Raw genomic sequence first — 57,671 nt, 5'->3', positions numbered from 1 at the left:
GGGCACCACGCATGCGGCGGCGGCGGCGGGCGTGCCGTCGATCGTGTTGCCGTTTGCGGGCGACCAGTTCTTCTGGGCGGGACGGCTGGCGGCGCTGGGCGTGGCGCCGCGGCATGTCGCCGGGCACAAGATCGATGCGCCGCGGCTGTCGGCGATGATCGCCTTCACCGAGCAGGCGGCCACGCGCGAACGCGCCGCCACGCTGGGCCGCGCGGTGGCGGCGGAGCGCAGCGTCGACCATGCGGTGGCGGCGATTGCGCGCTTTTGCGGCAGGCAGGGCGCATAATTCGCCCTTCGGCTTCCGCCATCCGCTTTCACTGACGCAGGACCTTCCCGATGTTGAACCGCACCCAGCAAATCCTCATTGCCATCGTCGCCGTGGCCGTCCTTGGCATGTTGTGGTTTGCCGGCAATGACCGCCGCGACGATGTTGGCGGCGCGGCGCCCGAGGCGCAGTCCGATGCGCAGGCCGCGGCCAGCGCGGTGCCGGCGAGCGAGGTGCGCGGCGTGCCGCGCAACGGCACGCTGGACCCGGTCAGCATCGACCCGCAACGCCCCGCCGACCGCCTGCCGCAGCTGCAGGCCGATGCGCTGCTGGCTGCCTACCGCAACAATCCCGGCCAGGCGGACCGCGACTACCTGAACCAGTACCTGATCGTCGAAGGCGTCGCCAGCGGCATCCGCCGCGACGGCGAGCAGGTCTTTGTCGATATCCGCACCAACGACCCGGGCGCGAATGTGCGCGCGCTGCTGCTGCCGCGCCAGATCTGCGGCCCGGCCGGGCGCGAGTGCGAAGTGGAAGCCCGCGCCACCATGGTGCGGCGCGGGCAGAAGGTGGCGGTGGAGTGCAACGGCGCGGGTCTGGCCGACGGCATGCCGCTGCTGCGCGACTGCCTGCTGCGCGGCGGCGCCAACTGATCGCACCCGCGACGATTCCGGAGTTACCCGCCATGCAATCCGTGCTGTCCGTCCTTGCCATCCTGATCATGGTGGCGACCCTCGTCGGCGTGATCTCGCCCGCCTGGCTCAGCCAGACGCTGTTCGGCGGCAAACCCGTGACACGGGTGCAGGTGGCGGTCATCGGCGTGTGCCTGGCCGCGCTCTGCCTGGTGCTGGTGGGCCGGCTGGCGCAAGGCGGCGCGGGCGGCTGAGGCGTCCTCCGCAACGCCACCCGCATCGCCAGAAGCGGCCGTTTTGCGCTTCTGTTTGCCCGATTGGATCGGCCTGCCGGCGCCTACAGTGTGAAGGTATGCGGTGGCCAATGCGCCTTGCCATGGCGCGCCGCCCAGCCATCCAGGACCTTCCATGAACCATGCACTGCTGGCGGCCTGCGCGGGCCTGCTGCTGACCGCCTGCTCGACCTACCAGGCCGTGACGCCGGTCGACCGCCTTGACCCCACCGATCCCGTGGTGGCGTTCCAGCTACCGGCCGGCGGCGGTCCGCTGGGCAACTACGGCGCCCACGGCACGCTGCTGTGCGTGGTGGTGAACCCGGTCAGCGGCAATGACTTTGTCGAGGATTTCCTGTCGTCGCTGCGGCGGCGCAATTTCGAGGTGAAGGTGCTGCAAGCGCAAACCTCGATCGCATCGTGCCCGATGGTGGCGCTGTACACCGCGCGCGGCGCCTGGTACTGGAACACCTACCTGAACAACGCCGACATCACCGTGTTTCTCAATGGCGACCGGGTCGGCAAGGCGATCTACAACGCCAACCGCAGCGCGGGCGGGCTGAACCTGAGCAACTTCGTGCAGCCGTCGTCCAAGCTCGATGAGCTGGTCGAGCAGCTGTTCCCCGGCATGCTGCCGCCTCCGCCGCCGGCGGACACGGTGGTCGCGCCGGCCGCCTAGCCCTTCTGCTTACCCCACCTGCAGTCAACCGGAGGGCCGCGCCATGAGCCTGTGCGCAGCATCCTGCCGGGCGCAGCCGCGCCCGGCCCAGCGTACCCGGGTCAGCGCTCCAGCCGGCCCAGGCGCACCACGGTCACGCCCGGGCGCAACTGGCGCAGCGACGGCATCACCAGCACGCAATCCGGATAAGGCGTCACCACCGGCGCGCCGTCGCGCCAGCCGATTACGGTCCCGGCCTCGGTAAAGGTCTCGAGCCCGGTGTAGGGGCCGGCAAAGCGGAAGTCCATGCTGGCGGCCACCACCGGCTCGGTCACGCGCACCACGCGCTGCGCGGCGGGCAGCGGCTGCAGCCAGCCGGTGGGCAGGTCGCTTGCATCGACGATGCCGGCATGCAGCAGGAAGCGCGCGGTGCTGTCCTGCGCCACCGTCACGGCGGCGGGCTCCCAGTGCTGGCCGCATTCGATCAGCAGCGCATTGCGCGGGCTGGCGGCATCGCCAAAGCCATCGTAGTCGCGCATGCGGCGGCCTTCGGGGTGGCCTTCGTCGACGATCACATCCGCCGGCGCACCGAGCGCGCGCGACAGGGCGATGCCTTTTTCCAGCGGACCGGAGACGATCAGCGGCCGGCTTTTCTCATGCATCGAATGCAGGTCCAGCAGCAGGTCGACGGTATCGATCACCGGCCGCATCGCGCGTGCGCGGCGCAGTTCCGAGGAATCCAGGCTGGCGTCATCGAGCACCTTGGCGGTCCACACCCGGTTGAAGTCCTGGTCGACGAAGCGCGAGGCATCCGGGCTGGCGGGATTGAAGCGGTGGTACGCATCGACGTTGGCAAAGGCCAGCGTCAGGCGCCCGCGGCGCGGGCGCAGGCCGTGGTCCAGCAGCGCCTTGACGGCGATGGCGCCGCAGACTTCGTTGCCATGGGTCAGCGCGTTGACCATCACGTGCGGGCCGGGCTGGCCGCTGTCGAAGCTGTAGAGGTAGGGGATGCCGGTGTTGCCGGCGGCGTAGGGACGGATGTCGGGGAAGGCGACGTCGACGGGGTAGGCTTCGACGGGTGCGGTGGGCTGGTGGGTCATGGAGTCGGTGCGTTCAGGGTGCCTGGCGGGTCGGTGCCTGCCAAGTCGTTGTGATAGGGACAGGGAGTTTGCGGGGCCGCCGCGGCATGGCAGGCGCCGGCCCTCTCCCCCTTACTGCTGGATCCCCGCCGTCTGCACGATGGTGCGATAGCGCCCGGTCTCGCGCTTGATAAAGCTGCCGAACTGCGCCGGATTGGCGGGCGCCACTTCCACGCCGGCCTCGGCCAGCTTCTTCTTGACGTCCGGCATCGCCAGCACGGCCTGCATCTCGGTGTTCAGGCGCTCGACCACCGGCTTGGGCAAGCTGGCCGGGCCCATCAGGCCGAACCACACGCCCATGTCCACGCCCTTGAGCGCCGGCGTCTCGGCCAGCGCGGGCACGTTCGGCGCCACCGGCGAGCGCTTGGCGCCAGTCACGCCGTAGGCTTGCACGCGGTTGGCCTGGATATGCGGCAGCGCCGACGACAGCACCATCACCGCCAGGTCGATCTGTCCGCCGAGCAGGTCGGTCGCCATGGCGGAGGCGCCCTTGTACGGCACATGCGTGATCTCGACCCGACCCTGCTGCTTGATCAGCTCGCCCGCCAGGTTCAGCGGCGTGCCGACGCCGGACGAGGCATACGACAGCTTGCCCGGCTGGGCCTTGGCCAGCGCGATCAGCTCGGCCGCGTTCTTCGCCGGCAGGCCCGGCTTGCCGACCAGCACCATCGGCTGGGTGCCGACGAAGGTCACCGGCGCCAGGTCCTTCTCGCCGTCATAGCGCACCGCCGGGTTGGTCAGGCGGGCGATCGACACTTCACTGCCCGAGCCCATCAGCAGCGTGTAGCCATCGGCTTCTGCCTTGACCACCTTGGACGCGCCGATGGTGCCGCCGGCGCCGCCCAGGTTTTCGATCACCACGCTCTGGCCCAGGCGCTTGCCCAGTTCCGGAGCGATGGTGCGGGCCACCAGGTCGACGCTGCCGCCGGCGGTGTAGCCCACCACCAGCGTGATCGGCTTGGTGGGCCAGGTGGCGGCGGCGGCGCTGGAAGCGGCGCCGGCGCAGGCGGCAAGGCAGAGTGCGGCAGCGGCCGCGCGCAGGGTGGTCTTCATGGTATTGGCTCGGTGTCCCGGAATCATGGTTGTGGACCGATGTTAGAAGCGCGGCACCGGCGCGGCGTGCGGCTTTGGCAACCACGGTTGCCGATTTGGCAATGACGACGGAAGGCGCTTTAGCGCGGCGCCTGCACCGCGGCCTGCCAGAAGGCCTCGGCCAGCGGCCGCATCGGCGCGCGCGGGCGGTACAGGCGGATGTCGAGCGCCAGGTCGCCGCCATCATCCTCGCGCGGGGCCGCGATGGCGCGCACCAGCCGGCCGTCGCGCAGGTCGTCGGCAATCAGCCGCGCCGGCAGCCAGGCCAGGCCCATGCGCTGGCGCACCATCTCGTGCACCGACTCGGCAAAGTCGCTGACCGCGATCACGTCGAGGCGCGGCGCCAGCTTGCGGCGCGCGATCTCCTGGTTGACCATGCGCCCCAGCGTCAGGGTCTCGGCGTAGGCGATCATCGGCACCGGCCGGGCCGCGGTCTTGCCGGCGGGCTTGCCTGTCCCGAGCCGGTGCAGCGGCGCGCCGCGCGCGTCGGCGGCGCTGACGCACACCAGCCGCTCCACGCCGGCCAGGTGGAACTGGTAGCGCGCGTCGTCGAGCATCACCGGCAAGTCAGGCGGGCTGTAGCACAGCAGGAAATCGGCATCGCCCTCGGCGAACATCGCCAGCGCGTCGTGCATCGGGAAGGTCGACAGGCGGGTGCGGAAGCCGGCCGCCGCGGGGTCCTGGCGCAGCGCCTCGCGCAGGCTCGCGAGCCAGGCCGGCACCATCGAGCGCGCCAGCGTCTTGCCGGTGGCGATGGTCACGGTGCTGGCGTCGGCGCGATGCGCGGCGCGCAGCGCCAGGCGGGTGTCGTCGAGCGTGCGCAGCGCGCTCTGCGCCGCTTCCAGGAACTGGCGCCCCTCGGCGGTCAGGCGCACCGGGAAGGCGCTGCGGTCGATCAGCGGGGCGCCGGCCCAGACCTCCAGCGCCTGCATGCGCCGGCCAAAGGCGGGCGGGGTCACGTTGCGCAACTCGGCGGCGCGCGCGAGGCTGCCGGCCTGGGCCAGGCAGACGAAGTCTTCGAGCCAGCGGATATGCATGGGAAACGGGCGCTCGGGAGGTGGGGATAGGGGCAATGCCTTCATTATCGGCAAAACCCGCCGCCACTTTGCCTGCCGCGTTCCTCGGTTAGAATTTTTCGCATGACACTGACCCGGCGCCGCCAACCCTCGTCTTCGCCCCGCCAGGGGTCCGCCGCATCCGGACCGGCGCCCGCCCCGGAATACACCATCGACGAACTGGCGCGCGTGGCCGGCACCACGGTGCGCAACGTGCGCTCGTACCAGGACCGCGGCCTGATCGATCCGCCGCAGCGGCGCGGGCGCGTGGGCATCTACACCCAGGCGCACCTTGGGCGGCTCAAGCTGATCCACCACCTGCTGGCGCGCGGCTACACGCTGGCCAATATCACCGAGCTGCTCAAGGCCATCGTCGAAGGGCACGACCTGCGCTCGATCCTGGGGCTGGAAACCGCCATCAGCAGCCCGTGGACCAACGAGACCCCGCGCCACTACTCCTACCTGGCGCTGGCGCGGCTGTTCGGCCGCGCGATCTCGCGCCCGGCGCTGGCCAAGGCGATCTCATTGGGGCTGCTGGAACCGGACGGACCGGGCTACCTGGCGCGCAGCCCGCGCGCGCTGGCCGCGGGCGCCGAAATCGCGCACGCGGGCTTTGCGCTGGAAGACGTGCTGGAGATCATCGCGCAGTCGCGCGGGCATTTCCAGGCGGTGTCGGACCAGATCGTCGCCACCGTGGTGCGCGAGCTGGACCGCTTTGGCGAGGGCAAGCTGCCGCCGCCGCAGGACGTGCCGCGGCTGGTCGACATCCTGTGGCGCATCCGCCCGCTGGCGCTGGTGATGGCGGAGACAGAGATGATGCGGGCGCTGGAGATCTCGGCCAACAAGTATCTGGGGGACCGGGTGGCGGCGATCATCGAGCATCTGCACGATGAGGAGGGCGGGGGCGCCAAACCGTAGCCCTCATCCACCCGTGCCGCCTATACCGCGACCATGTCGAAATCCGCTTTCGCCATGCCGCAGTCCGGGCAGCGCCATTCCGGCGGGACCGCGCCCCACGGTGTGCCGGGCGCGATGCCGTGCTCGGGCATGCCAAGCGCTTCCTCATAGACGAATCCACAGATACGGCACTGCCAGATGGTCATGCCGTCCCCCGCAGCGAGGGTGCGCGGGTGGAGACGCCGGCGGCGCGCGCGGTGTCTTCGATCTCCCGCACCAGCGGATCGATGCGGGCCAGCTCGGCGCGGTTGTCGTCGTCCCACGGATGGAAGCCGGGGCGGAAGTAGCTGAGCCACTCCGGGATCATGCGCGGCAGCGCGCCGGGAGATGTCCACAGGAAGCGCAGCGCGCTGCCAAACCCGCTCAGCTTGTTGCGGCAGCCCTTGTCGCCCATCACCAGCGCAATATGGAACACGAACACCATGGCCCAGAACGTCACCGTGGTGGTCAGCATGGTGAAGGTGCGCACGAAGTAGCGGTACGGCCCGGGCTTCATCACCGTGTTCCAGACGTCGTAGGCCACCGCCTTGTGCTCGGTTTCCTCCAGCGCGTGCCAGGTCCACACCTGCCGGTAGCCAGCCTGCGAGCTGGCGCCGAGATGACGCGGGTCCTTCAGCACGCCGCCGGCCAGCATCGCGGTGTAGTGCTCCAGCGCGATGGTATGCGCCAGCTGCCATGACTTGGGCAGGATCCTGCGCAGCAGGTCCAGCAGCCACCACACCGCGCGATCCAGCACCGCGGCGGGCAGGCCGGCGTCTTCCATCAGGCGGTTGTAGAGGATGTGCTCGCGCGTGTGCATCGCCTCCTGGCCAATAAAGCCGGCGATGGCGCGGCTCAGCTCGGGGTCCTGCACCTGGTCGCGGTAGTTGCGCACGCTGTCCATGAAGAAGCGCTCGCCGGCCGGGAAGAAGATCGACAGCGTGTTGAGGAAATGGGTGACGTGGCGGCCCCGCTCGTGCCAGTCGCTGATGCGCTCCGGCGGCAGGTGGGGATGCACGTCGCGGCGGACTGGCATCATGGCGGTCTCCTTGGATGGCAAGCTCATTGCGCTAAAAAGGGCAGCAGGTCTGCGGCCACGCGTTGCGGGTCTTCTTCCATCGGCACGTGGCCCAGCCCCGCGTAGCGGCGCAGCTGCGCCCCGGGGATGCGCTCGGCGAAGGCCTGCGCGTGCGCGGGCGGGATCCAGCGGTCGCGCTCGCCCCACAGCACCAGCGTGGGCGCGCGCACGCTGCCCAGCAGGTGGGTGTCGAGCTGGGCGAAGTCGAGCTTCGGCACCATCTTGCCGACGGCCTCGCGGCTGCCTTCGGCATAGAAGAAGTCCACGTAGCGGCGGAAGGTGGCTTCGGGCACGCGCGCGGCATCGCCGTAGACGTCGCGCGTGGCGGCGCGGATGATGCACTCGGGCAGCAGCCACGGCGTCGACCAGCGCACCGGCGCATGGCGGAACAGGTCGATATAGATCGGCAGCTTCATCGGGAAGCCCGCGGCATCGATCAGCACCAGCTTGTCGACCGCCCCCGGCCGGCGCACCGCGAGGTCCCACGCGATCAGCCCGCCCAATGAGTTGCCGATGACGCTGGCGCGGCGCACCTGAAGCGCCGCCAGGAAGGCATCGATGAAGTCGCGGTAGCGCTGCACGTCCATGGTCTCGATGCGCCCGCGCCCGTCGCGCAGCGGCCCGGTCAGCCCGAACGGAGCCAGGTCCAGCCGCAGCACGCGATAGTGTTGCGCCAGCGCCGGCACGATGCCCTGCCACGTATGCAGCGACGCGCCGAAGCCGTGGATCAGCACCACGGTCTCGCCGTCGGCGGGGCCTTCGTCGGTGTAGTGCACCATCGCGTCGAGCACGCGCACCCAGCGCGAGGCCGGCAGCGCATGGCGCTGCGCCAGCGTCGCGCGCGACAGGCTGAACAAACCCACGCGTCCCTGCCCGAACCAGCGCGTCAGCGTTCCCGGCGGCGCCAGCAGCGCCGCGTCGGCTTCCATTGCAAGGCGGTTCACGGGCGCTCTCCCTGGCCCACCGAAGCGGGCGCCACCACGTTGCCGAGATCGCGCTTGCGGCGCGTCTCGCGCACCACCAGCGCCTGGTAGGCGGCGGGCAGCAGCCGCGCCATGGCGTCGGCGGCGTAGGCGTCCGGCCCGATCAGCACGCGCCGGCGGTTGCGCCGCACGCCCTCCAGGATCACGCGCGCGGCCTTGTCGGGCGAGGTGATGAAGAATTTCTCGAACTCGTCCTTGCCGTGCTGCGCGTCGCGCACCAGGAAACCGTTGACGCTGGCCGAGACCCGGCTGGCCTGCGCGATATTGGTCTTGATGCCGCCGGGGTGCACGGTGGTGGCCGACACGCCGCAGTCCATCAGGTCCAGTTCCTGCCGCAGCGATTCGGTGAAGCCGCGCACCGCGTACTTGCTGGCGTTGTAGGCGCCCATGCCGGGCTGGGCGAAGATGCCGAAGATGCTCGAGGTGTTGACCACATGGCCGTCGCCGCTGGCCTTCAGGTACGGCAGGAAGGCCTTGGTGCCGTACACCACGCCCCAGAAGTTGATGCCGATGATCCATTCCAGGTCGTCGTAGTTCATGCCCTCGACCGTGCTCGACAGCGCCACGCCGGCGTTGTTGAAGATCAGGTTGACGCGGCCGTGCGCGTCGGCGGCGGCCGCGGCCCAGGCGTAGACCGCGGCGCGGTCGGCCACGTCGACGGTGTGCTGCGTGACGCGGGCGTGCGGGGCCGCCGCCATGGCCTGCGCCGCGGTTTGCGCCAGTCCGGCCTCGTTACGGTCCGACAGCGCCAATTGGCAGCCCTCGCGCGCCAGCACCAGTGCCAGCGCGCGGCCGATGCCCGAGCCGGCGCCGGTGATCGCGGCAACCTTGTTGCGGAAGTCCTTCATGTCCGGTCTCCTTCCGGTGTGTGTCGTTGTCCTTGGATGTAAGCGGGGAAAGGCGCGTGCGTCATGCGCCGGCGGCGCTGGCGAGGTCCGCTTGCCGCGCGGCCTCGTCCGGCACGGCGCGGCGAACCGGGTACAGGTCGTAGTCGGTCATGCGGAAGCTGGCGGTGGCACGGCGGAACTGCCAGGTGAAGCCAGGCCACAGCGTGGTGTTGCGGCCGCTGCGCGGGTCGATGTACCAGCTGGCGCAGCCGCCGGCGGACCAGATCGCATGGCCCAGGCGCGCCTGCAGCCGTTGGTTGAAGCGACGCTGCACCGGCTCGCGCACGTCCACCGCCTGCACGCCGTCGCGGCGCATCTGCCGCAGCGCGTCGGCGATATAGGCCACCTGCGACTCGATCATGAACACCATCGAGCTATGGCCCAGGCCGGTGTTGGGGCCGACCACGAAGAACAGGTTGGGAAAGCCCGCGACCGTGGTGCCGAGGTAGGCCTGCGCGCCGTCGCGCCACGCATCGACCAGGTCGACGCCGCCGATGCCGGCGATCACGCCGCGCGGCAGCGGGTCGGTGGCATGGAAGCCGGTGCCGAGGATGATGCAGTCCGCCGGCCGGCGCGTGCCGTCGCGCAGCACCACCGCGTCGCGCTCTACGCGGGCGATGCCGGTGGTGACCACGTCGACGTTGTCGCGCGTCAGCGCCGGGTAGTAGTCGTTGGAGATCAGCACGCGCTTGCAGCCGATGGTGTAGTCCGGCGTCAGCGTTGCGCGCAGCGCCGGGTCGCGCACCTGCCGCGCCAGGTGGCGGCGCGCGACACGCTCGACCACCTTCATGATCTTCGGATGCAGCACGAAGCCCAGCACGCGCGACTCCAGCATCCAGTAGATGCCGGTGCGCACCAGCGTCTGCGTGAACGGCAGCCGGCGGAACAGCCAGCGCTCGGCGGCGCTGACCTCGCGGTCGGGCTTGGGCATGATCCACGGCGGGGTGCGCTGGTACAGGTCCAGCTGCGCCACCTGCGGCGCGATCTGCGGCACAAACTGGATCGCGCTGGCGCCGGTGCCGATCACCGCCACGCGCTTGCCGCCCAGCGCATAGGCGTGGTTCCAGTGCTGCGAGTGGAAGCATTCGCCCTCGAACGTGTCCAGCCCGGGGATGTCGGGATAGGACGGCCGGCTCAGCCCGCCCATGCCCGACACCAGCACGCGCGCCCGCACCACCTTGCCGTCGGCCATCCGCAGCCGCCACAGCTGCGCGGACTCGTCCCAGGCGGCGTGGCGCAGCTCATGGTGCAGCCGCAGGTGCTGATGCAGGCCGAAGCGGTCGGTGCAGTCCTCCAGGTAGGCGCGGATTTCCGGCTGGGTCGAGAACATGCGCGACCAGTCCGGGTTGGGCGCGAAGGAAAAGGAATACAGGTGCGACTGCACATCGCAGGCGCAGCCGGGGTAATGGTTGTCGCGCCAGGTGCCGCCGACCGAGCCGGCTTTCTCGAACACCAGGAAATCGCGCTCGCCGCGCTCGCGCAACCGGATCGCCATGCCCAGGCCGGCAAAGCCGCTGCCGATGATGGCGATGTCGGTGTGCTCGGAGGCAGGGGGTGCCTGTTGTGGCCACTGCTGTGACAACGCCGGCGGCAACTCTGCGGGTGCATTCATGCGCGCTCCTCACCTTTACGACAGTGTTTATTGTGACATTTATGGATGTCATCGTAGGAAGCGCGGCCGGGGTGGTCAATGCCGTGAATCGAAGGATGGTTCTAATTTTTGCGGTGTGCCAGAGGCGCCTGGAGCACATCAAACGACGCCATAAGGCGGCATCGCCCTTTGCACCGGGACATGGCTGCGTGCGTTTGAAACCGCAGGATTTTTTCGGGGCTTCGCCGATGACGTAGGCGTCGCCGCAACAAAGGGGCGCTAGGGGGCCCGGCCCTTGCGGCGCCAGCCATGCGGCGTTTCACCGGTCCAGCGCTTGAACGCGTGGGTGAAGGCGCTCTGTTCGGAATAGCCGAGCCGCATCGCGCATTGCGCCAGGCTCAGGCCGGGTTCGGCCAGGTATTGTTGGGCCAGCGCCTGCCGCACGTTATCCACAAGCTGTGAATAACTGATGCCCTGCGCCTGCAGCCGCCGCTGCAGCGTGCGCACCGGCAGGCCCAGGTGCGCGGCGACGTCGGCGATCGGCACCTCGCCCTGCGGCAGCCGCGCGCGGATGCAGGCACGCGCCTGCGCCAGCGCGTCGGCACCGGCGGGCACGATCTGCTGCAACTGCGAGTCGGCGATGCGCGTCATCTGCGCCTGCATGCCGGCATCGGCCTGCAGCGACGGCAGGTCGAGCAGGGCGCGTTCGATATGCATGGCATGGCGCGCGGCATTGAAGACCACGGGACAGCCGAACACCTCGGCATGCAAACGGGTATCGGCCGGCGCGGCGTGCGGGAATTCGACCTGCGTCGCCACATGCTGGCTGCCGATCAGCCAGCGCGCGAACACCACCCAGGTGGCCATATGCAGCTCATGCGCATGGCGCGACAGCGGACCATGCCGCGCTTGCCACGTCATGCACGCGGACTGCGGTGTTTCGATCAGGCGGGTGCCGCCGATGTCGTTGGCCAGCACTTCATAGCGGATGCCTTGCAGGATGGCGTCGCGCACGGTAGGCGTGGTCAGCACGACGTAGCCCATCTCGGCATAGTGGCGCGGCGCGAACGCGGCGCCGGCGCGCAGGCCGACATCGGCATCGCCGGTGGCTTGCGCCAGCCAGTCCAGCAGCGCGAGATAGGCCGCGCCGGCAATGCGCGTGGCGGTCTGCGCCTGCGCGCCCGCGTCCAGCACCTCCGGCGGCACGCCGACGGCGCGCAGCTGTTCGGCCGCGGCGATGCCCAGGCGCTCGCCGTGGTCGAGCACGGCGCGCAGGTAGGCGAGCGAGACGGTACCGGATGCGGTGCCGGTCTCCGTATCACCGGCACCGGCACCGCCATCGGGCGGAGTGGCGCGTGGCATCAAATCACCTGTCATGCGGGATCAAGACCGGGCACCGATCTTTATCCAAACTCCGGCTAGCGTCAATGCGGGCCTGCCCGCCCGCACAGCACAGCGAAGACAAGACACTGACGCAAGGAGACCCGATGCGCCCCAACCCTCATCACCGCCGCGCGGTGGCCGATGCCGATGCGCTGCACGCGCTGACGCGACGCGGCTTCCTCAAGGTGGGCCTTGGCTTCTCGGCCGCGCTGGCGTGTACCGCGCTGGTGCCGTCGCTGGCCGGCTGCTCGTCCGCCGATCCCGCGCCGCAGGCGGGCATGTCGTTCCTGCGCCCGGACGACGTGGCGATGTTCCGCGCGCTGCTGCCGGCCATCGTCACCGAACTGGCCGAAGCGCCGCCACAGCGCCAGGCCGCGCTGGCGCACGACGCGCTGCGCAATATCGACGCGACCTGCGCCGCGATGGGCGCGGGCGCGCAGGCCGAGCTGCGCAAGCTGTTCGGCCTGCTGGCCAGCACCCCGCTGCGCTGGGCGCTGGCCGGCATCCGGCAGGACTGGAGCGCTGCCACGCCGGCACAGGTGCAGGCCTTCCTGGCGCGCTGGCGCGCCAGCCGCCTGGCCACGCTCAATGCCGGCGCGGTGGTGCTGGTCAAGCTCACCAGCGTGGGCTACTACGCGCTGCCGGCCGCGTGGGCCGGCAGCGGCTATCCCGGCCCGAACGCGGCCGTCTACCGGGCGCTGCACGCCTGATCCCGCCATGGCCATCGACAATCTCTACGACGCCGGCATCGCCGCCGGCTGGAAGGTACTGGACGCCTCCACCTTCACCACCCCGCGCACGCTCGATGCGGACGTTGTCATCGTCGGCAGCGGCGCTGGCGGCGGTATCAGCGCCGAGGCGCTCAGCCGCGCCGGCCTGCGCGTGGTGCTGCTGGAAGAAGGCGCGCTGCGCACCTCGGACAGCTTCCGCGACATGGACGAGAACCGCGCCTACCGCGAGCTGTACCAGGAGGCCGCGGCGCGCACCACCGCCGACGGCGCCATCGCCATCCTGCAGGGTCGCGCGGTCGGCGGCAGCACCACGGTCAACTGGTCGTCGAGCTTCCGCACGCCGCCGCAGACGCTGGCGCACTGGGCCACGCACCACGCCGTCACCGGCCACGGCGAGGCCGACATGGCGCCATGGTTTCAGCAGGTGGAGGCGCGCCTGGCCATCGCCCCCTGGGCGATGGCGCCCAATCCCAACAACGACGTGCTCCGGCGCGGCTGCGAGACGCTGGGCTGGGAATGGCACGTGATCCCGCGCAACGTCAAGGGCTGCTGGAACTCGGGCTATTGCGGCTTCGGCTGCCCGGTCAACGCCAAGCAGTCGATGCTGGTCTCGACCATCCCCGCGGCGCTGGCCAGCGGCGCAACGCTGGTGCACCGCGTGCGCGTGCGCACGCTGGACCATGACGGCAAGCGGGTGCGCTCGGTCACCGGCGAAGCGCTGGGCGCCGACGGCTATACGCCCACCGGCATCGGCGTGGTCGTACGCGCCCGCCATGTGGTTGCCGCCGGCGGCGCCATCAACACGCCGGCGCTGCTGCTGCGCTCGCGCGTGCCGGACCCGCATCAGCGGCTGGGACTGCGAACGTTTATCCATCCGGTGAATATCAGTATCGCCAAGATGACTGAGCGCATTGATCCCTATTATGGCGCGCCCCAATCCATCGCCTCCGACCACTTCCAGTGGCAGCACGGCGCGACCGGGCCGATGGGCTACAAGCTCGAGGTGCCGCCAATGTTCCCCGGCATCAGCGCGGGCGTGGTCAACGGCGTCGGCGAGGCGCTGCGACGCGACATGGCACAGCTGCCACATACCCAAGCGATGCTGGCGCTGCTGCGCGACGGCTTCGTGCCTGACAGTCCGGGCGGACGCGTGCGCCTGGCGCCCGACGGCAGCCCGCTGCTCGATTACGAAATGACCGACTACGCCTGGGACGGCGTGCGGCGCGCGTGGCTGAGCATGGCGCAGGCGCAGTTCGCCGCCGGTGCCGAACGCGTGCGGCCCGCGCATCTCGACGCCGCCGAATACCGCAGTTGGCCCGAAGCCCGCCAGGCCATCGCGCGGCTGCCGCTCAAGCCGTTTCGCACCGCGCTGTTCACCGCGCACCTGATGGGCGGCTGCGGCATGAGCGACGACCCGCGTGGCGGGGTGGTCGACAGCCGGGGCCGCCATCACCAGCTGGCCAACCTGTCGGTGTTCGACGGCTCGGTGTTCCCGACCAGCGTGGGCGCGAATCCGCAATTGTCGGTGTTCGCGCTGAGCGCGCAGAACGCCGACGCGCTGGCGCAAAATCTCACGTCATGATGGATTTGCGCGAGGCCGGCACTGCCTTGTCTGGCTGCGCAGCCATGCGGCCAGCGTGCCCGCTGCATGGCGCGGCGGACAATGCCGTGCGATTGCCAACACAACATCGGTTTTTAGAATGCCCATTCCAATTCAGGTCTTGTGAAACGCCCGAAGCCGTGGATAGGCTTCGTACAGCTGTTTCAAGCATCCGTATGCCGTCAGAGCAGGGAGCGGACAGCGCAGCAAATTGCACAGGGGTTTATCGCGGTACAGAAGAGAGAAGCGCCCCCATGAAGACCGGCAAAAGCTCGGCAGGAGACACCAAGGCCCGGATTCTCGACGCCACGGAAAAGCTGTTCACCGAGGTCGGCTACGAGGCCACCTCGCTCAGGCAGGTCACGTCGCGCGCCATCGTCAACCTGGCCGCCGTGAACTACCACTTCCGCAGCAAGGACATCATGATGCACGCCGTGCTGAGCCGGCGCCTGGACCCGCTCAACGCGCGGCGCCTGGCGCTGCTCGATGCGTGCGAAGCGCGCTGGCCCGGCCACGCCATCCGCTGCGAGCACGTGATGGGCGCGCTGTTCGTGCCCGCGCTGCAGATGGCGCGCGACCCGGCGGTGGGCGGGCCGTCGTTCCTGCGGCTGCTGGGACGCGTGTATTCGGATACCTCGCCCTTTATCCAGCAATACCTGCTGGAGCACTATGCGCCGGTGTACGGCCGCTTCTTCGATGCCTTCGCGCGCGCCATTCCGGCGCTGCCGCGGCATGAGCTGGGCTGGCGCCTGCAGTTCGCGCTCAAGGCGCTGGCCGGCGTGCTCGCCGGCGAGGAACTGACCAGCCTGCTGCCTGCCTTCACGCAGGGCCGGCAGATGAGCGATGCGCACGTGCTGGCCCAGCTCACCGCGATGGTCGAGGCCGTGCTGAACGTGGCGCAGCCCAATGCGGACCAGCTCGCGGCGCTGCAGTCGGCGTTCGAGCTGGGCGAAGACCAGCAGCACGGCGCGCAGCGCGCCAGCAGCTCCGCCAATGACCCGGATGCCTGCGTCGCCGCGAGCGCGGCCACCATGGGGGAGGCGGCCAGCCATGCCGCCGCCGCCCTCGGCAAGGCCCGCACCAGCGCACGCACCGCGCGCAATGCGGGCACCAAGCGTGCCGCCGTGACCAGCGTGCCGGTGCGCGCGCGCGAGCACACCGTGAGCTTTCCCAGCAACCCGCTGGATGACTGGATGCGAATGCGCACCAGGACATAGCGGCGCGCGCCGCCGCCGGTTACCGCCGGCACGGCGCCGCCGCGCTCACGCAACCTGAACCGTCGATCCATCCGGCGAGGCCGCGCCGCGGCCCCGGTGAACCCGCGCGCCCGCGGCATGCCGCCCGCGCTGCGGTGACCTGTTCGCTTTGCCCGTCTTGAGGAGGAAGCTGCCGTGTCAATCCATGCGCCGATCCGACCATCCGGTCGACCATCCAACGTTCCACCGAAAAACCTGCGCCGCCTTGCCGCCATCAGCGGCGCCATCATCGGCCTGCTGGGCGCGCCGCTGGCGTTTCCGCCTGTCGCCATGGCCCAGCCGGCCAGCGCTGCCGCCGTCGCGGGCACGGCCTATGACGGCCTGCCGTCGGCGCAGCAGGCCGCGCTGTTCTCACGCCAGGTCGCCAGCGGCGAGCTCGCGCGCCTGTCCGATGCCCACGTGCTGGCCGTGTTCCAGGCGCTGCAGCCCGATGCCCTGCTGAAATGGGCGCGCGCCGAGATGAACCGGTATCCCGAGTATGAGTACTGGATGTCGCGCCAGGAACGGCTCAACGGCCAGTGGCAGGAGCAGCCCGCGAAGATGCAGATCCGCTACCGCCATGCGCCGCGCCAGCTCTATGCGAAGTGGCTGCCGGGCGGTGCGCAGGCGGGCCAGGAAATCCTGTATGACGAGACCCGTCGCAAGGACGAGATGTACGGCCACCTGGGCGGCGTGCTGGGCTTTACCTCGATGTGGATCGCACTGGACGGCTCGCTGGCGCGCTCGCAGTCCAACCATACCGTGCGCGACCTGGGCTTCCAGTACGTCCTGTCGATGCTCGAGCGCGACGCCAGATCGCTGCGCGCCGCCGGCCTGTCCGAGAAATACGGCAAGGCCGAGATCGTGCAGGAGCAGGGCGTGCGCATGGTGGCGCTGACCTGGGACCTGCCGGCCGGCGCGCCGCAGTACTACGCCAAGCGGGTGCAACTGATGCTGGACCTGAAGCATCCGTATATCCGCGTCGAAACCGCGTGGGATGCCGACGGCAACATGGTCGAGAAGATCATGTTCGACAAGCTGGTGCGCAAGACCTTCGAGGCCTCGTCGTTCGACCCGGCCAATCCCGAGTATCGCTTCTGACGCGGCACGCACCGCGCGCGGCCGCGCCCGTTTGGAACGGCCGCTCTATTGACGCTGAAACCCGTGCGCGGCGACAGTCGCCGCTCACGACAGGATCCGGACGCAGAGCCGGACCGCCGATCCGGCAACAGGGGTCGCAGGAAAGACAGGAGACAGGCAATGACCATGTCGAGGCTTTGGCGCAGGACCTTGGTTGTGACAGGGGTGAGTGTGGCCGCGGTGCTGGCCGGCTGCGGGGGCGGCGGCGGCGATGAGGACGCGCCGCGCGCCGGCACGCAGGCGCCGCCGCAATGCGCGGACACGGGCACGTGCCCGGCACAGGGGCCGGTCACCATCGGCGGTCCGCCCGGATCGCTGTGCCCGGCGGCACTGGACTACGGCACCACCTTCACCGGCGGCTCCGGCGCGGGCGAGCTGGTCAGGCTGCGCTTCGATACCGCGGCGCGCACGTACCAGCTGGAGATCATCGAGTCGCCGGTGCCCAGGCAGCCCGGCAGCGTCAGTCCGACGCGCGCGGGCGTGACCTTCACCGGCACCTTCGCCAACCTGAGCTCGCTGCCTACCGCCGAGCAGAACCGCTGCGCGGTGGCGCTGCAGACCGCCACGGCCTCGGACGGTGTCTCGCAGGCGAATATCGACAGCGCCAAACCGCCGGTGATCTTTCTCGGCAACGGCGTCGCCGGCGGCGGCATCCCGGGCGCGACCATCTCCTATCCGGGCGTGCTGGGCCTTGGCGCGATCCCGGCCACCACCTTCCCGTTCTACCCGGTGCTGGCGTTCGCGCAGACCGAGACCGATTTCGCCAGGGTGGCCGGCACCTACAACCTGCTGGGCTACCACCAGGTGCCGTCCGGCGGCACGCTGACCGCCTCGAGCCATTTCACGCCCGCCACCGCGCAGACCACCGAGACGCTCAACGACGACGGCAGCTGCACCACGGCGAGCGGCAGTTGCCTCAGCACCGGCAACAACTGGAAGCTGCGCAGCGCCGACGGCGCATTCGAAAGCAGCAATGCCGACGGTAGCCGCCGCTATCCGTCGTTCCACGGCCAGGCCATCACCGCCAGCAACGCCAGCCGCGCCAAGGGGCTGATGGTGGTCGGCAAGCTCGATGGCGCGCTGGTGCCGCTGCTGGTGCGCACTGGCTACGCGCAGATCTCGCTGTTGCCGCTGACGGTCAATGTCGACGATGAATCCGGGCTCGCGCTGATGGCGCCGGCCACCACTGTCTCAAGCGGCCGGCTCGACGGCGGCTATATCGGCTCGGGCAGCGACTTTGCCTACACCGCGTCGCTGATCAAGGGCGCGCGCGTCGACCTGCTCGATCCGATGACGATGAACCAGACCGGCGGCTTCCAGCTCGATTTCACGCAGGCCGCGGCGGGCATGGTCACCACCACCGACAACAGCGGCACCACCGGCGCGCTCATCGCCAGCGGCCGTGTGTTCAGCCACTTGTCCGGCACCGGCGGCAGCAGCCCGACCTTCCGCGTGGGCGTGCTCGCGGCACCCTGAGCGCAGCGCAGACAAAACAACGAGGAGACCAAGCCATGCATCCAATCATCCTTCCGCGCCCATCGAGCGCGCCGGCGCGCGCGCTGGCAGTGGCCGCCACCGCCATGCTTGCCGCCTGCGGCGGTGGCGGCGGCGGCGACGACGCCCCGGCCACGCCGACGGCCGCGCAGACGCGGCTGTGCCCGGCAGCGCTGGACTACAACACCACCTTCACCGGCGGCACCGGCTCGGGCGAACTGGTCAAGGTGCAGATCGACACCTCTCGCATGACCTGGCAGGTGACCTTCCTCGATTCCTCGGTGCCGCGCCAGACCGGCACAGTGCAGCCCACCCGCAGCGATCCCACCAACGGCCGGAACGTGCTGCGCGGCACGCTCAAGGCCGAGACCGGCCTGCCCACCGAGAAGCTGAACCAGTGCGCGTTCGAGCTGAGCGGCGCCAGCCTCGATCCGAACCGCCCGGCCAAGCTCTTCGTCGGCGAAGGCGTGGCGGGCGGCACCATCCCGGGCGCGCGCATCCAGTTCAACGGCGTGCTTGGCGCCGGGGCGGTGCCCGATACCACCTTCCCGTACTTCCAGTTCATCGGCTTCGCGCAGACCGAGACCGACCTGTCGAAGATCGCCGGGCAATACCACGGCACCGGCTTCCACGAGGTGCCGTCCAAGCAGTTCCAGCTGGTGGCGCAGGACTACCGCATGGCGCTCGCCGCCGACGGCTCGTTCACGGTGTGCGACAACGCTACCAACACCTGCGAGCGCAAGGGCAACAACTTCGTGCCGCAGCCCAGCGGCGCGCTGCTGTCGACCCACTACAAGGCCGAGAGCCAGCCGCCCACGCTGGGCAGCACGCTGGGCAAGGCCTACCTGATCGTCGGCAAGCTGCGCGGCCAGCTGGTGCCGATCATGATCCGCGTGGGCTATGCCAACGACTCGCTCGCCAACGGGCCCCTGGGCGCCGACGACGAGATCGGCATCGGCATGATGGCGCCGGCAGTGGCGGTCACCGAGGGCACGGTCAATGGCGAATACGTCGGCGTCGACAGCAACTTCAACTACCGCGTGACGGCACTGGTGGGCGCCGCCGCGACCATGATGGATCCGTTCCGGCCGTCCGATGCGTCGCTGGCGATCCCGTACCGGCTCGACTTCGCGCAGCAGGTGCCGGGCGTGGTGCGCACCTCGCGCCGCGAGGCGCCGGCGGGCTCGGCGCCGACCGGCAAGCTGATGTTCACCGGCGGCGTGTTCGGCTTCCTGGAGCAGCGCGACAGCGGCCCGTACTTCACCGTCGGCGCCTTCGTGCAATAAGCCGGCCCAGGCCCGGGGCCATCGCAGCCCCGGCGCCCTCATCGATGCATCACCAGTGACTTCACTGCCCGGGGACACAACATGAAGACCTTGCACCTGACGCTCGCGCTGGTGCTGGCCGCGCTGGCCAGCATCGCCGTGCCTGCCCACGCCCAGAAGAAGGGCGACAACGTGGTCTCGGCCGGCTGGTTCCATATCCGGACCCACGGCCAGAGCGACCCGCTCACCACCACGCTGCTGGACGTGCCGATCAACTACCCGCTCGGGCTGCCGTCGAGCTTCACCGCGCCGGGCAGCAGCATCTCGTCGTCCAACGCCAATACGCTGGGGCTGACCTTCAGCCACTTCGTCACCGACCATATCGCCATCACCGCGGTGGGCGGCATCCCGCCCGAATTCAAGCTCTATGGCCATGGCGAGCTGATCCCGCCCGGCCCGGCCGGCGCGCTCGGCCGCCAGAGCCTGGGCGACCCGTCGCTGAACCCGATCATCACCAAGGCGCGCCAGTGGAGCCCGGCGGCGATGGTGCAGTACCACTTCCTCGAGCCGGGCACGCGCTTCCGGCCGTTCCTGGGGCTCGGGGTCTCGTACAACTTCTTTACCAACATCGAAGTCAATCCGGCCTTCGCCAGCTCGGTCAACAACAACCTCGGCGCCATCCTGGCCGCGGGCGCGGGCATTCCGGGACCGACCTCGGTCAGCGCCGATGCCTCGTCGTCGTGGGCGCCCGTCTTCAATATCGGCGGCACCTACAACTTCGACGAGCACTGGGGGCTGACGGCGGCAGTGACCTACATCCCGCTGAAGACCACGTCGACGATGACGATCAAGGCGGCCGACGGCACCGTGCTGTCGACCTCGAAGACCAGGCTGGAGCCGAATCCGCTGGTGTTCTTCGTGGCGGCTTCGTACAAGTTTTGAGGACGAAAAAATCAGTGGCGACACCACTGGCTTGTGTCCCTCGAACCGCCGACTGTGTACTCCCTCTCCCGCTTGCGGGAGAGGGGAGCGAACCACCAGCAAAAAAAACGACGCGCCGAGGCGCGTCGTTTTTTGTTAGGGCAACAGGCGGCGTTACTGTGTCACCGTCCCCTGCTGCGCCGGCGTGCCCTGCTGCGCCACCGCACTGCTCTCCTGCAAGCCGCCGCCCAGCGACCGGTACAAATCGATCGCATTGTTCAGCCGCAGCTGCCGCGCCTGCACCAGCGCCTGCTCGGCGGTGAACAGCTGGCGCTGTGCATCGAGCTCGTCCAGGTAGCTGGCCACGCCGCTGCGGAAGCGCAGGCGCGACAGCTCGTAGCGAGCGGCCTCGGCGTTGCGCGCCTGTTCCTGGCCCGCCACCTGGTCTTCCAGCGTGCCGCGTGCCACCAGCGCGTCCGCCACTTCCGCGAAGGCTGTCTGGATGGTCTTCTCGTAGTTGGCGACCTGGATGTTCTTGCGCACGTTGGCCAGGTCCAGGTTGGACAGGTTGCGGCCGAAATCGAAGATCGGCAGCACCAGCTGCGGCGCGAACGACCAGGCGCGCGTGCCGGCATCGAACAGCCCCGAGAACGTCGGGCTGATGGTGCCGCCGCTGGCGGTCAGCGTGATGCGCGGAAAGAACGCCGCGCGCGCCGCGCCGATATTGGCGTTGGCCGACAGCAGCTGCTGCTCGGCCTGGCGGATATCGGGACGCTGCTCGAGCAGGTCCGACGGCAGCCCCGGCGGGATATCGCTGATGATGCGCTCGTCCGACAGGCGCATCGGCTCGGGCAGGTTCTCGATGGTGCCGATGGGCTTGCCCACCAGCACTTCGAGCGCGTTGTGCGCCTGCGCGCGCTGGCGTGCCAGCTGCGCCGCGGCGACGCGGGCCTGCGCCACCAGCGACTCGTTGTCGCGCAGGTCAAGCGCCGAGGTGGCGCCGGCCTCGAAGCGCTGCTTGGCCAGTCCGTAGGTGCTTTCGCGCGCCTTCAGGGAGTCGCGCGCCAGCTCGTACTGTTCGGCATAGGCGCGTTCGGCCAGGTAGGCCTTGGCGACTTCCGACACCAGCGAGATGTGCGCCGAGCGGCGCGCCTCTTCGGTGGCGAAATACTGCGCCAGCGCGGCATTGGACAGGCTGCGCACGCGCCCGAAGAAATCGAGCTCGTACGACGAGATGCCCAGGCCGACCTGGTACACCTCGGTCACGCCCGGCTGCCCGAGCACCGTCGCCGCCTGGGCCGCGGTGGTGCGGGCCCGGGTGTAGCTGCCGTCGACGTTCACCGTGGGCAGCAGGTCGGCACGCTGCACCTGATACAGCGCGCGCGCTTCCTCGATGCGCAGCGCCGCGGTGCGCAGGTCGCGGTTGTTTTCCAGCGAGTTCGCGATCAGCGCCTGCAGGCGCGGGTCGCGGAAGAACTCGCGCCAGCCGATGTCGGCGGCGCGGCGGGTTTCGCCGCTCTTCACCTCGGCCGTGGCATAGCCTTCGGGCGCGGTCGGGAAGCTGTCTGCCACCGGCGGGGCAGGGCGGTCATAGTGGGGGGCCAGCGTGCACCCCGTCAGAACGCCGGCCACCAGCAGCAGTGTGGTCAGAGTCTTGGTCATGTTCAGATTTCCTCTTGGGGATCGTGCCACTTCTGGTCCAGCATGCGCTGGCGAGCACTGCCCTTGAAGCGCTTGCGCACCACCACGAAGAACACCGGCACCAGGAAGATCGCCAGCACCGTGGCCGTGATCATCCCGCCCATCACGCCGGTACCGATGGCGCGCTGGCTGCCCGAGCCCGCGCCCGTGGCGATCGCCAGCGGCAGCACGCCCAGGATGAACGCCATCGACGTCATCAGGATCGGGCGGAAGCGCAGGTGCACCGCTTCCAGCGTGGCTTCGATCAGGCCCTTGCCCTGCGCCTGCAGGTCCTTGGCGAATTCCACGATCAGGATGGCGTTCTTCGCCGACAGGCCGATGGTGGCGATCAGGCCCACCTTGAAGTACACGTCGTTGGGCATGCCGCGCAGCGTCACGCCCAGCAGCGCGCCGAGCACGCCCAGCGGCACCACCAGCAGCACCGAGAACGGGATCGACCAGCTTTCATACAGCGCGGCCAGGCACAGGAACACGATGATCAGCGACAGCGTGTACAGGATCGGTTCCTGCGAGCCGGCCAGGCGTTCTTCGTACGACTGACCCGACCACTCGAAGCCGAAGCCCGGCGGCAGCTTGGCGAAGTTTTCCTCCATCACGCGCATGGCTTCGCCGGTACTGCGGCCCGGCGCGGCCTGGCCCGCCAGCTTCACCGCCGGCATGCCGTTGTAGCGCTCCAGGCGCGGCGAGCCCATCACCCACTTCGAGGTCGCGAACGCCGCGAACGCCACCATGTCGCCGTTGCTGTTGCGCACGCGCAGCTTGGTCAGGTCGTCCGGCAGCCGGCGGTCGGCGCCTTCGGCCTGCACGATCACCTTGCGCACGCGGCCTTCGTAGATGAAGTCGTTGACGTAGTTGGAGCCGAAGGCGATCGACAGCGTCGAGTTGATGCTCGCCACCGAGACGCCGAGCGCCTTGGCCTTCTCGCGGTCGATGTCGATCTGCAGCTGCGGCGCGTCTTCCTGGCCTTCGGGGCGCACGCCCATCAGCACCGGGCTCTGCGCGGCCATGCCGAGCATCATGTTGCGCGCTTCCATCAGCTTGGCGTGGCCCTGGCCGGTGCGGTCCTGCAGGCGGAAGTCAAAGCCCGAGGAGTTGCCCAGCTCGGAAATCGCCGGCGGGTTGAGCGGGAAGATGATCGCGTCCTTGATGAACGACAGCGCGCCGAAGGCACGGCCGACCAGCGCCTGCGCGGTCTCGCCGTCGCCGGTACGCTCCTTCCAGTCCTTCAGGCGCACGAACGCGATACCGCCGTTCTGGCCGCGGCCGAAGAACGAGAAGCCCGCCACCGTGATCATCTGGTCCACCACCTTGCTTTCCTTCTGCAGGTAGTAGTCCTCGATCTGCTTGAGCACGCCGATGGTACGGTCCTGGGTCGCGCCGTTGGGCAGCTGCACCACGGTGATCATGTAGCCCTGGTCTTCATCGGGCAGGAACGACGACGGCAGGCGCTTGAACAGCACCACCACGCCGGCGATGATCAGCGCGTAGATGATCAGGTAGCGGCCGGTGCGCTTGAGGATGCGCGCGACCACGCCCTGGTAGCCGGTCGAGGCCGTGGCGAAGGTGCGGTTGAACCAGCCGAAGAAACCCTTCTTCTCATGGTGATGGCCCGCTTCCACCGGCTTGAGCATGGTCGCGCACAGCGCCGGGGTCAGCGTCAGCGCCAGCAGCGCCGAGAACGCCATCGAGGCGATCAGCGACAGCGAGAACTGGCGGTAGATGTTGCCCACCGAGCCCGAGAAGAACGCCATCGGGATGAACACCGCGGTCAGCACCAGCGTGATGCCGACGATGGCGCCGGTGATCTGGCCCATGGCCTTGCGCGTCGCTTCGCGCGGCGACAGGCCTTCCTCGCTCATGATCCGCTCGACGTTCTCGACCACCACGATGGCATCGTCCACCAGGATACCGATGGCTAGCACCATGCCGAACATGGTCAGCACGTTGATCGAGAAGCCGAATGCCAGCAGCGCGCCGAACGTGCCCAGCAGCGCGATCGGCACCACCAGCGTCGGGATCAGCGTGGCGCGGAAGTTCTGCAGGAACAGGTACATCACCAGGAACACCAGCACCACGGCTTCGAGCAGGGTCTTGATCACTTCCTCGATCGAGATCTTGACGAAGGCCGAGGTGTCGTACGGCACCGAGTACTCGTAGTCCCCCGGGAAGTTCTTCGACAGCTCTTCCATCTTGGCGCGCACCGCGGTGGCGGTGGCGAGCGCGTTGCCGGTCGGGGCCAGCTTGATGGCGATGGCCGCCGACGGCTTGCCGTTGGTGCGGGCCTGGGTCGAGTAGTCGGCGCCGCCCAGTTCCACGCGGCCGACGTCCTTGATGCGCACCGACGACCCGTCCGGGTTGGTGCGCAGCAGGATGTTGCCGAACTGCTCCGGCGTGGTCAGCCGGCTTTCGGTGGTGACGGTGGCGTTGAGCTCGGTGCCCTTGGGCGAGGGCGTCCCGCCCAGCTCGCCCACGGCGACCTGGATGTTCTGCTCGCCCACTGCGGCGGTGACGTCGGTCGGGGTCAGGTTGAAGCCGGTCAGCTTGGCCGGGTCCAGCCAGATCCGCATCGCGTACTCGGTGCCGAACAGGTCGGCCTGGCCCACGCCGGGCACGCGGCGGATCGAGTCGATCACCTGCGCCGAGACGTAGTTGCCGAGCTGGATCGCGCTGGCCGTGCCGGACTTGGACGACACGGTCAGGAACATCATGTAGTTGTTCCCGGCCTTGTCGACGCGCACGCCCTGCTGGCGCACTTCGGCCGGCAGGCGCGCTTCCACGCGCTTGAGGCGGTTCTGCACCTCGACCGAGTTCAGGTCGACGTTCGAACCCGGCGCAAAGGCGATGGTGATGCTGGCCAGGCCGGACGACTCGCTGGTGGAGCTGTAGTAGAGCAGGTTGGGGGCGCCGTTAAGCTCCTGCTCGATCACCGAAGTGACGGAATCCTCCAGCGTCTTGGCCGACGCACCCGGATAGGTGGCGGTGACCGAGATCGTCGGCGGGGCGATGTTCGGATATTGCGCGATCGGCAGCTGCAGGATCGACAATATGCCGCCCAGCACGATGATCAGCGCGAGCACCCACGCGAACACCGGCCGGTCGATAAAAAACTTGGCCATAAGACTGGCTCCCTCTTTGTCTAGCCCTGTGGGCCGCGGCGGCTGGCGTCAGCCGCCGCGGCCCGGCGGTGTTCAGCCTTGCTTGCCCTCGGCGCTGACTTGCTGCTTCGCTTCGGCCTTGGGCGCCGAGGCGGGAGCGGCGGAAGCCGCGGCCGGGGTTGCGGCCGGTGCCGAGGCGCCGGCCTGCACGAACGGCACGGCCTTGGCGGGCGCGCCGACCTTGACCTTCTGCAGGCCCTCGACGATCACCTTCTCGCCGCCCTTCAGCCCTTCGGTCACGATCCAGCGGTCACCGATCGCCTGCGGCGCCTTGACCGGCACCGCCGCGACGTTGCCGTCGGCACCCACCACCATCACGCTGGCGCCCTGGGCGCCGCGGATCAGCGCGCGCTGCGGCACGGTCAGCGCGTTCTCGTCCACGCCCTGCTCGATCTTCACGCGCACGAAGGTGCCCGACAGCAGCTCGCGGTTCGGGTTGGGGAACTGCGCCCGCAGCGTGATCGCGCCGGTGGTCGGGTCGACCGTCATGTCGGAGAACAGCAGCTTGCCGGTGTGCGCATACTCGCGCCCGTCCTCGACGAACAGGTGCACGCGGGCGCCGCCGTTCATGCCCTTGACCGCGCCGGACTCGATCGCGCGGCGCAGGCGTGTGACTTCGGAGGCCGGCTGGGTGAAGGTGACCCACATCGGGTCGACCTGCTCCACCAGCGCCAGCTTGGTCGCCTCGCCCTTGCCCACCAGCGCGCCCTCGGTCACCAGCGCGCGGCCGGCGCGGCCGCTGATCGGCGCGGTCACGGTGGTGTAGCCCAGGTTGATCTGGGCGGTGCGCACCGCGGCCTTGGCCGAAGCCACGTCGGCATTGGCCTGGCCCGCGGCGGCGACGGCGTCGTCGTACTCCTGCTTGCTGACCGCATTGACCGCCACCAGCGGCTTGTAGCGGTCGGCCTTCAGGCGCGCCGACACGGCGTTGGCTTCGGCGCGCTGCAGCGCGGCCTGCGCCGAGGCCAGTTCGGCCTGGTAGGAGGCGGGGTCGATGCGGAACATGACCTGGCCGGCCTTCACTTCGCCGCCTTCGGTGTAGTTGCGCGACAGCACGATGCCTTCGACGCGGGCGCGCACTTCGGCCGTGCGCACGCCTTCCAGGCGGCCCGGCAGTTCATTGACGACGGCGACCGGCGACGGCGTCACGGTGACCACGCCCACTTCAGGCGGCGGCGGGGCGCCGCCCTCGGCCTTCTTGTCGCCGCAGGCGGACAGCGCCACGGCCGACAGGGCCGCTAGTGCACAGGCTGCAACGCGACTGATACGTTGGGACTTCCTCATCGATAACCCCATGATGGCAATTTGAGATCCGCCGTGGCGCCCCGGCCTGTCATCGGACAAACGGGAACGACATGGCGCGCCGCAAGGCTTTGCGGCGGACAAAAGCGTGATGCTAGCCACAAATCGCGGCGTCGCGGTGACGATTGCGACGAACGGTGGCTTTTATATGACGACTGGAAACATTGACCGGCTGGCCTGCGGCAGGATTGCCCGCCGTGCTGGGTAGGTCACAGAGGGCGGCTGGCCGAATGCCGGGCAAGCGCGTATTATATATACATTCAAGCATGTATGTTAAGTTGATGTTGCGAAGGGGCCTTTCGGCGCACAACTTGCACGAAAAGGCACGCCAATACGCAAGCGCATGCCGTCCATCGATCGGATTGGTACGAAATGCGTTCAATCCGACCCGGGATCACGGCGCAAACCGCCGGCTCGGGTTAGGATGCGCGCCGTCGTGTCGGCTCGCAAGCTGGCAATGCCACTCAATGTGATGACAACGACCCGCCGGTGGCCCACACCGCCGGCATGTGCGGCTGCCATGGCAGCCGCATCAGGGAGAACCAAACCATGCCGGCCATATGCGCCCGATCGCGAACGATCGCGCCATGCCGCCGGCACCAGAGACAATCATGGTCAGACGCACCAAGGAAGAGGCGCTTGAGACGCGCCACCGGATACTCGACGCGGCCGAGGCCGTGTTCCACGCCCGCGGCGTGGCACGCCCGTCGCTGGCCGACATAGCCGAGGCGGCGGGGGTCACCCGCGGCGCGATCTACTGGCACTTCAAGAACAAGAGCGATGTCTTCGCCGCCATGTGCGACCGCGTGCACCTGCCGGTGGAAGCGCTGATCGAGCCGGAGCGGCTGGCGCGCCAGGAAGACCCGCTCGGCGGCATCCGCGACATCTGCGCCTATGTGATGCGCCAGACCGTGATCAACCCGCGCTGGCGCCGGGTCTTCGAGATCATCTTCCACAAGTGCGAAATGGTGCAGGACAACGGCGCCATCTTCGAGCGCCAGCGCCAGTCGCACCAGGAAGGCCTGGTCAAGATGCGCGAGCACCTGCGCCTGGCGCTGGAGCGCGGCCAGCTGCCCGCCGACCTGGACCTGGACCTGGCCGTCAACGCCTTCCATGCCGCCATCGGCGGGGTGCTGGCGCACTGGCTGTTCTCGCCGCAGGACTTCAACCTCGACGCCAATGCCGAGCGCCTGTCCGACGCCTTCATCGATACCCTGAAGTTTTCCCCGGCGCTGCGCCACGGCTACGTGCCGCGCCCGATGGCCGAGCTGGACCAGGAGCTGTCCACGCTGTGCCGGCAGGCCTGCGGGGGAGCGCAGAACGGCGGCCTCGATACCCCTGACCTGGTTCCCTGAGCGCCGCTGCGGTGGTTCCCGGCGGCAGCGCTAGCCGCGCATCGCCTCGCGCCAGCGCGCCAGGAACGCGCGCTTGCGCATCGCGTCCTGCGCCGCCAGCAGGCCCGGGCCGACGCTGATCGGCTTGAGCGCGTAGCCGAGCCGCTCCGACAACGCCGCGGCGGTGTGCACGCTGTCGGTATCGGTGCGGATGGTATAGAGCTGCGAGGTCGACTTGGCCAGCAGCGCCTGGCCCTCGCGCGACAGCAGGTAGTCCAGCCACAGCCGCGCCGCATTCGGCCGCGGCGCGCGCCGCGCGATAAAGGCCACGCGCGACATCACCAGCGTGTAGTCGCTGGGGGCGATCACGTCGATCGCCGCGCCGCGCTGCATCAGCGACAGGGCATAGGACCCCAGCAGGTTGTAGCCCATCACCAGCTCGCCGCTGGCAATGCGCTCGATCATTTCCGCGGTCGACGCCGACAGCTGCACCCCGGCCCGCCCGAGCGCCTGCGCCAGGTACCAGAACTCGCTGCCCATGCGCGCGTCCTGCTGCGCCAGCAGGTAGCCCACCCCGGAACGCTCGACGTCGTAGGTCACCACCTTGCCATGCCAGCGCGGCGCGTGCTCCTGCAGCAGCCGCGCCAGTCCGCTGCGGCTGCGCGGCGGGCGCATGCCGGCCAGGTGGTGGCGGTTGTAGACGATCACCGCGGGCTCGAAGGTGGTGCCCCAGGCCTCGTCGCGCCACACCGCCCAGCCCGGCAGCCCGGCGCGCTCGGGCGAGGCGTAGCGCTGCGCGTGACCGTCGTTGACCAGCTTGATCTGCAGGTCCATGGCGGTGCTCCACAGCACATCGGCAAAGATGGCCTGCGGCCCCGGCGGCTGGCCGGACAGCGCCGCGGTTTCAGCCAGGAAGCGCTGGTTGAGCTCGACCGTGTTGAGATCCTGGTAGTGCACGCGGATGCCGGGGTAGCGCGCCTCGAACGCGGCAATCAGCGGCCGCGCCACCTCCAGGTCGGTCGATGCGTACACCGTGACCATGCCTTCGCGCAGCGCGCCCGCAATAGTGGCGTCGTACCCCGACGGATATCCCGGCGGCGCTGCCGGCGGCCTGGACTGGGCATGAAGGGGCCATGCGGCGCCACCCAGCAGCGCGGCGCCCAGCAGGCGGCGGCGCTGCCCCGAAGCGGGCGCTGCGCAGGCGGACTGGCACGGCTGGGATAGTCGGGACGGCTGGGACGAACTCGGGGACACGGTGCTCGGGACGGAGGGACTACCGATGCCGCCGGTGACGCGGCGAGCGCGCCGGGAGTGGCGGGGCGAGGGTATTATAGGCGCCCGCGGCGGGCGCGCTCCATCGGTGCTGCCCCCGGTTTTGCGGGCGCGTTCCAGGCCTTGTTCCCGCGTGTGCGCGCCGCAACTAACATAGAACCAACCGGCACAGGAGGAGACCGGCATGCGCATCCTGCTGGTGGAGGACGAAGTCGAACTGGCACGCTGGGTCGCCCGCGCGCTGGAGCAGGGCGGCTTTGTGATCGAGCACGTCGCCGACGGGCTGCAGGCCGAGGCGCGCCTGCAGGCCGAGGAATACGACGCCGTGCTGCTCGACCTGCGGCTGCCCGGCAAGGACGGGCTGGCGGTGCTGAAGTCCATGCGCGGGCGCGACGACCGCACCCCGGTGCTGATCCTGACCGCGCAGGACACTTTGGACGAGCGCGTGCGCGGCCTGAACCTGGGCGCCGACGACTACCTGCCCAAGCCCTTCGCCATTGCCGAGCTGGAAGCGCGGCTGCTGGCGCTGATCCGCCGCAGCCGCGGGCGCGCGCATCCGCGCCTGCAGTGCGGCACGCTGGTGTTCGACGGCGAAACCCGCAGCTTCACGCTGGGCGGCGCGCCGCTGGCGCTGACGCCGCGCGAATCGACCCTGCTGGGCGCGCTGCTGGCGCGCAGCGGCCAGCCGCTGACCAAGGCGCAGCTGCTCGACAAGGTGTTCTCGCTCGACGCCGACGTCTCGCCCGATGCGATCGAGGTGCTGGTCTACCGGCTGCGCAAGAAGCTGGCCGGGCACGGGGTCACCATCGTCACGCTGCGCGGCTTCGGCTACCTGCTGGAGCCGGAGGCGAAGGGCTGAGATGCGGCACCCGGTGCTGCTGTGGCGCCGCGGCAGCCTGCGCCGGCAACTGCTGTTGCTGCTGCTGCCGGCGCTGGCGGCGATGATGGCGCTCGACACCTGGCTCACCTACGGCACCCTGCGCGACGCCGCCAACACCGCCTACGACCGCTCGCTCTACGGCTCGATCCGCGCCATCGACAATGCCATCGGCATGGCCGGCGACAACGTCCAGCTGACGCTGCCCGACGCCGCCATGGAGATCTTCGAGACCGCGGCGCAGACCCACGTGTTCTACCGCGTCTCGACCGAGCGCGCCGGCCAGGTCGAGACCGTGACCGGCTACAGCGACCTGCCGCTGCCGCGCGGCCCGCTGGTCAACAACCAGCCGCGCTTCTACGACGCCGAATACCTGGGCGAGGCCGTGCGCATCGCCGCGATGGCGCGGCCGGTGTACCGGCCCGACGCGCGCATGCGCGTGATCATCCAGGTGGCCGAGACCGCCGAGCCGCGCAGCGCGCTGATCGGCTCGGTGTGGCGCAGCGCGCTGGCGCGCGACCTGCTGCTGATCCTGCTCAGCGCCACGATCCTGGTGGGCGGCGTCACCTACGTGCTGCGCCCGCTGGCGCGCGTGCGCGACGACGTCGAGGCGCGCTCGCCCGAGGACCTGACCCCGCTTGCGTTCGAGCGCGTGCCCGCCGAGGTGCGGCCACTGGTCGATGCGGTCAACCTGCACGTATCGCGCTCGGCCGCGATGGCGCAGTCGCAGGCGCAGTTCATCGCCGATGCCGCGCACCAGCTGCGCACCCCGCTGGCCATCCTCAAGACCCAGGCCGAGTACGCCCAGCGCCAGCTCAACGCCGCCGATCCCGAAGCCGCACGCGCGGCAGCCGGCGAAGCCGTGGGCGGTATCGTCACCCAACTTGAACAGGCTGCGCGGCTGACCAACCAGCTGCTGGCGCTGGCGCGGGTACGCCAGCACCGCGCCGACGCCGCGCAAGCTGGTGAAGCCGGCGAAGGCATCGACATCATCGATGCCGTCACCGTGGCCGAGCAGGTCGCGCTGGACTACCTGCCGCTGGCGCGCGGCAAGCAGCAGGACTTCGGCTGGGAGCCGGTGCCGGGGCTGGCACTGCCGGTGCGCGCCGACCCCGCGCTGCTGCGCGAGGCGCTGGCCAACCTGGTCCATAACGCAATCCAGTACTCGCCGCGCGGCAGCCGCATCACGCTGTCGGCGACCCGGGTGGGCGATCATGCCTGCCTGGGGGTCGAGGACGATGGTCCCGGCATCCCGGCCGAGGAACGCGAGAAGGTGTTCGCGCGGTTCTACCGGCGGGTGGGGAATGCCGAGCCGGGCTCGGGGCTGGGGCTGGCGATTTCGCGGGAGATGGCGGCGCGGTTTGGGGGGACGGTGGAACTGGGCGAAGGGGGGCAGGGTACCGGAGTGCGGGCGGTGTTGAGGTTGCCCGTGGAGGCTGGCTAGGTTTACGACGTGTCCGGGGCGTGCGTGGATTCGGGCATCCGACTTCGTGGATCCGCCGGCCCTCTCCCCCGCCCCTCTCCCGCAAGCGGGAGAGGGGAGAAAACAAGCGGGTGTGAAAGCGCGCCGTTAGCCGAACAACTCCTCCGCCACCGTAGGATGCACCTGCACCGTACTCTGCAGATGCGCTTCCCTCACCCCCAGCCTTAATGCCACCGCCAGCGCCTGCACGATCTCCGGCGCCGCGTTGTCCATCAGATGCACCCCCAGCACGCGCCCGCTGCGCGCGTTGAGCACCAGCTTGAACACCGACTGATGCGGCGTCCCGGCAAAGCGATGCTCCAGCGAGACAAAGCGCTTGACCACGGTACGGATGCGCTCGGGCTTGCCGGCAGCCTCGATGGCCTGCGCTTCAGTCAAGCCCACCGCGCCGATGGCGGGCTCGCAGAACACCGCGGTCGGCACGATATCGAAATCCGCCCGTTCGCCGCGCCGCCCGAACAGCCGGTCGGCCAGCCAGCGCCCCTGCGCGGTGGCCACCGGCGTCAGGTGCAGGCCGTCGATGGCATCGCCCAGCGCATAGACGCTGCGCACGCTGCTGCGGAACTGGCGGTCGACGCGGATGCCGCCCCGCTCGCCGAAGGCTACGCCCAGCGCTTCCAGCCCCAGGCCCTGCACATTGGAAACGCGTCCGATCGCCGCCAGCGCGGCCTGCGCGCGCACGGCTTCGGTCTGGCCCGCGCGGCTCGGGTCGTTGGTGGGCTGGTAGCAGACCTCGACCGCGCCGTTGGCCTGGCTCAGCAGGTGCACGCGCGCATTCAGGTGCAGCCGCACGCCGCGCGCGGTCAGCGCGTCGGCCAGCGCCGCGCCGATGTCGTGGTCGAAATGCGGCAGCAGCCGGTCGCCGGCGACGACCAGGTCGACCTTGACGCCGTAGCGCGACAGGATCGAGGCCTGTTCCACGCCGATATAGCCGCCGCCGATGACGGCGACGGATGCTGGCAGGCTCTGCCAGGTGAAGACGTCGTCGGAGCTCGCGGCCAGGTCGCCGCCGGGGACGTCGAGCGTGCGCGGGCGCGCGCCGGCGGCAATCAGGATGCGGCGCGCCTGGATGGTCTCGTCGCCGACGCAGACTTCCTCCGGCCCGGTGACGCGCGCCTCGCCATGCAGGACTTCCACCCCGGAATCGGTCAGGCGCTGGGTGTAGCCCACGTTCAGGCGCGCGACCTCGGCGTTGACGCGCACGATGGCATCGCGCCAGTCCTCGTGCCCGCCGGTGTGCGACAGGCAGCCCGACAGGATCGCCGACCAGGAGGCGCCGTAGGACAGCATCTTCTTGGGCACGCAGCCGCGGTTGACGCAGGTGCCGCCGATGGCGTCGCGCTCGACCAGGATCACGCGCGCACCGTGCGCCGCCGCGCGCCGCGCGCAGGCCACGCCGGCGGAGCCGCCGCCGATCACCACCAGGTCGGCCGCGCGCGCCTTGTCGTTGCGCCGGGTGCGGCCGCTGCGCGCGCGCGGCACCTGCTGCACCGGTGGCGCCGCGCTGACTTCGCGCGCGCGCCGCGGCGCGCTGGTTCCCTGCACTATGGAAAGGGGTGTCTGGCGTTTGGTCATCCAAGCCTCCTGTCGCGGCACGCGGGCCGCATCGACAATCATCAGGCCAGCGCCGGCAACACGGAAACTAGGCAGCGGGCCGCAGTTCGGTATTCAGGATCGACGGCCACTCGCACAGGAAAGTTTCCCCGTCGCGGCGGCCCAGTTCATAGGCGTGCGTCATGGCATCGGGCCGGGTGTAGTCCCAGCTCGAGATCGGCACGCGCTGCGAAGGCTGCAGGTACAGGCGGCGCTGGCCGCCTTGCTCCAGCACGAAACGGCGCGGGCGCGGGTACAGCCGCGTCACCAGCACCAGCACATTGCCGGGCGCGCCATCGAGCGCGTCGACCGGCACGTTGTCGACCAGCCCGCCGTCCAGCACCGGGCGCCCGTCGCGGCGCAGCACCGGCGTGAACGGCGGCGTCGACGCCGACTGCAGCAGCAGGTCGGCCAGCTGCTCGGGCGAGGCGCAGTCCTGCGCGCGCACGAATTCGGGCCGGAAGCCGAGCTTGCGCCCCAGCCGCGGGTGCAGCGTCTTGAGCACGTGCTTGTCGATGTTGTAGGCCAGCAGCCCGGCCGCCACCGCCAGGCGCGGACCGCTCCAGCGCGGGATATGCGCCACGCCGATGCGGATCTCGGGGGCCTGCTGCAGTTGCGCGAGGCGCCCGTCGGCAAAGATGCTCAGCAACGCGGTGCGGTAGATGCCGTAATGCGGGAACACACGCTCGTTGCGCAGCAGGTTGGCCCAATAGGCATTGCGGCGGTTGTCGGCCAGCACCGCGCGGTAGTAGTCCATGGTCTGGTGCGAGTCATGCGCATAGACCATGCAGGCGGTGGCCGCGCCGGCCGAGATCGCGGCGATCACGCGCGGGCGCAGCTGCAGCTCCGGCGCCACCGTGTCCCACCAGCCCGCCTGCCACCAGCAGCGGTTGCCGCCGCCGGCAAAGACGACCTGGTCGAAGGGGTTGGCGTCGCCGGAAGGCATCGGAGCTCGGAAACGGGTCAGAGCAGCGCGTAGGTGGTGGTGGCCTGCACCGCCAGCTTGCCGTCGGTGCCGGTCAGCTCGATCTCGCCGAACACCACGGTCTTGCCCAGCCGCAACACGTTGGCGCGCACCAGCACGTCGCCGTCGATCACCGGGCGCATGAAGTTGGTGGTCAGCGACACCGTGGTCATCGGCCGGAACGCGCCCAGCGCGCTGGCCACGGCGACGATCATGGCGGTATCGGCGGCGGACATCAGCACCTGGCCGCAGACCACGCCGCCCGCATGGCGGAACGATTCGCTGAACGGCAGGCGCAGCGTCACGCCCCGGGCATCGACGGCTTCGGCGCGCAGGCCAAGCTGGCGTACCCACGGCGCCAGCACGCGCTCGAGCGTGGCGTCGATGTCGGCAAGGGTCAGGGCTTCGGGCATGGTGCTCCTTGTTCTGGCTGGCCGCACCATGGCGGTCCTGGCGGACCGCTATTCCGTCTCCTCGGGCGCGACGCGATGTTTGAGGCAATGATACAGGGGCCCGGTGGCCAGCACCACGAACGCCATCCGGATCACGTGGAAGGCGGTCACCAGCGGCACCCCGACCTCGAGCACCTTGGCGGTGATGCACATCTCGGCGATGCCGCCCGGCGTGGTGCCCAGGATCACCGTGGCCGGGTGCGCGCCCGACAGCGCCGACAGCCCCCAGCCGAACAGCGCCGACACCACCAGCGCCAGCACGGTGTACAGCGCCACCCCCGACAGGAAGCGCGGCGCGGTATGCAGGAACTCGCGCGAGAAGCGCACCCCCAGCGACACCCCGATCAGCAGCTGGCCGGCCCGGCTCATCCAGGTGGGGATGGCCGACAGCTCGATGCCGCAGGCGGTCAGCACCGCCGCCGCCAGCAGCGTGCCGATCACGAACGGGTTCGGCATGTTCAGCCGCTTCACCAGCAAGGCCACGCCCAGCGTGATCGCCACCAGCGCCACCAGCCCGGGTGCGCTGACCACGCGCGGGCCGGGGATATACGGGTCGAGGCCGTGGATGCCGCCGTACTGGAAGATTGCCGGCACCGTCACCACCACCATCAGCACCCGCAGCGAATGCGCGGCCGCCACCTGATCGATGCGCGCGCCGTTGCGCTCGGCCAGGTTGGCCATCTCCGAGGCGCCGCCGATCGCGGTGGAGAAGAACGCGGTCTTGAAGGCGACGCCGGTGGTCCGCCGCAGCAGCAGCGCGCCGCCCGCGCCCAGCGCCAGCGCGAACAGCGAGCCGGCGACGATGTACGGCAGGTACTCCACCAGCCGCGCCACCACGTCCGGCGTGAAATACAGCCCGAGCGAGGCGCCGATCACCCATTGGCCGGCATTGCGCGCCTGCGCCGGCGCGCGCAGGTCGGCGCCAGCCATGCGCGCGGCGGCGACAGCCAGCAGCGGCCCGATCATCCACGGCAGCGGCGTATGCAGGAGAGTGCAGAGCAGGGCGGCGGCCAGCCCGAGCGCCAGCGTGGGCAGCGCGGACAGCCAGCGGTTGGCGGCAAGCGGCATCGGTCAGCGGCCTGGCGCTGAGCGCCGGCGCTTGTTGTTTTGCAAGGTTTGGTCGGAGGAAGGCAAGAGGCCCGGCACGCCACGGCGCCGGGCCCCCGCAGAGACTACCGCATGCTAACGCGTGTTATGCGGCGTTGTCAGCCTGCGCATGCGCGGTGCCGCGCCCGGCGTGCCAGCGCAGCAGGCGCGGGATCACCACCACCGCCACGGTCAGCGCCAGGATCGAGGCCGAGATCGGCTGGCGCAGGAACAGGCTCCAGTCGCCCTGGCCGATCGACAGCGCATTGCGCAGCTGCTTCTCCGCCATCGGCCCGAGGATCATGCCGACGATCACCGGCGCGGTGGGGAAGTCGAAGCGGCGCATCACCATGCCGAGCAGGCCGATCGCGAACAGCAGCAGCAGGTCGAACCACGACTGGCGGATGCCGTACGCGCCCAGGCCCGCGAAGATCAGGATGCCGCCGTACAGCAGCGGCGTCGGCACGCGCAGCATGCGCACCCACAGGCCGATCGCCGGCAGGTTCAGCACCAGCAGCATCACGTTGCCGATATACAGCGACGCCAGCAGGCCCCACACCAGGTCGCCCGAGGTCTGGAACAGCATCGGGCCCGGCTGCAGGTTGTAGTTCTGGAACGCGGCCAGCAGGATCGCGGTGGTGTTGGAGGTGGGGATGCCCAGCGTCAGCAGCGGCGCCAGGGTCGCGGTCACGGCGGAGTTGTTGGCGGCCTCGGGGCCGGCCACGCCTTCGATCGCGCCGACCTTGCCGAACTCTTCCTTGTGGTCCGACAACTTCTTCTCGGTCGCGTACGACAGGAAGGTCGGGATCTCGGCGCCGCCCGCCGGGATCAGCCCGAACGGGAAGCCGATGAAGGTGCCGCGGATCCACGCCGGCAGCGAACGCTTCCAGTCCGACCGGTTCATGTGGGTCGAGCTGAGCTTGTTGTAGGTGCTGGGCGGCTGCGGGAAGAACGCGTTGAACAGCGCCTCGCCCACCGCGAACAGGCCCACGGCGACCACCACGATGTCGATGCCGTCGTACAGCTCCTGCACGTTCATCGAATAGCGAGTCTGCCCCGACAGCGAATCCATGCCGATCAGGCCGATGCCCAGGCCCAGGAACAGCGCGGTCATGCCGCGCAGCAGCGACGAGCCCAGCACCGCCGAGACCGTGGTGAAGGCCAGCAGCATGATCATGAAGTACTCGCCCGGGCCGAACTGCAGCGCCACGTCGGCGGCCACCGGCGCGAACAGCGACAGCATCACGGTGGCAATGGTGCCGGCCACGAACGAACCGATCGCCGCGGTTGCCAGCGCCGGGCCGGCACGGCCGTTCTTGGCCATCAGGTTGCCTTCCATGGCGGTGACCATGGTGGAGGACTCGCCCGGCGTGTTCATCAGGATCGAGGTGGTCGAGCCGCCGTACATCGCGCCGTAGTAGATGCCGGCGAACATGATCAGCGCCGCGGTGGGCTCGACCTTGGCGGTCAGCGGCAGCAGCATCGCCACCGTCAGCGCGGGACCGATGCCGGGCAGCACGCCGATGGCGGTGCCGAGGAAGCAGCCCACCAGGGCCCACATCAGGTTGATCGGCGTGATCGCGACGGCAAAGCCGTGCATCAGCTGGTTCAGGGTATCCATGCGAAGACTCCTTGCGTGACGGGCGGGCTCAGAAGCCGGCGATGGGCAGCAGCGGCAGGTTGATGCCGAGCAGGAATTCGAACAGCGCCCACATCGGCACCGTGATGCACAGCCCGATGATCGCGTCGCGCACGATGCGGCGGCTGCCGTAGCCGCGCGCCACGCAGACCATCAGCAGCGTCGACGACAAGACAAAGCCGAGCGTGCCGATCAGCGCCATGTTCAGCACCAGGCCCGCGGCAACCCAGACGAAGCCGACGAAGTTGTGTGGCGCGTTGGGCAGCTCGGCGTCTTCTTCCGGCATGTTGCGGAAACCGCCGCGCACGCCCTGCCAGGTCAGCAGCGCGCCGCACACCGCCAGGCCGATCGCCACCAGCGTAGGCACGAAGCGCGGCGACAGGCCCGCATAGCCCTCGTCGCCGGTGATGCCGGACAGGCCGAGGAAGAAGAACAGCGAGATTGCCAGCACGGCGATGCCGATGGCGAGGTGCGAGGGTTTCATGGAGACTCCTTGGCCATGGTCGCCGGGCCGCGGGGGCGGGCGTGCGCGACGCTGGCGGATGCTGCCCGCGCGGCCGCGGGGCCCAGTGACATGTGTTGTTGTCTTCGGTATCGCAGGTGGACACCGGGCCCCGCGCCGTGTTTCCGGCCGCCGGGATCACCGGCGGCGTCGGCAGGCACGACAGGTAAAGCGAGAGTAGTTAGGGCGGCAGGCAGGGCGCGGCAGTCCGCGCGCCTGGCGCTGTGTTACTTGGCTACGCCCAGTTCACGCAGCGTGCCACCCAGGCGGGTCGATTCGCTGTCGACGAACTTGCCGAACTCGTCCCCGGTCAGCAGGAACGGGGTCCAGTCGTTCTTCTGCAGCGTGTCCTTCCAGGCCTTGCTCTCGGTGGCCTTGACCACCGCGTCGATCATGGCCTTGCGCTGCTCGGGCGTGGTGCCCGGCGCGCCGTACACGCCGCGCCAGTTGTAGATCTCGACATTGACGCCTTGCTCCTTCAGCGTCGGGATATCGGCAACGCGGTCCTTGGACGTGACCGCCAGCGCGCGCATCTTGCCGCTCTTGATAAAGGGCAGGAACTCCGACACGCCGGCGATGCCCACCGTCACGTGCCCGCCCATGATCGAGGCCGAGGCTTCGCCGCCGCCCTGGAACGGCACGTAGTTGACCTTCTTCGGATCCACGCCGCTTTCCTTGGCGACCAGGCCGGCCAGGATATGGTCGATCGAGCCCTTGGAGCCGCCGCCCCAGCTGACGCTGCCCGGGTTGGCCTTCAGTTGCGTGGTCAGGTCCTTGATCGACTTGATCGGCGAGCTGGCCGGCACGGTGATGACCATGGTGTCGGCAAACAGGCGCGCGATCGGCGTGGCGTTCTTCAGCGTGACCGGCGGCTTGTTGGTCTCGATCGCGCCGACCATCACGGCACCCACCACCATCAGCGCGTTGGGATTGCCCTTGTCGGTGTTGACGAACTGGGTCAGCGCGATGGTGCCGCCGGCGCCGCCCTTGTTGTCGTACGAAGCGGCCTTGGCCTGGCCCGCGGCGATCATCGCCGCGCCCAGCGAGCGGCCGGTCTGGTCGAAGCCGCCGCCGGGATTGGCGCCGATCATGACCTTGACGTTGTCCATGGCGAAGGCGGGTGCGGCCACGGCAGCGGCGGCAAGGGTGGCGGATGCCATCACGGCATGGGCGAAGCGGAAATAGGTACGGCGCATGGCGGTCTCCTTGGTAATACCGGTGATCGCTTGCCAGTCGATGGCGGCCGCGATCCGACCCGGGGGTTCCGGCGGCCACGGCGTTGCGGGACGGGATGTGGGCCGGGGGTGTACGCAGCAGCGCGGCACCGGGCTTGTCTCCTGTCCGGCGCGGCGAGGGCTGGCCGGGACTGTTCTTGGATTTTGGTGAACATCAGACCGGAACTTCCGGCCTTGGGGCGGATTCTAGGCGGGGGAAACTGTCAAAAGGCTGTCAAATGGGGGGAGATGGGGTTGGGGTTTACGTGGAGGGACGGGGGTGGGCAGGGGGAAGGGCCGCACTTCGTGGAGACGCCGGCCCTGAAACACCACCTCACCCCGCCGGCTTCGCCTGCAGGCAAGGATCCTTGCGCTCGACCGCCGGCACCACCACCGCCATATCGAATTCACCCTTGTCCGGCGCGCTTTCCACATAGCCGATGCTGAGCGCCTGCCCGGCGTCACCGCCCAGCCAGCGCGGCACCCCCACATCGCGCCGCACGTGTCCGTTGCCCGCGATCAGCACCGCGCCGCGCCCGGCATAAGGCCGCAACGCCTGCGCCATCACCGCGTCGCGCGCGGCCTGTGCCGCCAGCATGCCGGGCAGCATCGCCTTGGGGAAATTGCCGCAGTGCCCGCGGTCGAGCACCGCGGTCTGGGCCGCCACCAGGTCCGGCGGCAACGCGCCGGTCAGGCCCAGTTGCTGCCGCTCGTCCGCCGAAAACAGACCGTCCAGCCCGCCGCGCACGATCTTGCCCGCGTCGGCGCGCGACAGGTTGGCGGCGACCAGCGGCAGATCGTATTGAAGCGCCAGCGCCACCACCGGCTTGTACAGCGGCCACTGCCACGCGCCGCCGCCTGCCTGCGCGATCAGGTAGTCGGCATCGCGCGGGCGCTCGCGCCGGGCCCGGTCGATATCGGCCTGGCGCTCGCGGTCGAACTGCTCCATGGCGATGGCCGGGCGCCAGCCTTGCTCGAGCGCGCGCGCCAGCGCGGCCAGCCGCTGCTGCTGGCCGGCGGCATTGTCGTGCACCTCGCCCAGCAGCACGTAGGGCTTGCCGGCGAAGGCGGCGCTGACGGTCGATGGAGCCGGCCCCGAAGCGGCACAGCCGGCGCCCAGTACCGCCACGGCCGCGGCCAGCGTGGCGGCCCCGCACAGGCGGAAACACAAGCGGAATGAGATCACGCGCTTTCCTTTATCTCGTTTCAGTCGCCGGCACCGACGCCTGCGGCGCGGGCTGCTCCGGCACGTACACCATCGATCCGTCCTGCATCCGGTACGCGACGCCGGCCTTGATGCCATCGCCGCTGCCGACCTGGCCGCTGGCCTGGTAGCGCACCACCTTCTCGCCCTGGCGCGACACGATCTCCATGTTCGGCTTGCCGGGATTCTTGATGATGGTGACGTCATCATGGGTGAACGGGTTGGCCGGGTTCTGCGCGATCGTCACCAGCAGCGCGGCGATCACCACCAGGAACACGTCGATCAGGTTCACCACCGACAGGATCGGGTCGTCGGCCTCGCTCTCTTCCAGGAACTTCATGCGTCCACCTCCCACTGCGGCCGCGACTGCGCCAGCCACACCAGTTCCTCGGCCAGCCAGCGCCGGCGCACGTTGACCACCCAGAAGGTGATGCTGGCCGCGATCAGCGCCAGGATCACCGCGGAGAAGGCGATGGTGAGATTCTCGCCCACATTGGCCAGGTTGCCACCGGACAGCCCCTTCAGCGCCGGCCCCATCGGGATCATGGTCGCCACGAGCCCCAGCATCGGCGCCACCCGCGTGGCGATGCGCGGGCGCTCCAGCAGGCGGTGCGCGGCGACGTCGAGCGCGTCGGCATCGGCGACCCTGTGCTTGCGCGCCCAGGCCACCAGCACGTAGCCGCGCCCGCTGCCGATGGGATGGCGCGCGCGCAACCAGGCCTGCATGGCGAACTCGCCGAGCGCCCAGAAGGCGTAGAGGAACAGCAGCGCGATCAGCGCCAGCGTCGGGATCAGGAACAGCTGGCCGACGTCGTACATCAGGGTTTCGAGCAGGGTGGGTGTCATGTCTGGTCTGGTTGAGTGCGATGGATATCCTGGTGGCGTCAGCGCCGTTCCGGCAGCCAGCTGCCGGCAGCATCGACCTGGCGCCGCCGCGCGCTGAGCGCGCCGCCCGCGAGCGCGGCCGCTAGCGCGATGCCGCCGGCCAGCCACGACAGCACCGGCACGATCTCGGCCGCGGGCGGCTTGCGCTCCACCAGCTCCATGCCTTGCACGGGCTGCGTCGGGTTCGGCGGGGGAGCGGGCGCTGGCGCAGGGATGGGCGGGGCAGCCTGCGGCGGCGCCGGTGCCGGACGCGGCGCCGCAGCGCGCGGCTGCAAGCCATAGCCCGGCGCGGCGGCACGGGCCTGCTGCGCGCGATACTGGTTGAACGCGCGGTTGTGGCTGATGATGTCGTGCCGCTGCGCCAGGTCCTGATAGCGCTGCGCCAGCGTTTGCAACAGCTTGCTGTCGGCCTTCCAGTAACCCTTGCGCGCGGCTTCCAGCATGCGTTCGATCACCTGCGCCTGGGCCTGCGGCGCGTTCTTTTCGAACCACTCGTTGAGGCCGAGCTTGTGCTTGTCGTTGACATAGACCTCGGCAAACTCGGTCCACTGGTCGTCGCGCACGATTTCGGGCGAGACCGCGGTCCAGCCCCAGAAGTTGTTGACGGTATCGAGCACGTTCAGCGCGCCGCTGTAGCCCTCGGCTTTCATGCCCTCGATCCAGCCGGGATGGAAGTAGCGCGTGCGCAGCTCGCTGGCAAGGAAGCCGGCGGCGGTCTCGGTGCGCGCCTGGCTGGCATCGCGCAGGTTGGAGATCAGCAGTTCCGGCGCCTTGCCGGTCAGGTGGCGCACCGCCAGGCCGATGCCGCCGAGGTACTGGAACGGATCGTCGGTGGTCAGCATGCCGTACAGATTGGAGCTGCGCGCCAGCAGCGCACCGTCGACGCCCTTGAGGTTCTCGGCATACAGGTTGACCTGCGGCAGCGCCTCGCCCCAGTGCTGCTCGTCCGGGCCGTAGGCGTACTGCATGCGCGCGAGATACAGCCTGGCCAGCCTGGCATCGGCCTGGCGGCCGCTGCCGAAGGTGTCGGTGGCCAGCGCCGCATCGTTCAGGCCGGTGCCGTAGTTGCCCGATTCGCTGGCAAAGATGCGCGTCACCGCCAGCGCGTCGAGGCGCTCGGCGGGGACATTGAGCTTGCTCAGCCGTTCACGGACTGCGCGGGTATTCGCCGCGACGACGTTGCCGGCTTCCGGTTGCGTGGCGGCAAGCTTCACCGCCTCGGCCAGCCACTTCATCAGGTTGGGGAAGTGGTCGCGATACAGACCGGTGGCCGACAGCACCACGTCGACGCGCGGGCGGCCCAGCTCCGCCGCGGCAATCGGCTCGACCCCGATCACGCGGCCGCCGTCGTCCCACTTCGGCCGCACGCCCAGCGCCGCCATCGCCTGCGCTTCGAGCATGCCCTGGTGGCGCATGGTCTCGACGCTCCACAACGAAAATGCCAGCTTGTCGGAATAGCGGCCATGGCGCTTGCGCCAGTCGGCGATCATCGCCTCGGCGGCGGCCTGGCCCGCCTTCCACGCTTCGCGGCTGGGCACCTTGGAGGGATCGAAGCCGTACAGGTTGCGGCCGGTCGGCAAGGTGTCGGGGTTGCGCACCGGGTCGCCGCCGGTGCCCGAGTGCAGATGGCGGCCGGCCAGCGCGGTCAGCAGCCCGGCGTTCTCGGGCGTTGCGTCGAGGCTGGCATAGAGTTGCCGCGCGCGCTGCATGTCCTCGCGCTGGCGCGCAACGGGTAGCTCCTCCAGCGCGGCGCCCTCGGCCACATAACGCCGCACCATCGCATAGGGCGGCGTCTGCGCGAGCTGCGCGTAGTCGACCGCGAACAGCTCTTCCGGCTCGTCTGGGAAGACCCGCCTGAGCCAGTCCTTGCCGAGCATCGCCATGGTCGTATAGAGCCGCAGCCCTTGCTCCTGCGACTGGCCGAAGGTGTGCAGGCCATAGGGCTGCAGCGCGCCGCCGAGTTCATGCAGGTGGATGTGCAGCGCATCGAGGTAGCCGCTGAAATCCGCGCGCGCCCGTGCCGCGCTCCAGCCCATGTCTTCGAACAGATGCATCGACGCGCTGCGCGACAGGATCTGCTGGCGGATGGTGTCCTTCACCGCGCCTTCGTCCTGCTGCAGGTACGCGTGCAACTGGTCGTGCAGCGCTACCAGGTCGGTATGCAGCCCGGCCGGGCGGAACGGCGGCGTCTGGTGGCTGACGATCACGGCGCGGCCGCGACGCTTGGCCTGGATCGCTTCGCCGACGTCGTCGACGATATACGGATAGATCACCGGCACGTTGCCCAGTACCAGGTAGGGCTGGTCGGTGACCGACAGGCCGCGCTCCTTGCCCGGCGTCCATTCCTGCGTGCCGTGGGTGCCGTAGTGGACCAGCGCCTCGCGGTCCTGGCGCGCCCACAGGTAGGCGGCCAGGTAGAAGTGGTTCAGCGGCGTGGTGGTGGAGTGGTACAGCGCCTTCTCGTCCGATTCATTGCGCTCGCCGCGCGGCGGCACCGGCATCAGCGCGACGTTGCCGAGCTGCAGCCGCGGGATCACGAAGCCGGCCTCACCGCCGCGCGTGGTCGCCATCGCCGATTGCTCCGGATTGCCCCAGCGCTGCGCCACCGCGGCGCGGAAGGCCGCGGGCTGCGCGTCGTACCAGCGACGGTACTGCGACATCGGCATCCACATCGCGAGGCCGGCATCGAGCAAGGGCTCCAGCCTGCCATTGCGATAGAAGGGCGCCAGCAACGCTCCCAGGTCGCGCTGCAGCCGCGCTTCGTCGGCGGCCTCGGTGGAGTAGCCCGCCGCGCGCAGCGCCGCCAGCGTGCTGGCCAGGCTCTTCGGCAGGTTCAGGAACGACGCCGACAGGTTCTTCTCGCCGGCGGGATAGTTGTAGTACAGGATCGCCACGCGCTTGTCGGCGTTGGGCAGGTGGCGCAGCCGCGCCAGCGCCAACGCCTTGTCGGCCACCGCATCGAGCTGCGCCGGCAGGCCGACGATGGCGCCGTCGCCCCTGGCGGTGGCGGCGGCCAGGATGGGATCGATCACGCCGGCCAGTTCGGGCTGCATCAGGTAGAACGGGGTATCGGTCAGGCTGATGCCGTGCGGGTCGTCCTGCCACGCCTGCGCGTCGCCCTTGCGGTAGGGCATGACCTGCAGCACCGGCACGTCGAGTTGCTCGAACTCGGCCTTGCGCCCGTGCGGGTTCAGCATGATCTGGCCGTTGACGAGCACGTCGACCAGGCGCTTGCCGCCGGGCATCGCCATGCGCGTGATGCCATCGGCATCCATCACCGGGCCATAGAACGTCAGCACGCGCGCATGGCGGGCTTCGAGGCGGCCGATCAGGTCGTCGATAAAAGCGCTGTCGAGACCCGACACATAGGCCTGGTGGATGGCGATGCCGATCACCGGGCCGCTGCTGCCGGAGGCGGCCAGCGCTTCCTGCGGCGAGGTGGTGATCACGCCGGCGAGCCTGGGGTGGTAGTAGGCGGCCTTCGGGAACACCACGGGCGCCGGGATGCCATCGTCGCTGCGCAGGTGAAACTGGCGGGCCGCGATCGTGCGCATCATCGCGCCGAAGTTGCCGCGGCCGCCGTTGACGTAATACGCCTGCAGCCGGGCGGCGAGCTTGTCGTCGACGCCATGCGCTTCATGGCGGTCGGTGGCGATCAGCACGCGCGGCACGCGCGCCTCGCTCCACAGCGGGCCGAGGCGCTGCAGCATCGCGCTGACGATATGGTCGCGCGGCGCATCGACGATCAGCAGGTCGGCGTTGTGGATAAACGGGGCGACCTCCTGCGCCGGCATGCGCTCGAGGTACTGTGCCTCCAGGGTCATGCCCTGCGCCTGCGCCAGTTCACGCAGCGGGCCGAACTTGCCCGCCGGCACTGGCGAGCTGGTCAGGATGGCGATGCGCGGCATGGCAGCCTGCGCCGCGCCCGTCCACATCAGCAGGCACAGCAGCGCCCACAGCCAGCGCTTGGTTATATTTTGTGGGGACATGCAAACCTCCTTGCGTGACTGCCGCTCAGAACGACAGCTTCAGGCTGGCGGCGAAGGTGCGGCCCGGCTGCGTGTAGAAATCCACGCCGGGCTCGGTCGCCGAGACGCCGGTCTGGCGCACGTCGCCCCACAGCCAGTACTTCTTGTCGAACAGGTTGTTGACCGACAGTGCCAGGCTGACATGGCGGTTGAAGCGCCACCACGCCTGCAGGTCGACCACGCCGTAGCCGGCGGGCTTGAAGTAGGTGAACGACGAATCGTCGGTGCGCGTCACCGGCCGCGCGCCGCGCCAGCGGATCGCGGCGCCCTGTCCCTGCACGCGCTCCCATGTCAGCCCGGCGCTGGCGCGCAGCGGCGAGACGCTGTTCAGCGGCTGGCCGGTCTGCTCGTTGTTGCCATGTGCGTACGCCACCGCGCCATCGACGCGCCATTGCGGCAGGAAGCGCCACACGCCGCGCCACTCGGCGCCGTAGATGCGCACGCTGGTCTGGTTGCGGTACTGGTAGGTCGCGCGCAGGCCGGGAAGACAGGCCGGGTCGGACGGGCAGGCCAGCTGCACCTGTTCGATGAAGTCGCGGTAGCGGTTGTCGAACAGCGCCACGCTGGTCTGCACGTTGTCGCTGGTATAGCGCGCGCCGACCTCGAACGAGCGGCTCTTTTCCGGGTCCAGGTCGGAGTTAGGCGCGGCGCCATAGCCCTGCACCGGATTGCGGAAGCTGCCGTTGACTTCCTGGTAGTTGGGCGCCCGGTACCCGAACACGTACTGCGCCCACAGGTTGACGCGGTCGCTCGCCTGCCACAGCGCCGACAGCTTGGGCGACAGGTGCGAGTCGCTCTTGCTGACCGCGGGGCGGCCGCCGGCATTGTTGTAGACCAGGTCATCGCCATCGGGCGACAGCGAGTAATGGTCGAAGCGCAGGCCCGGCGTCAGCGTGAAGCGGCCGTCGAAGAAGCGCATCTCGTCCTGCGCGAACAGGCCGGTCTGGCGCGTCTCGCCGGTGGGGAAGTCGTGGATCGGGAAATTCTCGCCGGCCAGCGTCTTGGTGGTGGTACCGGTGGTCAGGTTGCGCACCGTGCCGTCGCGCGATTCCGACGAGCGCACGCGCATGAAATCGGCGCCGCCGATCAGCCGGTGCTCGACGCCGCCGGTGGCGAACGACTTGTCGCCCTGCAGGTTGAAGCCGGTCTGCTGCTGCTTGAAGGCAAAGCCCAGCGAGACGTTGCACAGGCTGGTGCCGCGCGTGGTGGCCGAGCAGCCAGTGCTGGTGTTGCTGCGTACCTGGCTGGTCAGCGTGGTGGTCTCGGACTCCTGGTAGTAGACCTGCGCGGCGAGGCGGTCGAGCACGCCGCTGGCCGGCTTCCACTCGTAGTCCAGGCTGACGCGGTCGCGGCTCAGGTCTTCATTGCCATTGGCGGCGGTGACGCGCGGCAAGGCCGTGGACAGGCGCAGCAGGTCGGTGTCGGTGTTGCCGTCGCGATGCTCGTAGGTGAACCTGAACTTTTGCGCCGGGCTGGCGTTGAGCAGGATCTTGCCCAGCCACGCCTGCGTGCGCACGTCCTGCGGGTTGGGCCGGGTGCGGTTGACCGAGTTGGAATCGTCGCTGCCCATGTTCTTCATTTCATGCGCGTTGCGGTTCGCGTACATGAACAGGCCCTGCAGCGTGTCGCTGCCACCGGCCACGCCGGCGGTCTGGCCGAAGCCGTTGTCGATACCGTTCCAGTTCAGCCCCAGCTCGCCGCCGACCTTGCGGCCCTGCGTCAGGTCCGACGGATCCTTGGTCGCGTACGCCACCACGCCCCCGATCGCGTCCGAGCCATACAGGCTCGACGCCGGTCCGCGCAGCACTTCGACGCGCTTCAGGAACGAGAACTCCGGCGCATCGCGGGTCGAGCTGGAGATGTTCGACGGCCCGCCGCCGTTGAAGAAATCCGGCAGCCGCACACCGTCGACCATCTGCAGCACGCGGTTGTCCTCGATACCGCGGATATTGATGCTGCCGGCGCCGAAGCGGCGACGGTCGCGCGGCACGTCGATGTCCGGCTCGTCGGCGAACAGGCCGGCCTCGTCGACCGGCTGCGCGCGCTCGACCTGCCGCGCATCGCGCGTGGTGATGGTCGACGCCACCGCATCGGCGCGCTCTTCGGTGCGGGTGGCGGTGACCACTACCTCATTGAGCGCAGCGAGCGTAGTGGCATTGGCGATGGCCGGCGCGCACAGCGCCGCGCACACGGCGGCAACAGGTGCGACCCGGACGGTGGCGCGCAGGCGCGCCAGACAGCGACGTTTCATGGATTCTCCCCAAATGAAATCGGACGCTGGCTGGCTGGAAACGGGGGCGTATGGCTGGCTCGCGTGGAGGCGCTACCTGACGGCGGAATGCCGTCACAACCGGCGCCTCGTTTTAGTTAACGAGAATTATTATCGTTTACAGCAAACTCGGTAAAGGGCTTCACGCATAGGATGTGGTGGCTCTACCACATCGGCGGCATGTTGTCGGCTGGATAGAGCGATCGGGTCGGCACTCCTCTGGTTTGCAAACTTTGTTTGCAAAGAGGTTAGCAACCTACTAACATGCATGCATGCCATCGAATTCACCAAGCAAGCGGCGCAAGCGTTGAAGGCGATGCCGAGGAATGTCGCGGCAACGATCCGGGCAAAGATCGACGCGCTTGCCACGAATCCCTACGCACCCAATCCGAATGCGACCAGGCTCGCCGGGCGGCCCGGCTATCGGCTGCGGGTGGGAGATTGGCGCGTGCTGTATCAGATCGAAGACGGCCGGCTTGTCATCCTTGTGGTGGCGATCTGTCCGCGAGGAAGTGCCTACCAATGACCGACATCCAATTCATCCAACGCGACGGCCGTCGCGAGTTTGCCGTGGTGCCCATCGAGGTCTGGGATCGCGTCAAGCATCTGATCGAAGCGAACGACGACGTCACCTTGTTTGACGCCGCCACGGAACAGGACGACGGCTTCCGCGTGCCGGCCGCCGTGCTCGACGCCGAACTGGCCGGCGATCATCCGGTCAAGGCGTGGCGCAACTATCGCCGCCTGACGCAGGATGCCCTTGCCCGGGCCGCGGGCCTGAGCAAGCCGTATCTCAGCCAGATCGAAAACCGCTCGCGCGCCGGCAGTGCGGCCGCGCTGCGCCGGCTGGCGCAAGCGCTGGACGTGCCTGCCGACATCCTCGCGGAATCGGGCGCATAGCTGGCGGTTCCAGCGCTCGCCCTCAGTGCTGCCGCACCGTCTCTCCGGGCACCTTCTCCGGCAGCTTGTTGCCGTCCGCATCGATCTGCAGCGGCCCGGTGCCGGAGAACCGGTCCAGCGCCAGGTAGATCACCGGCGTGATGAACAGCGTGATCACCTGCGAAAACAGCAGGCCGCCCACCACCGCCAGGCCCAGCGGCTGGCGCAGCTCGGCGCCGGCGCCCAGGCCCAGTGCCAGCGGCAGCGCGCCCATCACCGCGGCGAAGGTGGTCATCATGATCGGCCGGAAGCGCAGCAGGCACGCCTGGCGGATCGCCCTGGCCGGGGTCATGCCCTGTTCGCGCTGCGCCGCCAGCGCGAAGTCGATCATCATGATCGCGTTCTTCTTGACGATACCGATCAGCATCAGCACGCCGATCACCGCGATCAGCGACAGCTCGACGTTGAAGATAAACAGCGTCAGCAGCGCCCCCACCGCCGCCGACGGCAAACCCGCCAGGATGGTGAGCGGATGGATGTAGCTCTCGTACAGCACGCCCAGCAGCGTGTAGATCACCGCGATCGCCGCCACCAGCAGCACGATCTGCGTCGCCTGCGACGACTGGAACACCGCCGCGTCGCCGCCCCAGCTGGTGAAGATCGAGGTCGGCATCGCGATCTCCTGCTTGTAGCGGTCGATGCGCGCGGAAGCATCGCCCAGCGCCGCACCTGGCGCCAGGTTGAACGACACCGTCACCGACGGCAGCTGCCCCTGGTGGTTGACCGCGATCGGCCCGACCCGGCGCTCGGTGGTGGCGAAGGCCGACACCGGCACCATCTGCCCGGTCTTGCTGCGCACGTAGAGCTTGGAGAACGCGCTTTCGTCGGTGCGGTCGACGTCGGCCGCCTGCAGGATCACGTAGTAGTTGTCGATCGGCGTGTAGATGGTCGATACCTGTCGCTCGCCGAAGGCCGAGTACAGCGCGGTGCGCACGTCCTGCATCTGCACGCCCAGCGCATTGGCCTTGTCGCGGTCGATGGTCAGGTGCGCCTCGAGCCCGGACTGCTGCGAGTCGCTGGTGACGTCGCGGAACAGGCTGTCGGCGCGCATCTTCGCCATCAGCTGGTCGGAGTAGTCCTGCAGCTGCCCGGCCTTCACGCTCTGCAGCGTGTACTGGTAGCGGCTCTTGCTCTGCCGTCCGCCCAGCTGCAGGTTCTGCACCGGCGCGAAATACACCGCCAGGCCCGGCACGCCGGCGACATCGCGCCGCAATGACTCGATCACCTTCGGCATCGCGTCGCGCTCGCCGCGCGGCTTCAGTTCGACGAACATGCGCCCGGTATTGATCGCCGGCGAGGGGCCGCCGCCGATTGCCACCACGATGCTCTTGACCGCCGGGTTGGCGCGCATGCGCTCGGCCGCGTCGCGCAACCGCTCCGACATGGCGTCGAACGAAATATCCTGCGGCCCTTCGGCGTTGACGCGGATCTGGCCGATGTCCTCTTCGGGGAAGAAGCCCTTGGGAATGGCCACGAACAGCACCGCGGTCAGCACGAAGGTCAGGCCCGCCGCCACCAGCACCGCGCGCCGGTGCGCCAGGCACCAGTCCAGCCCGCGCGCATAGCGGTGCAGCGTGAACTCGAACAGGTTCTCGAACCACTGCGTCGAGCGCATGCCCAGGGTCTGCTTCTGCGCCACGGCGGGCTGCGCCACCGGGTGGTCGCCATAGGCATGGTGCGATTCGTCCACCGGCACGTTCTCGGCCGACAGGAAGCGCGCGCACAGCATCGGAATCAGCGTCAGCGACACCAGCGCCGACACCAGGATCGACAGCGACACTACCGCGGCGAATTCGTGGAACAGCAGCCCGATCACCCCCGGCATGAAGAAGATCGGGATGAACACCGCCACCAGCGAGATCGAGATCGACAGGATGGTGAAGCCCATCTCGCGCGAGCCTACCAGCGCGGCCTTCAGCGGCGCCACGCCGTCCTCGATATGGCGCACGATATTCTCGAGCATGACGATGGCATCGTCGACCACCAGCCCCACCGCGAGCGTGATCGCCAGCAGCGAGACGTTGTCCAGGCTGTAGCCGAACGCCTTCATCAGCGCCACCGTGCCGATCAGCGAGATCGGCAGCGACACCGTCGGGATCAGCGTGGCCGCGGCGCGGCGCAGGAACAGGAAGATCACCATCACCACCAGCGCCACCGTCAGCGCCAGCGTGAACTGCACGTCGTGGATCGATTCGCGGATCGAGCGCGAGCGGTCGTTGACCACCGACACGTTGATCGAGCCCGGCATCTGCTGGATCAGGCGGGGCAGGGCGGCATGGATCGCGTCGACCACGGCGACGGTGTTGGCGTCGGGCTGGCGCAGCACCGCCAGCACGATCGAGCGCTCGTTGTTGAGCCAGCTGCCGGTCTTGATGGTCTCGACGCTGTCCTCGACCTCGGCCACGTCGGACAGCCGCACCAGCGCGCCGTTGGGCTGGCTGGCGACGATGATATTGCGGAAGGCATCGGCACTGGTCAGCTGCCGGTTGGCCTGGATCGTCAGGGTCTGGCGCGCGCTGTCGAGCGTGCCCACCGGCGTGTTGGCGTTGGCGCGGTTCAGCGCGGTGGCGAGTTCATCCAGCGTCAGCCCGCGCGCGGCCAGCGCATCGGGGTGGGCGCGCACCCGCACCGCAAAGCGCTTCTGGCCGAAGATCTGCACCTGCGCCACGCCCGGCAGGGTCGCCAGTGTTGGCGAGATCAGGTTGTCGCCGAAGGCGTTCAGGTCGGCCAGACTCATCGCCGGCGAGTTGATCGCCAGCAGCAACACCGGCGCGTCGGCCGGGTTGACCTTGCGGTATGACGGCGGCGTCGTCATCTCGATTGGCAGCGAGCGCTGCGCGCGGAATAGCGCCGCCTGCACATCGACGGCCGCGTCGTCGATATCGCGGTCGCTGTTGAATTCGATGGTGATGCTGGAGTTGCCGAGCGTGTTCGACGAGCTGATCACCGACACGCCCGGAATCGTCGCGAACTGCTTCTCCAGCTGCGTGGCCACCGACGCGGCCATGGTCTCGGGGCTGGCGCCGGGCAGGGTCGCGGTGACCTGGATCACCGGCGAGTTGAAGCTGGGCAGCGCCGCAATGGGAATGGTCGGATACAGCACGATGCCGGTGACCACCACGGCCAGGCACAGCAGCACCGTCATCACCGGACGGCGGATGCAGAGTTCCGAGAGCGTCATGGCTCAGTGCCCCGCGCTGGCAGGGCGGGCGGCCGGGGGGGCCGAGGCGCCGCGCGCCGCCGCCTCGCGCACCAGCGCGCCGGGGCGCAGGTTCTGCGTGCCTTCCACCACCACGCGGGCGCCGGGCTGCACGCCCTCGACCACGGCCGCGGCGGCGGTGGTGGTCACCACCCGCACCGGCACGCGCGCCACCTTGCTGTCGGGCTGCACCACATAGACGAAACGGCCTTCGGGGCCGGTCACCACCGCCTGCGGCGGCACCGACAGCGCGTCCTTCAGCGTCTGCACCACGGCGCTGACGGTGGCATAGGTGCCGGGCCACAGCCGCTGTTCTTCATTGTCGAACTGGGCCTTGACGCGGATGGTGCCGTACTGCGGATCGACCGTGTTATCCACAAAGCTGATGCGGCCGGTGACCGGCGCCTGGTTGCCGTCGTTGGGCTGCGCCGTGACCTGCACCGGGCCGGCGCGCAGCGCCTCGCGCAGCGCCGCCAGTTGGCGCTCGGGCAGGCTGAAGGTGACGGCGATCGGCTGCACCTGGGCGATGGTGACCATCGGCTGGGTGCTGTTGGGCAGCACCAGCGATCCCGGGAAGGCGTTGATCACGCCGGTGCGGCCGCTGATGGTGGCGCGGATGGCGCCGTAGCTGACCGCCACGCGGCTGGCCTCGATCGCGGCCTGGTCGGCGCGCACGGTGGCGGCGAAGCCGTCGACCTTGGCCTGGGCGGTATCGACCGCGCTCTTCGAGATGAAATTGCGCTGCAGCAGCTCCTGGCTGCGCGCCAGCGTGCGGCGTGCATCGGCCAGGTCGGCCTGGTCGCGCAGCAGCTGGGCCTGCGCCTTGGCCAGGTTGGCCTCGTCCATGCGGGTATCGAGCGAGAACAGCAGGTCGCCCGGCTTGACGGTCTGGCCTTCCTTGATATGGACGGTGCGCACGGTGCTGGACACCTGCGGCCGCACCTCCACCGTGGACAGCGCCGTGACATTGCCGTTGGCCGAGACCTGCAGCGGCACGTCGCCCTGCTGCACCGGCGCGGTCGACACCACGGCCGCCGCGGGCGGCTTGGGCGCCGGCTTGGGCGCCAGCCAGGTGCGCCACGCAAACCAGCCCAGGCCGGCGACGGCCAGCACGATCACCGCCACCAGCCACGGCGACACGCGGCCGCGACCGGTCCCGGCGACCGCCCTCCAGTTGCTGTCGACGAAGCCCTTGGGCTGGTCGATCCTGTCAGATTTCATGTTGTGTGGACCCTCTGCCCCGCGTCTTCAGCGCCACTCCCCGTGTACCGCCCGGCTTGTTATACGCAGATGTTGCCGGTGCGTGTCGCGCAAAGACTCTACTAGTACCGCGCTTCGCCCGCCGGAGCCAGCGCCGCGTATTACAGTCCGTTACAGGGGTGCAAGGGTCTGGTAATGCCCGGCGCCGGCAAACGCCGCCCGGGCCACAGGGGAGGCCGGTGATGTGTTTAGCGGGGCGCTTGTATGGTTAGACAAACATTATCAGAAAAGCTGCCGCCGGCCATCGCGGCGCCACTGATTTACGCTGTCGACCGACAATTCCCGTGGTCCGGCCTGCACAATCACAGCATCGCCGGCACGCACTTCGCCCTTCAGCACCACGCTCAGATAGACGCCGGAGTAGCCGCTCTGCACCATGTCGCGCACCGCATGGCGGTACCCCAGCGCGGCGTTGAACTTGTAGCAGGGCTGGCGCGGGGCTTCCACCCGCAGCAGGGCGGTGCCGACTCGCACCAGGTCGCCGATCCATAGCGCGGACTCCAGCAAACCCTCGAGCGTCAGGTTTTCCCCCATCGCGCCATAGGGCAGCGGCGGCCCCGAGTCAGGCTGGGCGCAGGCGCGGCGGCGGGCATTCCACCAGGCGTAGTGCTCAGAGGGGTAGGCGTAGACCGCCTTGTCGAGGCCGCCGTGCACGGTCAGGTCGCCCTGTTCGTCGCCCGCCAGGCCCAGTTGCTGCACCTGGACCCGCAAGGGGTGCAGCAGCGTGCTGACCGGATGCTTGCGGATGCCCGACAGCACCACCGCCTCGGTGCCCGCGCCCGCCACCACCAGCGGGATGGCCTTGCCCAGGCTCACCGCCAGCACGCGTGCAAGCCCCGGCCAAGGTCTCGAATCGCTCACGTGCGCCCCCGCTTCGTGGTTGTGGAAAGGGATGTGGATAAGCTGCGGATATCCCTGAGGATAACGGGGCGGATAACGCTGTGGACAAGTGCTTGGTGCGGTTCCTCACAAGGCGCCGGGCGGGGCCCGCGGCGCGCGTTTCAGAGAGGAATCAGAGCTGCCGGGCCGCCTGCGCGGGCTGCCAGCGGCAGCCCAGCAGGCGCGCCCGCTGCGACACCACCAGCGCCGCCAGCATCAACGCCGCCGCGCCCCAGTGCAGGGTGTCGGGGCCCGCCATGGTGTAAATCGCCGCACCCGCCATGGCGCCGACGGCCTGGCCCAGGTAGATCGAGGAGGAGTTCAGCGAGATCGACACCGAGGCCCGCTCCGGCGCCAGCAGCACCAGCCGCGCCTGCTGGGCGCTGTTGGTGGCAAAGCCGCCCACGCCCCACAGCATGAACAGCGCGACCAGGGCCACGCTGCCGAGCCCGGCCAGCGGCCACAGCACCATCGCCGTGATCGACGTCAGCAGCGTGACCTGCACGATCCGGCTCGGCGTGACCCGGTCCATGTGCGACGCCGCCATGGCGTTACCGAACACCCCGCAGGCACCATAGGCCAGGAACATCAGGCTGAGCGCGCCGCCGCTGATGCCATAGACGTCGCGCATCAACGGCGCAATATAGGTAAACAGCGTGAACATGCCCGCCGACGAGATCATGGTGGTCAGCACCACCAGCATCACCGGCTTGTGGCGCAGCACCGCACCCCAGGCCTCGCGCCCGGCCGGCGGCACCATCAGCCCGCGCGGCAGCGCGCGCCACACCGCCGCCGCCGCCAGCAGCGCCATCACCCCCACCAGGGCCATGCTGACGCGCCAGCCCAGCGTGCTGGAAATCCACGTTCCCAGCGGCACGCCCACCACGCTGGCGATGCTCCAGCCCAGGAACACGAAGCTGATGGCGCGCCCGCGGGTCTGCGCATTGACCAGCAGCGGCAGCGTGGCCGCGGTCTGCGGCGTATAGATCGCCGCCCCAATCGCGGTCAGGAAGCGAATCGCCATCAGCGCCGCAAAGCTCGGTGCCATCGCCCCGGCCAGGTGCATCACCCCATAGACCAGTAGCGAGCCCGTCAGCAGCAGCCGGCGATCGATGCGCGAACCCAGCGTGGCGAACAGCGGCGCGCTCACGCAGGTGGCCAGCGCGAATACCGAGATCAACTGCCCGGCACTGGCCGCGCCCAGCCCGAAATCGCCGGCGATGTCGTTCAACATGCCGGTCACGATCATCGCACCGGTGCCGATGACGAAATTGCCGACGCAGAGCGTCACGAGCCTGGGGTCCATGCCGGCCATGGGAGAGGAATCGGCGCGAAGGGCGCCTTGTAGTTTTGTCGGGCCCGCCGCCAGGCCATTGCGGCCGGCGGCTGGGGAAGGCCCGAGTGTAGCGGGTTCGGAAAATTCGCGTTGGCGCCCGGGACGCGCGCCAACGGAAGCCCGAACCGGTTCAGCGCGTCAACACCGGCGCCAGCGCCTTCGGGTTGACGATGCAGTCATGCTTGCCACCGAGCACATCCAGGATGTTCTGGAACGCCGTGCGGAAATACAGCTCGTAGCTGTCGCGTTCGACATAGCCCAGGTGCGGCGTGCAGATGCAGTTTTCCATGCGCAGCAGCGCGTGGCCCTGCAGGATCGGCTCGGACTCGAACACGTCGATCGCCGCCATGCCCGGGCGGCCCCGGTTCAGCGCGGTGACCAGGGCATTCTCTTCGAGCAGTTCGGCGCGGCTGGTGTTGACGAACAGCGCGGTCGGCTTCATCGCGGTCAGGTCTGCCTGCTTGACGATGCCGCGGGTGTCGTCGTTCAGGCGCAGGTGCAGCGACAGCACATCGCTTTCGGCGAACAGTTGCTCCTTGGATGCCGCCACGTCCAGGCCATCGGCGCGCGCGGCTTCCTGTGATGCCTCGCGGCCCCAGACCAGCACCTTCATGCCGAAGGCGCGGCCGTAGCCGGCCAGCAGCCGGCCGATCTTGCCGTAGCCCCAGATCCCCAGGGTCTGGCCGCGCAACATCTGACCCAGGCCGAAATTGGGCGGCATCGTGGTCGATTTGAGGCCCGACTGCTGCCACGCGCCATGCTTCAGGCTGGCTACGTATTGCGGTATGCGGCGCTGGGCGGCCATGATCAGGGCCCAGGTCAGCTCGGCCGGCGCCACCGGCGAGCCCACGCCTTCCAGCACCGCCACGCCGCGGTCGGTGGCGGCATCCAGGTCGATGTGGCTGCCGGGCCCAGCGCCGACGCGGCCGGTCTGGCTGATCAGCTTCAGTTTGGGCAATTTTTCCAGCAGTTGGCGCGTGATGCGGGTGCGTTCGCGGATCAGCACCACGGCTTCCACGTCCGACAGGCGCGCCGCCAGCTGGCCCACGCCCTTGACGGTGTTGTTGAACACCTTGACGTCGTGCCCCTCCAGCAGGCTGAAGCAAGGCAGCTTGCGCACGGCATCCTGGTAATCGTCGAGTACGGCAATCTTCATCGGCAACCCTGGTTATCTTCGGGACGTTGTGCCAGTTGGTGCGCGCGCCCACCGAGGCGCGCGCAGGCCAACAGTATTGTTGTGAAACGTTTGCGAACCCGCATCGGCGTGCCGCAACCCCGTCGTCGCGCGGTGCAAATACCACGCCCGCCGGCGCCGGCAATTGTTGCGCAGCAAAAAACAGGGGGGTGCGCCAGTGGTATCCTTGCCCGCTCCGGTGCCGCCGCGGATTGTCGGTCGAGCGTTGCTCCCGTCACGCGGCTGCCCCCGGACAAAGCCCGGCCGGCATCTGCAGGCCACCCCGCGCGGGCGAAGCGCCACTGTAGCGCAGCCGCGGCGACCGCCGCGACCTTTTGCGCAAACCGGGCCGCCGCGGAGTTGTAACGGGATGTGACGCTCCCGAGGCGACGCATGCGGTGGCCGGCAGCAGTGGCGGATACGGCGCCCGGCGCGCATGACCACCCGCCGGCCAGGCTTGGTACGGATTCCTTCCCTTCCTTCCCTTTACAAACCTGGAGTTTGCAGTATGAACCACCCCACGATGCAAGGTACGGCAGCCGTCAATGCGCCGGCCTGGGTCAAGCACCCCAAGCTGATCGCCTGGGTCGCGGAAATCGCCGCGCTGACCAAGCCCGACAATATCTACTGGTGTGACGGCTCGCAGGAAGAATATGACCGCCTGTGCGAGCAGATGGTCGCCGCCGGCACCATGAAGCGGCTGAACCCGGCCAAGCGCAAGAACTCCTTCCTGGCCCTGTCGGACCCGTCGGACGTGGCCCGTGTCGAAGACCGTACCTTCATCTGCTCCGAGCAGCAGGAAGATGCCGGTCCGACCAACAACTGGACGCCGCCGGCCGAGATGCGCCAGACCCTGGCCGGCCTGTTCGACGGCTGCATGCGCGGCCGCACCCTGTACGTGGTGCCGTTCTCGATGGGGCCGCTGGGTTCGCCGATCGCCCATATCGGCGTGGAACTGTCGGATTCGCCGTACGTGGCGGTCAACATGCGCATCATGACCCGCATGGGCAAGGCCGTGTACGAGGTGCTGGGCAGCGACGGCGCCTTCGTGCCGTGCGTGCACACCGTGGGCAAGCCGCTGGCCGCCGGCGAGCAAGACGTGGCGTGGCCGTGCAATCCCACCAAGTACATCGTGCATTTCCCGGAAACGCGCGAGATCTGGTCGTTCGGCTCGGGCTACGGCGGCAATGCGCTGCTGGGCAAGAAGTGCTTCGCGCTGCGGATCGCCTCGACCATGGGCCGCGACGAAGGCTGGCTCGCCGAGCACATGCTGATCCTCGGCGTGACCTCGCCCGAGGGCAAGAAATACCATGTCGCCGCGGCCTTCCCGTCGGCCTGCGGCAAGACCAACTTCGCCATGCTGATCCCGCCCAAGGGTTTCGAGGGCTGGAAGGTCACCACCATCGGCGACGACATCGCCTGGATCAAGCCGGGCAAGGACGGCCGCCTGTACGCGATCAACCCCGAAGCCGGCTACTTCGGCGTGGCGCCGGGCACCAGCGAGAAGACCAACTACAACGCGATGGCGACGCTCAAGGAAAACGTCATCTTCACCAACGTGGCGCTG

48 protein-coding genes (2 of these 48 cut by a window edge) are annotated in these 57,671 nt (G+C 69.2%); 18 read left to right on the top strand and 30 right to left on the bottom strand.

Annotated features, from left to right (window positions below; translation table 11 throughout):
- The 4 genes from MKD38_RS14240 to MKD38_RS14225 all read left to right on the top strand — a co-directional run.
- Positions 1-286 carry the 3' portion of a glycosyltransferase gene (locus tag MKD38_RS14240; protein ID WP_252677720.1) on the top strand. 959 nt of this gene lie to the left of the window's left edge, so only the last 286 of its 1,245 coding nucleotides appear in the window; the start codon falls outside the window, past its left edge; it ends in the stop codon at positions 284-286.
- Positions 287-336: 50 nt separating this feature from the next.
- Positions 337-918: an OB-fold putative lipoprotein gene (locus MKD38_RS14235; RefSeq protein ID WP_252677719.1), complete on the top strand. Its 582-nt coding sequence runs from the start codon at positions 337-339 to the stop codon at positions 916-918.
- 32 nt (positions 919-950) lie between these two features.
- The gene (locus MKD38_RS14230; protein ID WP_252677718.1) at positions 951-1,151 is read left to right on the top strand and encodes a hypothetical protein; all 201 of its coding nucleotides are present in this window, start codon (positions 951-953) and stop codon (positions 1,149-1,151) included.
- A 154-nt stretch (positions 1,152-1,305) separates the two neighbouring features.
- A complete protein-coding gene (locus tag MKD38_RS14225; RefSeq protein ID WP_252677717.1) occupies positions 1,306-1,848 on the top strand; it encodes an Sbal_3080 family lipoprotein in 543 nt (180 codons plus the stop codon).
- Between the two features lie 101 nt (positions 1,849-1,949).
- On the opposite strand, the gene MKD38_RS14220 is transcribed toward MKD38_RS14225, so the two are convergent.
- The 3 genes from MKD38_RS14220 to MKD38_RS14210 all read right to left on the bottom strand — a co-directional run bounded on the left by MKD38_RS14220 (position 1,950) and on the right by MKD38_RS14210 (position 5,095).
- Complete coding sequence (locus MKD38_RS14220) at positions 1,950-2,927, bottom strand: M14 family metallopeptidase (protein WP_252677715.1); 978 nt, start codon at positions 2,925-2,927, stop codon at positions 1,950-1,952.
- A gap of 111 nt (positions 2,928-3,038) precedes the next feature.
- Entirely contained in the window at positions 3,039-4,019 is a 981-nt protein-coding gene (locus MKD38_RS14215) for a Bug family tripartite tricarboxylate transporter substrate binding protein (protein WP_252677713.1), read from the bottom strand.
- Positions 4,020-4,138: 119 nt separating this feature from the next.
- A complete protein-coding gene (locus tag MKD38_RS14210) occupies positions 4,139-5,095 on the bottom strand; it encodes a LysR family transcriptional regulator (protein WP_252677711.1) in 957 nt (318 codons plus the stop codon).
- Positions 5,096-5,197: 102 nt separating this feature from the next.
- Between MKD38_RS14210 and MKD38_RS14205 the strand changes: the two genes are divergently transcribed.
- Entirely contained in the window at positions 5,198-6,031 is an 834-nt protein-coding gene (locus MKD38_RS14205; RefSeq protein WP_252677709.1) for a MerR family transcriptional regulator, read from the top strand.
- A 20-nt stretch (positions 6,032-6,051) separates the two neighbouring features.
- Here MKD38_RS14205 and MKD38_RS14200 read toward each other — a convergent pair whose 3' ends face one another.
- The 6 genes from MKD38_RS14200 to MKD38_RS14175 all read right to left on the bottom strand — a co-directional run bounded on the left by MKD38_RS14200 (position 6,052) and on the right by MKD38_RS14175 (position 11,950).
- Positions 6,052-6,216, bottom strand: coding sequence for a rubredoxin (locus MKD38_RS14200; protein ID WP_116345166.1), 165 nt, complete (start codon positions 6,214-6,216; stop codon positions 6,052-6,054).
- A complete protein-coding gene (locus MKD38_RS14195) occupies positions 6,213-7,088 on the bottom strand; it encodes a metal-dependent hydrolase (protein ID WP_252677707.1) in 876 nt (291 codons plus the stop codon). Before MKD38_RS14195 ends, MKD38_RS14200 begins: the two co-directional genes overlap by 4 nt.
- A 23-nt stretch (positions 7,089-7,111) precedes the next feature.
- The gene (locus MKD38_RS14190) at positions 7,112-8,071 is read right to left on the bottom strand and encodes an alpha/beta fold hydrolase (RefSeq protein WP_252677705.1); all 960 of its coding nucleotides are present in this window, start codon (positions 8,069-8,071) and stop codon (positions 7,112-7,114) included.
- Positions 8,068-8,958: an SDR family NAD(P)-dependent oxidoreductase gene (locus tag MKD38_RS14185; protein ID WP_252677702.1), complete on the bottom strand. Its 891-nt coding sequence runs from the start codon at positions 8,956-8,958 to the stop codon at positions 8,068-8,070. The genes MKD38_RS14190 and MKD38_RS14185 overlap by 4 nt, the downstream gene beginning before the upstream one ends.
- A 61-nt stretch (positions 8,959-9,019) precedes the next feature.
- Complete coding sequence (locus tag MKD38_RS14180; RefSeq protein ID WP_252677700.1) at positions 9,020-10,609, bottom strand: flavin-containing monooxygenase; 1,590 nt, start codon at positions 10,607-10,609, stop codon at positions 9,020-9,022.
- A gap of 258 nt (positions 10,610-10,867) precedes the next feature.
- A complete protein-coding gene (locus tag MKD38_RS14175) occupies positions 10,868-11,950 on the bottom strand; it encodes an AraC family transcriptional regulator (RefSeq protein ID WP_252677699.1) in 1,083 nt (360 codons plus the stop codon).
- Positions 11,951-12,075: 125 nt separating this feature from the next.
- Between MKD38_RS14175 and MKD38_RS14170 the strand changes: the two genes are divergently transcribed.
- From MKD38_RS14170 to MKD38_RS14140, 7 genes are all read left to right on the top strand, one after another.
- Positions 12,076-12,681, top strand: a complete 606-nt coding sequence (locus MKD38_RS14170) for a hypothetical protein (RefSeq protein ID WP_252677698.1) — start codon at positions 12,076-12,078, stop codon at positions 12,679-12,681.
- A gap of 7 nt (positions 12,682-12,688) precedes the next feature.
- Positions 12,689-14,284, top strand: a complete 1,596-nt coding sequence (locus MKD38_RS14165; RefSeq protein WP_252677697.1) for a GMC family oxidoreductase — start codon at positions 12,689-12,691, stop codon at positions 14,282-14,284.
- 272 nt (positions 14,285-14,556) lie between these two features.
- Positions 14,557-15,519: a TetR/AcrR family transcriptional regulator gene (locus tag MKD38_RS14160; RefSeq protein ID WP_252677696.1), complete on the top strand. Its 963-nt coding sequence runs from the start codon at positions 14,557-14,559 to the stop codon at positions 15,517-15,519.
- Positions 15,520-15,753: 234 nt separating this feature from the next.
- A complete protein-coding gene (locus MKD38_RS14155; protein WP_252677908.1) occupies positions 15,754-16,638 on the top strand; it encodes a DUF1571 domain-containing protein in 885 nt (294 codons plus the stop codon).
- A 159-nt stretch (positions 16,639-16,797) separates the two neighbouring features.
- On the top strand, positions 16,798-18,153 hold the full coding sequence (locus MKD38_RS14150; RefSeq protein WP_252677695.1) for a DUF2957 domain-containing protein: 1,356 nt from the start codon (positions 16,798-16,800) through the stop codon (positions 18,151-18,153).
- A 35-nt stretch (positions 18,154-18,188) separates the two neighbouring features.
- Positions 18,189-19,457 (top strand): DUF2957 domain-containing protein, encoded by a 1,269-nt coding sequence (locus tag MKD38_RS14145; RefSeq protein WP_252677694.1) that lies wholly within the window; start codon positions 18,189-18,191, stop codon positions 19,455-19,457.
- Between the two features lie 81 nt (positions 19,458-19,538).
- Complete coding sequence (locus MKD38_RS14140) at positions 19,539-20,378, top strand: OmpW/AlkL family protein (RefSeq protein WP_252677692.1); 840 nt, start codon at positions 19,539-19,541, stop codon at positions 20,376-20,378.
- Positions 20,379-20,531: 153 nt separating this feature from the next.
- Here MKD38_RS14140 and MKD38_RS14135 read toward each other — a convergent pair whose 3' ends face one another.
- The 3 genes from MKD38_RS14135 to MKD38_RS14125 form a co-directional block, all read right to left on the bottom strand.
- Positions 20,532-22,019, bottom strand: coding sequence for an efflux transporter outer membrane subunit (locus MKD38_RS14135; protein ID WP_252677691.1), 1,488 nt, complete (start codon positions 22,017-22,019; stop codon positions 20,532-20,534).
- Positions 22,020-22,021: 2 nt separating this feature from the next.
- A complete protein-coding gene (locus MKD38_RS14130; protein WP_252677690.1) occupies positions 22,022-25,174 on the bottom strand; it encodes an efflux RND transporter permease subunit in 3,153 nt (1,050 codons plus the stop codon).
- Positions 25,175-25,246: 72 nt separating this feature from the next.
- Positions 25,247-26,497, bottom strand: a complete 1,251-nt coding sequence (locus tag MKD38_RS14125; RefSeq protein WP_252677689.1) for an efflux RND transporter periplasmic adaptor subunit — start codon at positions 26,495-26,497, stop codon at positions 25,247-25,249.
- 629 nt (positions 26,498-27,126) lie between these two features.
- On the opposite strand from MKD38_RS14125, the gene MKD38_RS14120 reads away from it, so the two are divergent.
- Positions 27,127-27,870 (top strand): TetR family transcriptional regulator, encoded by a 744-nt coding sequence (locus MKD38_RS14120; RefSeq protein WP_252677688.1) that lies wholly within the window; start codon positions 27,127-27,129, stop codon positions 27,868-27,870.
- 30 nt (positions 27,871-27,900) lie between these two features.
- Here the strand turns inward: MKD38_RS14120 and MKD38_RS14115 are convergent, their stop codons facing one another.
- Positions 27,901-29,103, bottom strand: a complete 1,203-nt coding sequence (locus tag MKD38_RS14115) for an ABC transporter substrate-binding protein (protein WP_371925694.1) — start codon at positions 29,101-29,103, stop codon at positions 27,901-27,903.
- 202 nt (positions 29,104-29,305) lie between these two features.
- Between MKD38_RS14115 and MKD38_RS14110 the strand changes: the two genes are divergently transcribed.
- Both MKD38_RS14110 and MKD38_RS14105 read left to right on the top strand, forming a co-directional pair.
- Complete coding sequence (locus tag MKD38_RS14110) at positions 29,306-29,980, top strand: response regulator (protein WP_012354366.1); 675 nt, start codon at positions 29,306-29,308, stop codon at positions 29,978-29,980.
- 1 nt (position 29,981) lies between these two features.
- Entirely contained in the window at positions 29,982-31,442 is a 1,461-nt protein-coding gene (locus tag MKD38_RS14105) for a sensor histidine kinase (protein ID WP_252677687.1), read from the top strand.
- Positions 31,443-31,568: 126 nt separating this feature from the next.
- Here the strand turns inward: MKD38_RS14105 and MKD38_RS14100 are convergent, their stop codons facing one another.
- The 12 genes from MKD38_RS14100 to MKD38_RS14045 form a co-directional block, all read right to left on the bottom strand.
- Complete coding sequence (locus tag MKD38_RS14100; RefSeq protein ID WP_252677686.1) at positions 31,569-33,056, bottom strand: dihydrolipoyl dehydrogenase family protein; 1,488 nt, start codon at positions 33,054-33,056, stop codon at positions 31,569-31,571.
- A 67-nt stretch (positions 33,057-33,123) separates the two neighbouring features.
- A complete protein-coding gene (locus tag MKD38_RS14095) occupies positions 33,124-34,020 on the bottom strand; it encodes a patatin-like phospholipase family protein (protein WP_252677685.1) in 897 nt (298 codons plus the stop codon).
- A 17-nt stretch (positions 34,021-34,037) separates the two neighbouring features.
- Positions 34,038-34,451 carry a PaaI family thioesterase gene (locus MKD38_RS14090; protein WP_116293877.1) on the bottom strand — a complete coding sequence of 138 codons (414 nt, stop codon included), beginning with the start codon at positions 34,449-34,451 and terminating at the stop codon, positions 34,038-34,040.
- A 48-nt stretch (positions 34,452-34,499) separates the two neighbouring features.
- Positions 34,500-35,558 carry an AbrB family transcriptional regulator gene (locus MKD38_RS14085; protein ID WP_115678993.1) on the bottom strand — a complete coding sequence of 353 codons (1,059 nt, stop codon included), beginning with the start codon at positions 35,556-35,558 and terminating at the stop codon, positions 34,500-34,502.
- Between the two features lie 124 nt (positions 35,559-35,682).
- Positions 35,683-37,197, bottom strand: a complete 1,515-nt coding sequence (locus tag MKD38_RS14080) for a tripartite tricarboxylate transporter permease (protein WP_252677683.1) — start codon at positions 37,195-37,197, stop codon at positions 35,683-35,685.
- A 28-nt stretch (positions 37,198-37,225) separates the two neighbouring features.
- The gene (locus MKD38_RS14075; protein ID WP_115678991.1) at positions 37,226-37,699 is read right to left on the bottom strand and encodes a tripartite tricarboxylate transporter TctB family protein; all 474 of its coding nucleotides are present in this window, start codon (positions 37,697-37,699) and stop codon (positions 37,226-37,228) included.
- Between the two features lie 245 nt (positions 37,700-37,944).
- Positions 37,945-38,913: a tripartite tricarboxylate transporter substrate binding protein gene (locus MKD38_RS14070; protein WP_115711439.1), complete on the bottom strand. Its 969-nt coding sequence runs from the start codon at positions 38,911-38,913 to the stop codon at positions 37,945-37,947.
- 352 nt (positions 38,914-39,265) lie between these two features.
- Entirely contained in the window at positions 39,266-40,117 is an 852-nt protein-coding gene (locus MKD38_RS14065) for a ChaN family lipoprotein (RefSeq protein ID WP_371925693.1), read from the bottom strand.
- Between the two features lie 10 nt (positions 40,118-40,127).
- The gene (locus tag MKD38_RS14060) at positions 40,128-40,475 is read right to left on the bottom strand and encodes a DUF2149 domain-containing protein (protein ID WP_252677681.1); all 348 of its coding nucleotides are present in this window, start codon (positions 40,473-40,475) and stop codon (positions 40,128-40,130) included.
- Positions 40,472-40,981, bottom strand: coding sequence for a MotA/TolQ/ExbB proton channel family protein (locus MKD38_RS14055; RefSeq protein WP_252677679.1), 510 nt, complete (start codon positions 40,979-40,981; stop codon positions 40,472-40,474). The genes MKD38_RS14060 and MKD38_RS14055 overlap by 4 nt, the downstream gene beginning before the upstream one ends.
- Before the next feature lie 38 nt (positions 40,982-41,019).
- Complete coding sequence (cobN, locus tag MKD38_RS14050) at positions 41,020-45,009, bottom strand: cobaltochelatase subunit CobN (RefSeq protein WP_252677677.1); 3,990 nt, start codon at positions 45,007-45,009, stop codon at positions 41,020-41,022.
- A gap of 25 nt (positions 45,010-45,034) precedes the next feature.
- A complete protein-coding gene (locus MKD38_RS14045) occupies positions 45,035-47,299 on the bottom strand; it encodes a TonB-dependent hemoglobin/transferrin/lactoferrin family receptor (RefSeq protein WP_252677674.1) in 2,265 nt (754 codons plus the stop codon).
- Positions 47,300-47,585: 286 nt separating this feature from the next.
- On the opposite strand from MKD38_RS14045, the gene MKD38_RS14040 reads away from it, so the two are divergent.
- Both MKD38_RS14040 and MKD38_RS14035 read left to right on the top strand, forming a co-directional pair.
- The gene (locus tag MKD38_RS14040) at positions 47,586-47,843 is read left to right on the top strand and encodes a type II toxin-antitoxin system RelE family toxin (protein ID WP_252677672.1); all 258 of its coding nucleotides are present in this window, start codon (positions 47,586-47,588) and stop codon (positions 47,841-47,843) included.
- Positions 47,840-48,217, top strand: a complete 378-nt coding sequence (locus MKD38_RS14035; RefSeq protein WP_252677670.1) for a helix-turn-helix domain-containing protein — start codon at positions 47,840-47,842, stop codon at positions 48,215-48,217. The genes MKD38_RS14040 and MKD38_RS14035 overlap by 4 nt, the downstream gene beginning before the upstream one ends.
- A 22-nt stretch (positions 48,218-48,239) precedes the next feature.
- On the opposite strand, the gene MKD38_RS14030 is transcribed toward MKD38_RS14035, so the two are convergent.
- From MKD38_RS14030 to MKD38_RS14010, 5 genes are all read right to left on the bottom strand, one after another.
- Positions 48,240-51,437 carry an efflux RND transporter permease subunit gene (locus MKD38_RS14030; protein ID WP_252677668.1) on the bottom strand — a complete coding sequence of 1,066 codons (3,198 nt, stop codon included), beginning with the start codon at positions 51,435-51,437 and terminating at the stop codon, positions 48,240-48,242.
- Between the two features lie 3 nt (positions 51,438-51,440).
- Positions 51,441-52,676: an efflux RND transporter periplasmic adaptor subunit gene (locus MKD38_RS14025; protein WP_252677666.1), complete on the bottom strand. Its 1,236-nt coding sequence runs from the start codon at positions 52,674-52,676 to the stop codon at positions 51,441-51,443.
- A gap of 261 nt (positions 52,677-52,937) precedes the next feature.
- Entirely contained in the window at positions 52,938-53,576 is a 639-nt protein-coding gene (locus tag MKD38_RS14020) for an MOSC domain-containing protein (protein WP_018004991.1), read from the bottom strand.
- 151 nt (positions 53,577-53,727) lie between these two features.
- A complete protein-coding gene (locus MKD38_RS14015; protein ID WP_252677664.1) occupies positions 53,728-54,900 on the bottom strand; it encodes an MFS transporter in 1,173 nt (390 codons plus the stop codon).
- A gap of 160 nt (positions 54,901-55,060) precedes the next feature.
- On the bottom strand, positions 55,061-56,086 hold the full coding sequence (locus MKD38_RS14010) for a D-2-hydroxyacid dehydrogenase family protein (RefSeq protein ID WP_252677662.1): 1,026 nt from the start codon (positions 56,084-56,086) through the stop codon (positions 55,061-55,063).
- Between the two features lie 526 nt (positions 56,087-56,612).
- Between MKD38_RS14010 and MKD38_RS14005 the strand changes: the two genes are divergently transcribed.
- Positions 56,613-57,671: the 5' portion of a phosphoenolpyruvate carboxykinase (GTP) gene (locus MKD38_RS14005; RefSeq protein ID WP_252677660.1), read on the top strand. The gene runs 798 nt beyond the window's last position; the window shows 1,059 of its 1,857 coding nt (coding positions 1-1,059); the start codon lies at positions 56,613-56,615; its stop codon lies beyond the right edge, outside the window.

Origin of the sequence: Cupriavidus sp. WGlv3 (assembly GCF_023952475.1) — a bacterium.
Lineage (GTDB): Bacteria > Pseudomonadota > Gammaproteobacteria > Burkholderiales > Burkholderiaceae > Cupriavidus > Cupriavidus phytorum.
This window is presented reverse-complemented; position numbering and strand designations above follow the sequence as displayed.

Bases quoted from the DNA above. Each gene is read 5' to 3' on its own strand.
- MKD38_RS14235 (WP_252677719.1), top strand. From the start codon at position 337: ATGTTGAACCGCACCCAGCAAATCCTCATTGCCATCGTCGCCGTGGCC.
- MKD38_RS14230 (WP_252677718.1), top strand. From the start codon at position 951: ATGCAATCCGTGCTGTCCGTCCTTGCCATCCTGATCATGGTGGCGACC.
- MKD38_RS14225 (WP_252677717.1), top strand. From the start codon at position 1,306: ATGAACCATGCACTGCTGGCGGCCTGCGCGGGCCTGCTGCTGACCGCC.
- MKD38_RS14220 (WP_252677715.1), bottom strand. From the start codon at position 2,927: ATGACCCACCAGCCCACCGCACCCGTCGAAGCCTACCCCGTCGACGTC.
- MKD38_RS14215 (WP_252677713.1), bottom strand. From the start codon at position 4,019: ATGAAGACCACCCTGCGCGCGGCCGCTGCCGCACTCTGCCTTGCCGCC.
- MKD38_RS14210 (WP_252677711.1), bottom strand. From the start codon at position 5,095: ATGCATATCCGCTGGCTCGAAGACTTCGTCTGCCTGGCCCAGGCCGGC.
- MKD38_RS14205 (WP_252677709.1), top strand. From the start codon at position 5,198: ATGACACTGACCCGGCGCCGCCAACCCTCGTCTTCGCCCCGCCAGGGG.
- MKD38_RS14200 (WP_116345166.1), bottom strand. From the start codon at position 6,216: ATGACCATCTGGCAGTGCCGTATCTGTGGATTCGTCTATGAGGAAGCG.
- MKD38_RS14195 (WP_252677707.1), bottom strand. From the start codon at position 7,088: ATGATGCCAGTCCGCCGCGACGTGCATCCCCACCTGCCGCCGGAGCGC.
- MKD38_RS14185 (WP_252677702.1), bottom strand. From the start codon at position 8,958: ATGAAGGACTTCCGCAACAAGGTTGCCGCGATCACCGGCGCCGGCTCG.
- MKD38_RS14180 (WP_252677700.1), bottom strand. From the start codon at position 10,609: ATGAATGCACCCGCAGAGTTGCCGCCGGCGTTGTCACAGCAGTGGCCA.
- MKD38_RS14175 (WP_252677699.1), bottom strand. From the start codon at position 11,950: ATGCCACGCGCCACTCCGCCCGATGGCGGTGCCGGTGCCGGTGATACG.
- MKD38_RS14170 (WP_252677698.1), top strand. From the start codon at position 12,076: ATGCGCCCCAACCCTCATCACCGCCGCGCGGTGGCCGATGCCGATGCG.
- MKD38_RS14165 (WP_252677697.1), top strand. From the start codon at position 12,689: ATGGCCATCGACAATCTCTACGACGCCGGCATCGCCGCCGGCTGGAAG.
- MKD38_RS14160 (WP_252677696.1), top strand. From the start codon at position 14,557: ATGAAGACCGGCAAAAGCTCGGCAGGAGACACCAAGGCCCGGATTCTC.
- MKD38_RS14150 (WP_252677695.1), top strand. From the start codon at position 16,798: ATGACCATGTCGAGGCTTTGGCGCAGGACCTTGGTTGTGACAGGGGTG.
- MKD38_RS14145 (WP_252677694.1), top strand. From the start codon at position 18,189: ATGCATCCAATCATCCTTCCGCGCCCATCGAGCGCGCCGGCGCGCGCG.
- MKD38_RS14140 (WP_252677692.1), top strand. From the start codon at position 19,539: ATGAAGACCTTGCACCTGACGCTCGCGCTGGTGCTGGCCGCGCTGGCC.
- MKD38_RS14135 (WP_252677691.1), bottom strand. From the start codon at position 22,019: ATGACCAAGACTCTGACCACACTGCTGCTGGTGGCCGGCGTTCTGACG.
- MKD38_RS14130 (WP_252677690.1), bottom strand. From the start codon at position 25,174: ATGGCCAAGTTTTTTATCGACCGGCCGGTGTTCGCGTGGGTGCTCGCG.
- MKD38_RS14125 (WP_252677689.1), bottom strand. From the start codon at position 26,497: ATGAGGAAGTCCCAACGTATCAGTCGCGTTGCAGCCTGTGCACTAGCG.
- MKD38_RS14120 (WP_252677688.1), top strand. From the start codon at position 27,127: ATGGTCAGACGCACCAAGGAAGAGGCGCTTGAGACGCGCCACCGGATA.
- MKD38_RS14110 (WP_012354366.1), top strand. From the start codon at position 29,306: ATGCGCATCCTGCTGGTGGAGGACGAAGTCGAACTGGCACGCTGGGTC.
- MKD38_RS14105 (WP_252677687.1), top strand. From the start codon at position 29,982: ATGCGGCACCCGGTGCTGCTGTGGCGCCGCGGCAGCCTGCGCCGGCAA.
- MKD38_RS14100 (WP_252677686.1), bottom strand. From the start codon at position 33,056: ATGACCAAACGCCAGACACCCCTTTCCATAGTGCAGGGAACCAGCGCG.
- MKD38_RS14095 (WP_252677685.1), bottom strand. From the start codon at position 34,020: ATGCCTTCCGGCGACGCCAACCCCTTCGACCAGGTCGTCTTTGCCGGC.
- MKD38_RS14090 (WP_116293877.1), bottom strand. From the start codon at position 34,451: ATGCCCGAAGCCCTGACCCTTGCCGACATCGACGCCACGCTCGAGCGC.
- MKD38_RS14085 (WP_115678993.1), bottom strand. From the start codon at position 35,558: ATGCCGCTTGCCGCCAACCGCTGGCTGTCCGCGCTGCCCACGCTGGCG.
- MKD38_RS14080 (WP_252677683.1), bottom strand. From the start codon at position 37,197: ATGGATACCCTGAACCAGCTGATGCACGGCTTTGCCGTCGCGATCACG.
- MKD38_RS14075 (WP_115678991.1), bottom strand. From the start codon at position 37,699: ATGAAACCCTCGCACCTCGCCATCGGCATCGCCGTGCTGGCAATCTCG.
- MKD38_RS14070 (WP_115711439.1), bottom strand. From the start codon at position 38,913: ATGCGCCGTACCTATTTCCGCTTCGCCCATGCCGTGATGGCATCCGCC.
- MKD38_RS14060 (WP_252677681.1), bottom strand. From the start codon at position 40,475: ATGAAGTTCCTGGAAGAGAGCGAGGCCGACGACCCGATCCTGTCGGTG.
- MKD38_RS14055 (WP_252677679.1), bottom strand. From the start codon at position 40,981: ATGACACCCACCCTGCTCGAAACCCTGATGTACGACGTCGGCCAGCTG.
- cobN (WP_252677677.1), bottom strand. From the start codon at position 45,009: ATGTCCCCACAAAATATAACCAAGCGCTGGCTGTGGGCGCTGCTGTGC.
- MKD38_RS14045 (WP_252677674.1), bottom strand. From the start codon at position 47,299: ATGAAACGTCGCTGTCTGGCGCGCCTGCGCGCCACCGTCCGGGTCGCA.
- MKD38_RS14040 (WP_252677672.1), top strand. From the start codon at position 47,586: ATGCATGCCATCGAATTCACCAAGCAAGCGGCGCAAGCGTTGAAGGCG.
- MKD38_RS14035 (WP_252677670.1), top strand. From the start codon at position 47,840: ATGACCGACATCCAATTCATCCAACGCGACGGCCGTCGCGAGTTTGCC.
- MKD38_RS14030 (WP_252677668.1), bottom strand. From the start codon at position 51,437: ATGACGCTCTCGGAACTCTGCATCCGCCGTCCGGTGATGACGGTGCTG.
- MKD38_RS14025 (WP_252677666.1), bottom strand. From the start codon at position 52,676: ATGAAATCTGACAGGATCGACCAGCCCAAGGGCTTCGTCGACAGCAAC.
- MKD38_RS14015 (WP_252677664.1), bottom strand. From the start codon at position 54,900: ATGGACCCCAGGCTCGTGACGCTCTGCGTCGGCAATTTCGTCATCGGC.
- MKD38_RS14010 (WP_252677662.1), bottom strand. From the start codon at position 56,086: ATGAAGATTGCCGTACTCGACGATTACCAGGATGCCGTGCGCAAGCTG.